Origin of the sequence: Streptomyces sp. NPDC002698 (genome assembly GCF_042888945.1) — a bacterium.
Taxonomy (GTDB): Bacteria; Actinomycetota; Actinomycetes; order Streptomycetales; family Streptomycetaceae; genus Streptomyces.
In genome coordinates this window covers 1-53,836 of the sequence record NZ_JBIAQM010000023.1, presented here as the reverse complement: position 1 = coordinate 53,836, position 53,836 = coordinate 1, and the positions used below count along the sequence as shown (strand labels likewise).

Sequence of the window (53,836 nt, the reverse complement as noted above, 5' to 3'; positions counted from 1 at the left end):
CACGATCCGCGCCCGGCTCTGTTTCCGGGGCGCGCGCATTGACACCCCCGCCGAAAGGCGAGCCCTCACCTGCCGCCGGTCCACAGCCGCGGAGCTGGTGCTGAGTTTTAGCGAGGCCCCGGAGGGCACCGTCGACCTTAGCCACAGCCGAGTGGGCGTGCTCCGCGACGACCCGGCGACCTGGCCCCGGACCCTCGTCCTCGAAGGCTTCGCCTACGACGGCGTCCAGCCGGTCCTCCCCGCCCGTGACCGTCTGCCCTGGCTCGACCACGACCCGGGCGGCTTCGTCCCGGGTCCCTACGAGCAACTGGGCGCGCACTACAGGCAGCATGGCCGGGACGCCGACGCCCGCATCGTCCTCCTCGCCCGCCAGCGTAGGCTCCGCCGCACGCTCTCCCGCCCGGCCCGCGCATGGGGCGTGCTGCAGGACGCCACCGTGGGCTACGGGTACCGGCCTCAGCGCGCGATCTGGCTGCTGACGGCCCTCTTCGCCGCGGGCACCACCCTCTTCGCCGCCGACCCACCCGCCCCGTCCGGCGACGGCACGCCCCCGGGATTCCAGCCAGCCATCTACACCCTTGACGTGCTGATCCCCGTCGTCGACTTCGGCCAGCAGACCGCGTACGCCCCGCACGGCGCCCTACGCTGGGCCGTCGTCGCCCTGGTCACCGCCGGGTGGCTGCTCGCCACGACGGTGGCTACGGGGCTGAACCGGGTGCTGCAGCGGAACTGAACGGACGGAGCAGCTAGAGCATGTCTCTCTGACGGGCTGGCCAGTTGATCGGATATGTCCGTATGGTCGGTGATTACTGATGCGATGTGGGATCGGATCGAGCCGCTGATGCCGGCTGATCCGATTCGTGGTCGACGGTGGGCCGACCCCCGGCGGATCCTGGAAGTCATCGCCGGGAAGTACCGAACCTGCGCGCCCTGGAGGGACCTGCCAGAGAAGCTCGGGTCCTTCCGGACAGCGCACAAGCGCCTGATCACATGGGCGGCGGACGGTACCTGGGAACGAATTCTCACGGTGCTTCTCGCTGTGGCGGATGCAGGTGACGATGTGGGATGGATCGTCTCGGTGGACTCCACTGTCTGCCGGGCTCACCGGCATTCGGCCGGAACCAGGAAAGGGGCACCTGGCCGGTCCGAGCCCGACGATCACGCACTTGGACGCTCTCGTGGCGGCCTGGGCACGAAAGTTTATCTACTGAGATTGAACTGGTGATGTCGGGCGTCTGGGACGGCCGACAGAACCATGGTGGTCTGTGATCGTCGAGGAGCGATCACCGACTCATCAGGGCTCACCGCACGAGCGTCCGAGACGGCCGCTGGAACTGATGGCGAGGCGTGTCAGAGGAAAAGCAGGTGCCGACTCATGGGCCGTGCGGGCAGCATGCCCGCATGTCTACCGAAGTCAGCGGGATGATCGAGTGTCGACCAGGTGCCCGCCTCTGGGGCTCCGACGACGAGGACTCCGTGTGGCACGCTGCCATCGACCTCTTCCTGCTCAACAACGGCAACGCCTACGACGCCCTCGCCTGCCTCTTCGGTATCCGGAACTCCTTCGGCTTCCGCCCTCTGGCCGAAGGCCGCGGCTTTCCGAGCGACGCGTCCGAGGGTCTGCAGACCGAGTACGCCGCGTACGGCGGACCTCCTGACGTCCACGGCACAACATGGATCACCTGGGCCGAGCTTGCCTCCACCGACTGGCAGGAGGCAGACAGTTCTGGCACGCGAAGCCGAGAATCGGTCGCCGGAGACAAAACCCACTGGGGGCCGGTCTGGAGCGTGATGCGGACACTCGGCGAACTCCACGGAGCAGACAATGTGCGACTCGTTGCCTGGTTCCACTGACCTCGACTCCGCGGCGAAGCGCCGCTTGTTCGATGGGACGCGGCTCTGCTCCGACGGGTGCGGTCACTGGTGGTACAGCTGTCCGCCGCTGACTGATCCCTCCGTCGGCACCTGTGCACGACGCCGCTCGTGCGATCAGGCGCGTACGTGGCCAGACGGGTCGGCAGCGGCATCGGGGCATTGCTGCGGTGGCACGGTGGGATGCCGGTTCACGTGAAGGTGACGTGCATCCCGCCCTCGGTCAGGACTTCGAGCACCAGGGCGACCAGGTCGTACTGCTCGTCCTCCGGTGTCAGGAGGCGGGACAGGTGCTCGCGCGTGGTCGCGGCGTCCCGCCAGAGCAGGGTTGCGGGGGCGGTGTAGCCGAAGTTGCCGCGCAGACAGTCCACGAGGGCGTCCAGGCAGCCGCCGAAGTAGCCGCCCGGCCCGTTGGCGGCCTCGCCGAGTGCCAGGCAGAGGCCCGGTCCGTCGGTGATGTGCCGGCCGTCCAGCTCGTACGCGTGTCCGGCAGGCCTGTCCAGGGGTGTCCGGCGGCCCGGCAAACCAGCGTTCCAGACGGGCCGGGCGTATCCCGGTACGGGTGCGAGCTCTGTGTCGAGTTCCAGATCGATTAGGTCCGTCCGTGGGAGAACGGGTGCCACGTGCGGACTTTGGGCCGCAGCGGCCGGTCGGCTGGACTGACAGGTCGGAGAGCGTGCCGGCAGAGCAGGCGACTATCCACCAGCCGCTCGAAAGCCCCACGCACCCGAGTCTGTCAGTGCTGCTCCCGGGACCTCAGAGTTTTCACCAGGCCCGGATCAGCCGACGGCTCCCTTGAACGTTTTCGTCACGGCCCGCACCAGCCGGTCCGCGTACTCTTGTTCGGCTTCCCTGAATTGTGGGTAGTCGGTGACGAAGTGGTTCCACTCCACGGACTCGACCGCCTTCGTCACGTCCGCGAGCAGGATCTGCTCGCGGTACGGATACGGCCACTCGCCCGACAGCCGGAACACCTCGTGCAGCAGCTCGTAGCGGAGCGGATGCCGCTCGGCCAGCAGTACGGCGTCGTACAGATCCTTGCCCTGCGCGTGCATGTCGTTGACCAGCCACATCAACTTCCAGGCCAGGGACAGTTCAGGCGTGGCCGCCTGCACGACCGTGCCGCCTGGCAGCTCGGCCAGATCGGGCGCTTCGGGCAGCCGCTCGTTGAACACGAAGTCGAGCTGGACATGGCCGCCCGGCAGCCCGGGCGAGACCCACGGCAGCACCATGCGGCAGCCCGGTACCCGGTCGTAGGTCCAGATGTCCTCGACCACCGCGCCCCGCGCCGAGATTCCCACCTCGCCTCCGCAGGCGTCGGCCAGCGTCTGTGCCGCCGCGGCGATCCCGCGCAGCATCCGGTCCGTGCGGCCGTCGTCGATCCGCCAGGTGTGGGGGACGACGACGAAGTCCAGGTCACCGGGCTCGCGGGCGGCGTCCGGGAACCACACCGACATCAGCACGCTGCCCCTCAGCACCAGCGCGTCCACCCACTGCGACGCGGCGATCGCGTCCAGCACCAGATGCAGGGCTCGGCGCCGGGCCGCCCGCCACGTCTCGCCGCGTGCCGGATCTCCGAACCGCGGGTCGGTCGCGCGGTAGGCGTTCCGGTGCTGCTTCAGCGACGGGTCGAAGACGGGACGCTGCACCACCTCGTCCCCCGGCACCCACTGCAGCGTCTTCGGCAGATCCTCGGCCCTGCGGGTGGCCTCGTCCAGTGGTTCCCGGGGCAACTCGGTATTCCGCCAGCTGAACCCGTCCCACGCCGTCCTGCTCATGTTCGTACCCCCACAGGCTCCTCGATCCAACCGTCGTCCACGGACAGGTCACTGTCATGGAGCACGAACTCCCGCTCCACGCCCAGCACCACGAACCCGCCCAGCTCCGTCAGCAACCACTCCAGCGCCCGCCCCGCCCCGTCGGCGCCCACCCCGCGGCACCGCTGCGTCACGAACCGCTCGTGCCGCGCGCCGGCTCGCACCCGCAAGGCGTTCCACGACAGATGGGCGCCGTGCGGCACCACCCGGGCAGCGAGCGCGGCCAGGTCCGTGTCCACGTCGAGCAGCAGCTTCACATGATGCTCGAAGTACCGTTCGTCGTCCCCGCCGAGCCGAGCCGGTACCTCCGCGGCCCACGGCGTGGACTCGGTCTTCACCCGTACCGGCTCGAAGCCGTTCGCACGAAGCCCCGCCACGACCTCCCGCACTCGCTCGGCCTGCTCAACGTACGACGAGGAACCGGACAGCGTGAGCATGGGCTGATCGCGCATCCGGCCGCGCGCCAGCACGATATGTGTCAGCTTCAGACCACCCGAGGCCGCCCACCGCTGCAGCCGCACCCACTCGTCGGGGTCGGCACAGCGGACCGTCACATGAGATTCGTACAGGGAAGCGGACATCCGCGGATCCTGCCAGACCACGGCCGCTCACGCCCATTCGAGCCCCGGCTCCCGCAGTGCGTCCAACTGTTCAAGGGTGAGTTTGTCGCGCCTCGCTTTGGTGTTGGAGACCCACACCCCCAGCTTGACGGCCACCGGTTCCGTCTCGCCGTCGACCGCGATCGGTTCGCTGTGACCGCGCGGGACGGCCCGCTGACCCTCCCGCTCCGCCCACTGCGCGAGGGCTGCCGGTCCGCGCTGGAACGCTTGCTGTGCCTTGCTCGGGCCTATCGTCGAAGGTGCGGCCGCTAGGCTCTGTCCGGCCGATCTTGGCTGTGGGAGGATGCCGCCCATGGTTGATATTCGAAGGGGCCGTGCCGCGTAGAACGCCGGCTTCACTTCGGTCGCAGGAATGTGGCTGGAGGAGTCCCTGGGTGCGTTATCGCGATGTCCCTGGCTTGTCGGGGGCGGCGAATGCAGCCGTCCGCGTGCTCGAGCGGGATCGACTGGCGCCGGGCATTGTGTCTGTCGCGCTGAGCGTGTGGTCGGTCCGCGTCCACGGCACCGAGCGTCGGTGGAAGCGGTGGGAGGCCGAGTTCGCCTGCCCGTGCTGCGGTGAGGGCTGGGCCCGGGACAAGCTGCAAGTGGCTCTGTTCATGCTACGGCCAAGGGCCGCCGCCGAACTGCGTTTGCAGGTCGAGCGCCTGGACGAGGTCCTACTCAGACGAACGCACCATGAGCCCATGGCGGATCCGGAGTTGGCGTGGTGGCATCGCCGGTGCTGACCGTGTCCATGCCGTCCACTGACTCGTTGGCCCTTGTATGAGTGGTCGGGGGATCTGACAGAGGCGGAGTGGCGATGTCTGGAGCCGTTCCTGCCAGTGGGTGACAACCGCTGCGGGCGGTGGCGCGACCACCGTCAGGTGGTCAACGGCATTCTGTACCGGGTCCGGACGGGGATGCAGTGGCGGGACCGGCCCGAACGCTTCGGGCCGTGGAAGACGATCTATGAGCGCCATCGGCGTTGGTCAGCCGACGGGACCTGGGAGCGGATGCTCCAGCAAGTGCAGGCCCAGGCCGATGCCGCCAGCGGGATCGACTGGGACGTCTCGGCCGACTCCACCTCGATTCGTGCCCGCGTGGAATGCGATCGGGCGGGCGACGCGGACGGGCGACTGGCTCCCGAGCCCGAGCCGGCTGTGCGACTGGTGCCCCCATCGGGCGCTGTGCCCGGCCTGGGGCGGCACCCCGCCGCCTTGTCCCCATCCCCTGGCCGTCACCACGGACCCGGCCGCGGGGGAGGGCGAACGCCCGGCCGCTGACGTTGGCTGAGACCGGAGGCGCCCGATGTCCGCATGTGTGCGGAGGTATTATACGCCTCACTGCCGACATTTCCCCCTTTTCTGTATTTTTCTTGCGAAAAAGGGTGGATTGTTACTTCTGGGGCGCCTAGTGTGAGTGCAGACAGCAATTCGAATGCATATTCGATCCGAGCGACGGCCACGCGGGGGCACGTCCTGCCGGACGAGGGCCGCGTCCCCTGCCGGCCAGGCCCACCCGGAACCGCCGTCGCAGACGCCAGGAGAACGGCGTGAACCTCACCTTCACCACCGCCACCAAGGAACAGGCCAAGGCCCGCATCGCGCTCGCCGGTCCCACCGGGTCGGGCAAGACCTACACCGCCCTGGTCGCCGCCGCCGGGCTCGGCGAGCGGGTCGCCCTGATCGACACCGAGCACGGCAGCGCCGCCAAGTACGCCGACGAGTTCGCCTTCGACACCCTCCCGCTCACGACGTTCCAGCCCACCACCCTCGTCGACGCGCTCGCGGTGGCCGCCCACGAGGGCTACGACGTCATGATCGTCGATTCCCTGAGTCACTTCTGGTCCGGCACCGGCGGGATGCTGGAGCAGGTCGACAACGCGGCCAAGCGCCTCGGGGCGGGCGGCAACTTCGCCGGCTGGAAGGAGGCCCGCCCCCAGGAGCGGGCGATGATCGACGCCCTGCTCGCCTACCCCGGTCACCTCATCGTCACCATGCGCACCAAGACCGAGTACGTCGTGGAGGCCGACGAGCGCGGCCGCAAGGTGCCGCGCAAGATCGGGCTCAAGCCCGAGCAGCGGGAGGGCATCGAGTACGAATTCGACATCGTCGGCGATCTCGACCACGAGAACAACCTGGTGATCTCCAAGTCCCGGGCGAAGCCGCTGTCCGGGACGGTGCTCCGCAGGCCGGGCCCGGAGTTCGCCGAGGCCGTCCTCGATTGGCTGGAGGCCGGCAAGCCCGTCCCCTCCGTTTCCGACTACGTCACGGCGGCCACCGCGGCTGGCGCCAGCCACGAGGAACTGCGCGACCTGTACGAGAAGGTCCGTCGGCACAACCTGCTCGGCGCCGCGGTCCTGGACGACACCGGGGAGACCCACACGCTCGGCCAGCTGATAGTGCGCCACGGCATTGCGGCGGCGAAGAACAGGGTCGCCGAGGACGTCGAGTCCGGGGCCGGGACCAGGCGGGCGAACGGGACCGAGCGGAAGGACAAGTCCGCATGAGCCTCAAGGAGCACGCCACCCGGGTCGCCGTGCTCCGGGTGCTGCGCGACGCCGTCGACGCCGAGTACCAGACCGAGCGCCACGAGGTTCTCGAGGGGCTGCGCGCGGCCCGTGCCGAGCTGAACCTGAAGTCGGTCCGGGTGGCCCTGCCGGACGACACACCGGTCGCCACCCTCACCCTCGTCGACCCCATACCGACGGTCGTGGTCGCCGACGAAGAGGCCTTCACCGCCTGGGTGGCCGAAAACCACCCCGGCGAGGTGGAGAGGCTGGTCCGGGTGCGCCCCAGCTGGCAGCGGCAATTTCTCGCTCGGCTGACCTGCCTCGAGCCGGTCGTCGACCCGTACACCGGCGAGGCGATCCCGGGGCTGGGTGTGTTGTCGGCCTCCGAACCGCGGTCGTTCAGCCTGCGTCCCCTGCCCGGCGGGCGGGAACGGATCGCCCGCGCCTTGCACATCGGCACGCTCGACCTGCGCCGTCTGCTCCCCCTCGAGGGTGGCGAGGATCCATGACCGCTGTCGTCGCCCACCCCGACCGGGACACGCTCGACACGGTGTGGTTCCTGGTCTCCCAAACCGGTCACCTCGATTGTGGCCGCTGGACGTTCGAGGACGACAAGCGGCTGCGGTGCGCCTGCGGGGCCGTCCTGTACGTGTACCAGCAGCCGGCGGATGCGGCGGGAAGCGGCGCACCGGCGTCAGCCGGGACGTTCCCCCGCGGAAGGGAAGAGCGCATGCTGCCAGCCGAGACGGCCCAGCTCGTCGCCCTGGTCGCGGCGATGTGCCCGTCGATGCACCTGGAAGACACCACGACGGACGCCTGGCACCTGCTGCTCGCCGACCTGGACGTCGCCGATGTACAGGCGGCTGTGATCCGGCTGGGCAGGCAGCGGTCCGATATCGCCGCCGCCGACATCCGCGCCGAGGTGCGCGCGATCCGGGAGGAGCGGCTCGCCCGCAACCCGCTGCCACTCCCGGACAGCGACCCTGACGACCCGCGCCGTTATCGTGCGGAACTCCTCGCGCTGGTGACCGCGATCGCCTCAGGACAGCGAGTTCGGCGCACACCCGCCGTCCCGGGCAGTCCGCCCTCCCACCTCACCGGCTCGAAGCGCGACACGCGTGTCCGGTCCCTCCGCGTGCCCTGTCCCTGGTGCGGGGCCGCCGCAGGCCGTCCCTGCACCGTCCCCCGGCTCGGAATCCCGCTGAGGAGGGCCCCTGCCCACCAGGCACGGCTCCTCGCAGCCGGGCTCGCCGAGCCCGGGCCGAGGCAGGAGGGGGAAACGAGGTGAACCCGGTGATCGCCCCTACTCGGGGAAAAGCCGCGTACCGGAGCCCTGCCCCCCTCGCCACCGCGACTCCCCTGGAGACCCGCGCCGCCCAGCTCACCCTTCACACCTGGCCGGAGCGGCGCAGCCTCCCCTCCGGCCACCCTCACCACCGGTACGAGGCTGCCCGTCGAACTCGAACCGGCATGGGTGAGGAACCACCCGTCGCACGAGAGGAAAACCGCCATGGTCGGTGAAACCGTCATCACCGTCGTCGGCAACCTGACCGACGACCCCGAGCTGCGCCTCACCCCGTCCGGCGACACGGTCGCGCACCTCACCGTCGCGTCCACGCCCCGCACCTTCGACCGGCAGAGCAACGAATGGCGGGACGCCGAGACGCTGTTCCTGCGCTGCTCGGTCTGGCGGCAGGAAGCGGAGCACGCCGCCAAGTCCCTGACCCGCGGCACCCGCGTCATCGTCCAGGGGCGGCTGCGCCAGCGGACGTACGAGACCCGGGAGGGCGAGAGGCGGACCGTCATCGAGCTGGAGGCCGACGAGATCGGCCCGTCGCTGCGGTTCGCCGCCGTGACGATCACCAAAACCCCGTACACCGCCGTCCCCGCCGGTTCCCGCGGCGGCCCCCGTCCTCCCGCCGAGGACCCGTTCACCCCGCCCGGCGGCGGCGAGCGGCCGGTCCCCGCCGAGAGCGGACAGCATGCCCCCCACGAGGAGACGGAGCCCTTCTGACGGGTCGGCGCACCCGTGCGCCGGCCGCGACCACACACCGCACCCATCCGAGGCGGACCCCATGAAGGAACAGGACCGCGAGGAAGCGCTCAAACTCGCCCTCGCCCAGATCGAAAAACAGTTCGGCGCGGGCTCGGTGATGCGCCTGAGCGATGAGCCGGGGGTCCCCGTCGAGGTCATCCCCACCGGCTCGATCGCCCTGGATCTCGCCCTCGGTGTCGGCGGCCTGCCGCGCGGCCGCGTGGTGGAGATCTACGGCCCGGAGTCCTCCGGCAAGACGACCCTGGCCCTGCACGCCATGGCCAACGCGCAGAAGGCAGGCAGGACCGCGGCGTTCATCGACGCCGAGTACGGCCTCGACCTCGAGTACGCCAAGCGGCTCGGCGTCGACACCGACACCCTGCTGGTCTGCCAGCCGGACAACGGCGAACAGGCCCTGCAGATCGCCGACACCCTCATCCACTCCGGCGCCCTGGGCCTCATCGTCATCGACTCCGTCGCCGCGCTGGTGCCGCGCGCGGAGATCGAGGGCGATATGGGCGACCCGCACGTCGGCCTGCAGGCCCGGCTGATGAGCCAGGCGCTTCGGAAGATCTCCGGCGCGCTGAGCCACTCCGGAACCACGATGATCTTCATCAACCAGCTGCGCGAGAAGATTGGCGTGGTCTTCGGCTCGCCGGAGACCACGACCGGTGGCCGCGCCCTGAAGTTCTACGCCTCGGTCCGCCTGGACATCCGCCGGATCGAGACCCTCAAGGACGGCACCGAGCCGGTGGGCAACCGCACCCGCGTCAAGGTGGCCAAGAACAAGGTCGCCCCACCGTTCAGACAGGCCGAGTTCGACATCCTCTACGGCCGGGGCATCAGCCGCGAGGGCGAGCTGATCGACCTGGGCGTCCAGCAAGGCCTCGTCCGCAAGTCCGGCACCTGGTACACGTACGAGGGCGACCGGCTCGGCCAGGGCAAGGAGAACGCCCGCGCCTTCCTCAGGGACCACCCCGACCCCACCGACGAGATCGAGAAGAAGACCAGGGAGAAACTGGGCATCGGGGCGAAGCCGGAGGCCCCGGCGGCGGAGCCCTGGGCGGACAGGGCGAACCGAGCGGCCGCACCCGGCACCGTGCCGTTCGACTCGGCCGCGGCCGGCCGGCGCTCCACCGGGCCGGCCTCGTCGGCCCCCCGCGTCCTCCACGACGGCACCCCGGCCGGGCCGTGAAGACCAGCCGGCCGCTCCCTCACTCCGGCGCGAGACGAACGCCGGTGAACCGGGGCGGCACCATGTTCCCCGGCGCCGCCACGCCCCGGGACGAGACGCCGACCCCGGGCAAGACCGCCGTCGGCCGGCCCACTGCAGCGGAGCCGGTCCACCGGCCGGTCGCGGCCGCCGCCGACGGCGAGGACCGGGTCACCGAGGCGGCGTTGCGCCCCAAGGACCTGGACGGGTTCATCGGCCAAGTACGGGTCCGCGAGCAGCTCGACCTCGTCCTCAGGGCCGCTCGGCAGCGGAGCGCCACCGCCGACCACGTGCTGCTCTCCGGTGCCCCGGGGCTCGGCAAGACCACCCTGGCGATGATCATCGCCGCGGAGATGGGAGCCCCGCTGCGCATCACCTCCGGCCCCGCCATCCAGCGCCCCGGGGACCTGGCGGCGGTCCTGGCCTCGCTCACCGGGGGCGAGGTCCTCTTCCTCGACGAGATCCACCGGATGTCCCGGCCCGCCGAGGAGATGCTCTACCTGGCGATGGAGGACTTCCGCGTCGACATCGTCGTCGGCACCGGCCTCGACGCGACCGCCATGTCCCTCGAGCTGCCGCCGTTCACCCTCGTCGGCGCCACCGTCCGGGCCGGCCTGCTGCTCCCGCCGCTGCGCGACCGCTTCGGCTTCACCGCCCACATGGAGTTCTACGACCCGGCCGAACTGGAGCGCGTCATCCACCGCTCCGCCCGGCTGCTGGAAGTGGAGGTCGAGTCCGCGGGCGCCGCCGAGATCGCCGGCCGCTCCCGCGGCACGCCCCGCATCGCCAACCGGCTGCTGCGCCGGGTGCGGGACTACGCCGAGGTCACCGCGGACGGAGCGGTCACCCGCCAGATCGCGTCCGCGGCCCTGGGGGTCTACGAGGTCGACGGTCGTGGCCTGGACCGCTTGGACCGGGCCGTGCTGCACGCCCTGCTGAAGCTGTTCGGTGGCGGACCGGTCGGTCTGTCCACCCTCGCGGTCGCCGTGGGGGAGGAGCGGGAGACGGTGGAGGAGGTCGCCGAGCCGTTCCTGGTCCGGGAGGGGCTGCTGGCCCGGACGCCCCGGGGGCGGGTCGCGATGCCCGCCGCCTGGGCCCACTTCGGGCTCGTACCGCCGCCCGGGCCGTCCCGGGCCGCGCCCCCGGGACACCAGAATGGCAATTCCGGACAGGACGACCCGCCCGGAGGCCGCGCCGGACGGACCACCTCCCCGGCCGCCCCCCGGCACCGGCCCCCGCGACGGTGAGACCCATGGCTGCCCGTACGAGAACCGCCAAGGACCGGCCGTCCTACCGCTGCACCGAGTACTTCTGGCAGAAGCCGAGCTTCTTCGGGGAGTACGACACCGGCAGGTCCTTGATCTGCCGGCGGTACAGGCGAGGCAGCCTTTCGGCCGACAAGACTGGTGGTCCAGTGCGTCGATCGCAGGGCGCTGGGCCGCGTATGGTCCGGATCTCGGTGACGGCCGGTGACGATGCAGGCGGGGTCGTGGGCCTCCGGCTGGACTGACATCCCCTCTACGCTGCCCAGGCCCGCCCCCGACACCAGGAAAAGGGAGGCGTGGGGGTGTGAGGTGCGGGCGGGGGTGGCGGGCGAGGGGATCGGGCGGCCGGGTCGCGTGTTGCGCACGGCGGCCGCCGCGCGGTCCCGTCGGCACATCGGTGCCGGGCGCAGGCGGCGGCAGAGACCGGCAGCAAGTTGCGGGTCACTGGCCCCAGTTGCGACGGAGCACCGTAGTTTGTGAGTGGAGCGCGATGGTTTGCGACTCCGGGTCGGATCACGAAGAGGCCGGTGATCCGCCGTACGGCCGCGCCGTGAGGGCCCTTGGAGCTGTCTGGTTGCCACCTGGTTGAATCGGCGGGTGAGCGAGACCTTCGTCGACCTGGGAGTCGTCACCGCGCCGTCCGGTGTGCTGGTCCTGGGGATGGCCGGCTGGATCGACCACTGGTCCAAGACCGGCGATCCACTGTCCATGCGGGCACTGGCCGCAGCAGAGCACGGTGGCGGCCACCTGCACGAGCCTGCAGACGGCCCGAGCAGCGGATGGTCCTGTGAAGCGGTAGCGGTGGCGGCCGCCGCTGACCAGTTGCTGAAGGTGCGCGCTGCAACGGCGGAGTCGTACGACGGGCCCGTCGTCACGGTCTTGGAAGTCGATCTCGGCTTGCCCTGGCCGAGCAACCGCGGCAAAGAGCCGATCCGGCTCGGTGACCTGCCGGTCGACCGGTGCGGCATGGTCCTCGGGGACGCTCGGGCCCTCGACTCGTTCGTCGGACTGTCAGGCGAGTCGATCGACGGACTCGCCGACGTCACGTACTGGGGGAAGCACGAGGGCGACGCCCACGCCCGCTTCGGCGGCGAACGGGCACCCCAGTACGACGGGCAGGGGCCCTACGGGTGGCTCGACCTGCCCCTGCACGAAGCCCGCGAACTCGCCGGCCGGCTCCGGAACCGGCTGTCGGAAGGACCCCTCAGCGGCTTGGTGGTCTCCGTGGACGCACACACCCACTTCCACCTGCTCCACCGGGCAGGGCAGACCCACCCCTTGCTCGCCGGGCAGATCGAGATCGAAGGAGGCCAGGTCCTGGGCCTGGGCTGGGACCAGGGCGACCACTCCATGCGCCACCACGGTGAACGAGCCTGGGACCAGGTCTACCCAGTCACCCTGGAACAGCGCGACACCACCGCCCTGCTGCGTTGGACCATCCCCACACAAACAGAACAGACCGAATAGGCTGAAAGCGCCGCCTCGCAAGTGCGGTGCTCCGCCTTCACGAACTGCGTTGCACCGCAACCCCAGTAACGCGTCCCGGGATCTGCTGCCCGACGGCGGCAGATCCCGACGGCAACAAGCCAGACGATCAGGTGACCTGATCCCAGACCCCGGCAGTCCGCGGGCCGCTGCGCTGGGCATCGCCTACGGGAGAGACTCCGCTCATGAGCACCACGCGACGCCGACTCGGCACGGGCCCGAACGCCACCAGGACCACGCCGACGACCGACCCGGGCCCGCGCCTCCTGCCCGCTGAGCGAGTCGAACAGCAGACGCTCCTGGGGGAAGTCGAGTACCAGGACGTGACCGACGGGAAAGGCCGGAGGATCCTTGGGCCGGGCACGTTCGCGACGCCGCAAGAGGCGCCGTAGGGGCCGCGCTTCCCCGACGTCCCCGAGCCTGACGAGTCGTCGGCCATGTTCCCCAAGGCAGAGACACCAAGCGCCGTTACTGAGTCCGTAGTCAGGTCTCAGTATTCCGGGTATTTCGGCCCGGAAGGTCCGTCACATCACCAGAGCGTCAGGAGCTCGGCTTGAGGACGGTCTCCCGTTTCTGTCTGCTGCTGGTGCGGCAGGGTTGCGCCACCTGCCCGCCCCGCCCCCGTCTTACGGCGGGGGCGGGTGGCGCGGGTCTTCTGGTCGGCTCCACGAGGCTTCGACACCGCCAGGGCGGTGTCCTGGTCTCCGGCCACTCCGGTACCAGTCGTGCAGGCTGCCGCGGCGAGGGCGGCGAGGTTGCGGGCGGCGTTGGTGTCCCGGCCGATGACCAGGTGGCAGGCGTCGCATCCGTAGGTCCGGACGTGCAGCGGCGGTTTGGCTTTCACCGCGCCGCACCCGGAGCAGGTCTTGGAGGAAGGGAACCAGCGGTCGGCCGCGATGATGCGGGTGGCGTGGCGCCGGCGGGTCTTGTAGGTGAGCTGACGGCGGATCTCACCGAACCCGGCGTCAGCGATCCGGCGGGCCAGGCGCCGGTTCTTCACCATGCCGGCGACGTTGAGGTCCTCGACCACGACGGTGCCGTACTCGGCCGCGACCGTGGCGGTGAGTTTGTGCAGCGCGTCTTCGCGGAAGTTCGCCACCCGGTGATGGACCTTGTTCCGCTGGGCGTTGGCCTTCTCCCACCTGCGGGAGGCCTTCTGTCCGGTGCGGCGGTCGGGGCCGTGGCGGCGGGAGACCGTGCGGGAGGCCCGGCGGAGCCGTTTCAGGGCGCTGTCTAGGTACCGGGGGTTGGCGACGGTGCGGATCTCGCCGGTGCTGTCGGCCATGACGGCCAGGGTCTTGATCCCGAGGTCGATGCCGACCGCTACGTCGGGGCGTGCGACGCGGGGGATGTCCTGCTTCACCTCGACCTGGAAGGCGACGAACCAGCGTCCGCGTTCGTGGCGGACGGTCGCCGACAGGATGCGCGCGGTCCCGGCCTGGACGCGGGCCAGGAGCTTGATGGTGGGTTCGTGGGTGCGGAGTATGCCGAGGCGGGGCAGGGCGATGTGACGTCCGTCGGCGTCGACGCGGATCGTGCCGGTGCTGAACCGGCAGGACAGACGCGCCTTCCGCTTCGACTTGAAGCGGGGTATCCCGACCCGCTTGCCCTTACGGCGGCCTTGCTTGGACTTGGTGTAGTTGTCGAACGCCGCCGCGGCGTTGGCCAGGCCGGTGTTGTACGCCTCCTTGGAGTTCTCCTCCCACCAGGGGGCGAACTGCGGGTCGGTGTGTTTGGCCGCGTTGAACGCCTTCCTCAGCGTCGGCAGCGACCACGGCCGCCACGTGGTCAGGTCCGCCTCCGGGACGCCGTAGGACTCCTCCGCGCGGCGTTGCCACCACGAGGCGCTCACCCAACCGACGGCCCAGTTGTACGCCGCGCGGGCGGCACCGCAGTGCGAGCGCAGCGCGTGCTCCTGGGTGGCGTTCGGGTCCAGCGCGAACCGGTACGCCTGCACCACGAACCCGGACTGCGGCTGGAACCTTTCACTCGGCGGCCTCGCCGGTCACCACAGCCACCGCGCGGGCGGCCCGGTCCTTCGCCGCGCGCTGCCCATACAGGCGGGCGCACAGGGAGGTCAGCACCTCGGTGATGTCCCGCACCAGGTCATCGGCGGCCTCAGCGGGGTCGAGGACGACCAGGCGCCGACCGGACGCCGACAGCGCGGCCTCCAGGTGCTCGACGCCGAACCGGGCCAGCCGGTCACGGTGCTCGACCACGATCACCGCCGTACCCGGGTCGGCAAGGAGCCGGTGCAGCTTGCGACGGCGCCCGTTCAGCCCCGACCCGACCTCGGTCACGACTTCCGCGACGGCCAGGCCCAGCCCGTTCGCGCCGGACACCACCCGCGCGACCTGCCGATCCAGGTCGACCTTCTGGTCGGCGGACGACACGCGGCAGTACGCCACCACGCGTCCGGACGGCTGGACGGCAACCTCATCGACCAGCCACGTCCCGGACGGCGCCTGGCGAACCGGCACGGGCATCTTCCCGTCCTTCACCCACCGCCAGGCAGTCTGGTAACTCACGCCCTGCTGACGCGCCCACTCCGAAAGCTTCACAACACCAAGATGCGCGAGATGTCTGATTGGAGATGACTATGAACGATTAGAAAATCCGTAACAGCTGTCACCCCCTTGAAGCGGGTGAGCAGTGGCATTACGAACCCGGCTCCTACTTGAACCCGATCGAGGTGAACGGTCAAGGGGTTCGGGCGTGTTGACTACTTCCCTGAAGGGTGTTGCAGAAGGTCCTTCTTGGGCAGGCCGAAGTGGCGTTTGACCTAGGCTGCCGCCATGATCAACGCCGATGACCTCGAACGCCGGGCCTCGCGCCTCGACGGGGTACCGCCCGTCATCGCCCGGTTCCTCCTCGAACAGGGGCACCTAGGCGTGCTCGTGGCCGCGGCTCGTGAGGGGGAGTGGTTCTGCGCAAAGGTGGCGGTCGGGGAACTGCTGCGCAGGGGGGAACCGGAGGCGGCCTGGGAGGCCATCTCTCCCTACGCGGACACGGGGTGGTGGGATGCCGTTGAGGGGGCCGCCGGGGTGCTGGAAGCGCTGGGGCGGGCGGCGGAGGCCATCGCGCTGGTCCGGGCGCAGGTGGACGGCGGTAATTGGGTGGCGCGGCCAGTGCTGGCCGGTCTGCTGGCCCGGAACGGACGCGTCGACGAGGCCATCGAGTTGCTCCGTCCCGATCTGGACGAGGTGTTTTTGCTGCGGGCGCTCGTCGAGACCACGGAAGGTCACGGACGGGACGCGGAGGTCGCCGCGCTGCTCCGGCCCCTGGTCGAGAACGAGACGTGCTGCGGGAATCGGGAGGCGCTCATCCAGCTGAGCCGGGTGCTGGAACGGCAGGGCTGCGCGGACGAGGCCGCCGTGCTGCTGCGCTCGCGCATCGACGCGGACTTCAAGCACGTGGTGCACGTGGGCGTGGTCAAGGAGCTGGGCGAACTGCTGGTCCGCCAGGACCGGCTGGCGGAACTGCGGGCCTTCGTGGCCGAGCCGCAAGGTGAGCACGCCCTGTCCGTACTGGCCACACGGCTCGACGAACTCGGCCGGGTGGACGAGGCCGTCGCACTGCTGCGCCCCCGCGCTGCGGACGGGCGGCACCGCGCCGCCGGGAGCCTGGTGTAAGTCCTCGCCCGGAACGGGAGGGTCGCGGAGGCGGTCGAGGCCGCCCTGCCGCTGCTGGACGACCCGACCTGCGACTGGCTGCTGGCCTCCCTCGGGGAGATGTTCGTCTCCCAGGGCCGGGCCGAGGCCGCGCTGGGCCTGGTCGACTGCAGGATGCAAATGGCCGACGCCGAGGAGCGGGAGACCCTGATTCCCTGGCGCGTCTGGCTGCTCGAAGAGGCGGGCCAGCTGGAGGAGGCATTGGCGCAGGCCCAGGCGATGGTTGACGACGTGTGCTCCTTGCGGACCTGCAATGTGGCGAGTGTGCTGGAGAAGATGGGCCGGACGGACGAGGCTATTGCCATGCTCCGGGGATCCACGGACGGGACCGACCACCGCGAACTGGCCCACCTCCTCATCCGGCAGGGACGCCCGGACGAGGCCATCGAACTGCTCCGCTCCACCGGCACGGCCAGCCGTCCCCGACAGAACGCCGCAAGCCAGCCCCCGCAAAACCCCGCGGCGATACCGTGGTGACACACGCCCCACCCCGCGTCTGGAGGCCCCGATGAACCGAGCAGCTGGCCCCCGCCGACGGAGCCGTCCGGCAGCAGCTGGACCCCGCGGCCGCCGACGCAGTCCGCGCCTACGCCGCCAAGACCCGCGAGAACGCCGACCAACTCGCCGCCGTCCTCGAGGACATCGCCACCAACGGCCTGCCCTCGGTGGAGGACTGCACACCATGGGAGGAACTGCGCGAGGCACACCTCACCCGGCTCACAGCCCAGCGCCCGGCCGTCGCCTGACGGCCCCACAGCACGGCCAGCGCCGTGCCCACGTCGCCTTCTCCGCTGCCGCCAAACAGCTGGAGAACATCACCAGCGAAGCGGAACTCCACGCCCTGGACCGCGCCTTGGTCGTCATCTCCGTCGACCCCGACGCCGGCGAGCCGCTGCCCGGCAACACCTCCGGCCCGCAGCTGCACCAGTACACCGACGACATCGAAGCCGTCCGCATCCTGTACTTCGTCACCGCCCTGCGCACCGTGGTCGTCGTCGCCTACATCGATTCCTAATGCCGTTCGTCAAGCCGCGGCGCACGCTTGAGGTAGCGGGCAGGAGGTGTCGGAGGTGCGCGGTACAGTCCGTTCATCCGACTGGGGAGGGCTCATGGCGACCAAGTGGAGCTTGACGATCGACTGCGCGTACCCGGGGAAACTGGCCGCGTTCTGGGCGCTGGCGTTGGGCTACGAGGAGAAGCCCGCGCCCGCAGGGTTCGGGAGCTGGGAGGAGTGGTTCGCGCATCATGAGGTTCCGGAGGACGAGTGGGATGACGGGGCGTACCTCTCAGATCCGGACGGCGTGGGCCCTACCTTGTCCTTCCTGAAGGTGCCGGAGCCGAAGGTGGCGAAGAACCGGCTGCATATCGACGTGCAAGTTGGTGGCGGCCGTGAAACCCCGTGGGAGGTGCGCTGGCCGCGCGTGGTCGAGGCGGTGGAGCGGTTGACCGCTGCGGGCGCGACCGTGGTCCGCGAGGACGAGTTGCAGGGCAGGCCGGATCACGTGGTGATGGCAGACCCGGAAGGTAACGAGTTTTGCCTGGTCTGACGGGGTCGGTCAGGCCAACTGGCCGCGCGCAGCGTGTCGCGTCCCTTCCTATGCGGCAGCCCTTGCCGGCGGAGCTGGCTCATAGCGCAGAAGGGCCCAGAGGACGTTGACGCGGCGGCGAGCGAGAGCCAGGACGGCCTGGGTATGACGCTTGCCCTCAGCACGTTTGCGATCGTAGAAGCGCCGGGATTCCTCGCAGTGGCGGATGCTGAACAACGCCGAGGTGTAGAAGACGCGTTGGAGGCGGCGGTTGTATCGCTGCGGGCGGCGCAGGTTCCCGCTCAGCTTCCCGGAATCGCGGGGCACCGGGGCGACGCCGCCGAAGCTGGCGAGGCGGTCGGCGGTGCCGAACGCCGTCATGTCGCCGCCGGTGGCTGCCAGGAACTCGGCGCCGAGGATGACGCCCAGGCCGGGCATGCTGGTGATCACCTCGAAGGTGTGGTGGTCGCGAAACCGGGCCTCGATGGCCTTGTCGAGCTCGGCGACCTGCTGGTTGAGGCTCATCACTTCCTTCGCCAGCGTGTGTACCAACGTGGCGACCAGCTTCTCGCCGGGCAGGCTCGTGTGCTGCCGTTCGGCGGCCTGGACAGCGGTTTCGGCGAGCCGGTCGGGGCGGACGACGTGGCGGTTGCGCAGCCAGGTCTCCAGCCGCTTGACGCCGATCCGGCGAATAGCCGCGGGGGTCTGATAGCCGGTCAGCAGGGTGAGCGGGCCGGTGTTGGTGAGGTCCAGGGCCCGCTCCAGGCCGGGGAAGATGCCAGTGAACTGGGCACGGAGGCGGTTGACGGTGCGGGTGCGGTCGGCGACCAGGTCCATGCGGCGGCCGGTGAGGATCTTGAGATCGATGACGGTGTCGTCGCCGGCCCGCAGCGGATGCAGATCGCGGCGGACGCGGACCTGGTCGGCGATGACGGCGGCGTCCTTCGCGTCGGTCTTGCCCTCGCCGCGGTAGCTCTCGGAAGCGCGGTGGATGGCCCGGCCGGAGATGTAGTGGACCGGCTGGTCGCGGTTGACCAGGAGCGCGATGGCCAGGGCGGCTCCGCCGTCGGCCAGGTCGATGCCCCAGGTCACCTCGTCCCCCAGGGCGAGGAGTTCGAGCAGTTCGGGTTCGTCGTTAGCGACGCGTCGCGACAGCAGCCGGCGGCCGCTCTCGTCGATCGCGACGCAGTGATGGTGGGCTTTGCCTGCGTCGATGCCAGCCCAGATCGCGGCCATGTGGTGCCTCCGTGCGGTGGTGTTGCTGGTGCCTCCCACGGACGACCTCGCTGTCGATTCCCTACGTAGCGATCATTCGCAATTCCTAATTGGCAGCCGAGTCGTCGTGGGGCGTCGGGCGGCCAATCGATGGAAGCCACAAGTGGCAGAAGTTTGAAAGCCACACCCGACGCCCCTGGGTGGATGAACCATACGAAGGGCTCACCACGTCCCGCAGAACAACGTAGGGAAGTCTGACCCGGCCGATCCGGACCTGGTGGTCAGCGCGGCAAGTTGGTCATCCACCAGGTGATGAGCAAGCGGCGTTTCAACTCGTCGGTTCGCGACGTAGGCCATCGCAACCTCGGCCACTCGATTTACCGGCCCGGGCAGGAGCCTGATCACGTCTCGATGGAAGCCGCCATGGGCAACATTGAGGGGGAGGCCGCGCCACTGCCGTTAGGGAGTTGGTTCAGAGTCGGGAGCGTGCCGTCCCCTCGCACGCCCGGCACGCCCTCGCCTGGCTGCTGGCCCTGCAGTGGCAACGAAGCCGATTCCTCATGCACCGGGTGACCAAGGAGATCGGCGCCGAGGACAGCGGGCTGGCCGCCGAAGAGATCCAGACCGGCATGATGGGGCTGATCTCCATGATGGTGATCAATTCCTGGCTCCTGCGGAACGACGACGACGCGTACTACAAGGACCAGTGGAATCATCTCGTTTCCACGTTGCTGTCCAGCGACCTGTACTGGTCCTGCTACCGCCCTCGCGGCGGTGGACTACTGGTCAGCGACAACCCGGTCTGCTTCTCGGGTGTCGTGGGACGGCGCCGCCCGAGATTTCCGCCGCCTTCTTCGATCACGGCGTTGAGACGGGTTTCCACAATTTTCGACGCCTGACGGTGCCGCTCGGCAGTCGTCTAGGCGTGATCATCTCCCGTGACCCACAGGACGCTTCGCGGCTTCGTGTCGCAGACTTCAACCGCTTCACCGTCTTCAACAGCCGGGAGTTCGTGGCGCACGCACCGGAATGGTCCGGTACTCACCCGCGCCTCGCGCAGGATCTGGCCGAGCTGATGATGACGCAGCGCATGGTCGCCCCCGCCTTCTTGCAGGGCTACGCCCCTGGTGGTCGTACCTAGGACCGTCCCTGCAGAGGCTCAATGGGTACCGATCGCGGGACGACACGATGACCAGCCCGCTCGGCCACCGCTTCACCTCATAAGGCCCCGTGTTGCGCGAAGTGTTGCGGTAGGTGTCGCGTCGGCCTCCACAGCGCCCTGGAGTCAGCCCAGGTCACCACGGGCGTACGGCGTGGTCGGCCTGCTGACATCCCCGTTGCGGCTGCTCTGCCCATGTCCTTTGGCTGGAGTGGAGGAGGAAGGGACGGGCGGTCGCGGTCGGGGATCGGGGTGCGTTCAGCCGGTTGCGCGTCGGCCGGGGCCGCCGCGCCTCGTCGCCGTCAACCCGGCGGCGGGGCCGGGGCGGAAGTCGCCGGCGCCCCGGTGCTGTCTTTCCGGTGCCGAGCCCCACCAAGGGGTGAGGCGGGAGAGTCCCGCCGGATGGAGGTACCGCTGTGATCGTTCGACTCGTGGGTGGCCCGCTCGCCGGTCGCGTGCTGGAGACCACCGATTCTCCGTGGGCCGGAGGCTGGCTCACGGCCGGTGACGCCGACTGGGGCTTGTACGTCTCGGTGCACCGCGACCCAGCGACCGGCATCGTCCTGGCGGAGGCCCGGGTCACCATCCCGCGCTGCCGGTAGCCAGCCCACGGGTATCCGCTGCGACACCCGAGCCGTGTTGCATGTCTGACCTGCGGTAACGGAGCCGGATGCCCATCCAGAACCGCTGTTGCACCGCCGTGTTGCAGCGGCCTCAGAATGCTTCCGGCGCTCGTTCGGCGTGCCGGGTCGATCGGCGATCTCGAGCTCACTGTCTGGCCCCTGCGGTCATCACCGGCGAGGGCTGACGGCTGGCCGCTCCTATCAGCTTGTCGGTGCGGGCGGTTAGCCTGCTGGTATGTCGGAGCGTGTCATCTCGGGTCGCACGGGCGGTCTGATCTCTTTGGGTGCTGCGGACGCTTTGTGGGCCGGCTTGACGACCGACGGCGCTGTGCCAAGGGCTTCTGCAGCGTTCACCTGTTCTCCTGCGGATGCCCGGGTGGGGTACGTCCTGCTCGGTGGCCGTGTGGTGGCGACGGTGAAGGCAGGCGACGGCCAGTGGGGTGTTCCGGAGACTGAGGTGCGCCGGGCGGCACTGGAACTGAACGCGGTCGAGATGGACTGCCAGGACCTGGTTCGCATCGGTCCGTTCCGTGGCGCGCCGAAGAAGGAGTGCATCGAGGGAGCACTGCTGCGGTGGCGTCAGCGCATCACCTGGGACCTGCAGGAGCTGGGCGGCCCCGAGCGGGCAGCACGGCGTGAAGGTGCTGGGCCGTGCCATCTGGCGGGGATCGACTGGCGGCGGATACTCGTGGAGCAGACCCGCGACCGGACGGAGCGGACGTGGTGGCTGCCGCGCGCCGTGGTGAGACTGTTGGACGCGGCCGAGCATGCCGAAACGCGGTGGCTGCAGGCCGCGCGGCCCCGCCAGGCAACCACCGCTGTCACCGTGCCGTCCTCCCACCACCAGCAGGTCCGAGCCACCGACGGCCAGACGAGCTCCGACGGCCCAACTGCCCCACTGCGCCCGTACAACGGGGAACTGCAAGGCCAGCTGTACTCGGTACTGAGCAGGAAGCCGGGCACCTCGCGCAAGGTGGCTGGGTGGACTTGCGCCATCTGTCGTGCCGCACCCGCCGCCGTACTCGACCACTGCCATGAACACGACTACGTCCGCGCCCCCGTCTGCCACTCCTGCAACGCGCAAGAACGCCCCGACCACCTGTACAGCAACGACATCCGCGTGGCCAACCGCTACACACGCCTCTTTGACACCCACGCTGCCGACTGGCTCCGCCACTGGCACCGCTGCCCCGGCTGCCGCGCCCGCACTACCCTGCCCCTGCCACATCTCGCCGCATGGACCGCCCACGTAGCCTGTCGATCGCTGCGCCCGACCCACCGCGATGCCCGCGGCTCCCGTGCGCGCAAACCCTGCGGTGTGCTGCGCGTGTCCTGGACGGGCAGCCAGAACGCGCCCCGTTCCTGCTTGCTCACTGTCACCGTCGACTTCTGCCCTTCCGGCGAGCACCGTGTCCTGGCGCAAGTGCCCTACCGCGAAGCCGCCAAGCAGTTCCACACCTGGCTGGCCGAGACGGCCCCTGCGGTGGCCGCTGCGGCCGGACCCGACCGCCTGGACGGCCTCCCCACCCGGTCCCGACCAGTCATCGTGGACACCAGCAGTGAGGGCCTGGCACTGTTCTGAACGAACAGCACCAGATCCGACACCCACGTCAACCCCCACCCGCCCGGAGCCGGTTCGCAGCCCACCCGGATGCCCACGACACCCGCCGTCCTGCCACAGCCGGTGCCACTGGTAGGCCGACTTACCCGGAGCCGCTGGGTGATCTCCAGCGGCTTGATCTTCTGCTCGAACAGCTCGGCCGCCTGCCGCCGTACGGCTTCCCGGCGCTGCCGCCCCGCAGCGGTCAGCCCGCCCCCATCCGTGTATCTCACACAGCATGAAATGCAACCCCAGCCGCCGGCCCATCAGGCACATCGACAAAGATCAAGGGGAAGCTTCATGCTCGTCTTCCACCAGGTTGGCTAGCGCTTCGCCAAGAGCCAGATGGCTAGAGTCGCCGACCTCACCCGCCACCACTGGCAGGGGCGGCGGCATCCCGAGGGCGACTATCACTCCTACGACCGCTGCATTCTGATCGTGGCGACCACGCTGGAGGAGCTGCGCGAACACGGCCCGGCAGGGCCCGCCTTCTGGCGCTTCGGCCGCGACCACCGCGCCCCACTGCGGGACGCGATCGGCATGCCCGCAGAGACGCCTACCTCGCCCGCCGCCAGGCCGCCCGACAAGAACAACGATGCCGTGAGGAACGGGAAGCCGCGCAGCGGGAAGCACGGTGGCCGGTGTGCAGGGACTGCGGGCAGAAGTTCACCGACGGCCGGTGGGAGGCGATCGGCTACACCCTGGACTGGAGCAAGCGCCGGCCGCACCCGCACCTGTGCGACAACTGCCAGCACCGCGCCGTCGCGGCCCAAGCGCAGGCCGAAGCCGACGAACGCGAGCACCAGGAGCAGGAGCGCCTCCGCCAGGAGACAGAGGAACAGGCCGCCACGCAAAGGGCCGACGGCTGGCTCTCCCGCTTTCGCACCTGACCCAGGTAAGCCGCGGCGACCGGCCACGTGGGCAAGCCCAATGGGGGCCTGAACAAGCCCGCGTTGTCGGTGGCGGCTGCAAGGCTGGAGGGCATGAACGGCGACGAGCAGCTGCTGAACCGGCGTGTCTACGGCGCGGACCACGAGGACCCCAACCCCGGCCCGCTCCCGCACCGGACCTACGCCGCATTGGTCGGCGGACCGCTGGACGGCCTGCTGCTGGACATCCACGGATGGCGGACCGAGGAAGTCGACGACGGCGTGGCCCTGCCCACCGAACTCGGGCGGTGGCCCGGCGGCCGCGCCCTGTACGACCCGCACCCCGGCGAACTCCGCACACCGGGGCCGGGCGTCAGCTGCCGTTTCTACTACTCCGGCGACACACCCTGACCACACACTCTGACCACAGATCCGACCGCGGCAGGTGACGAGGCGACCAGCGCCCTGCACTCGGGGAGCGAGATCCTCGTACAGGAGGCTCTGTGGCGGCTGATGGAGGGGCGCATGGCGCTCGTGGTGGCGCACCGGCTGAGCACGATGGCCGGCATGGACCGGCTCGTCGTCCCGGATTGGGGGCGGATCGTCGAACAGGGCTCCCACGATGAGCTGCTCGCTTCGGATGGCACCTACGCCAGGCTCTGGCAGCGCCAGTCCGGCGGCTTCCTCGACGACACCCCCGTGCGGGCCGAGCTCCCGTGAACCCGGCCCGCGCGCGGGACCGCTAGCCGCGTGCCGTACGGCGGCGGCGCACCACCAGGATGATGGCCGCGCCGACACCGACGGCGGCGGCCGCGGCGCCCGCGACGGGCAGCGCCGAGCTGGAACCGGTGCTCGCGAGGTCACCGGAGGGAGCGCCGCCGTCCGTGGAACCGGTCGTGGGCCCGTCGGTGCCGGAGCCTCCGTCGGTGCTGGAGCCGCCCGTGGCGCCGGACCCGCCGGTGGAGCCGTTGCCACCGGTGGACGAGGAACCGCCAGCCGCCGACCCGCCGCTGCCACCGCTGGCGCCGGTCACGTCGAGCGTGATGTCGGCCGTGTCGTTGTCCTTCTCGGAGTCGTACGGCCGGGGCCCGTCCTCGAGCGTCACGGAGCCCTTGGCGCCCGCCACGGCCTTGTCGATCCTCAGCTTGAAGGGGTAGGCGTAGCGGTCGCCCTCGTCGATCCAGACCGGGTTGGTGCTGCACCGGTAGGTCCCGGGGGACACCTTCGCGCAGTTCCCGCTCTTCGTCACTGTCGTACCGGCGGGCATCCTGACCAGGATCCGGGGGTCCGGGACGCCCGCCTTGTTCTGGTCCACCCAGGCGGGTCCGGCGTTGGTGAACCCGGCCTTGAACTCGACCGTGTCCCCGACGCGTCCCTTCAGCGCGGCACCCGTGGCCTGGAAGTCGGCGGTGTTGTCCACCGTCACCGTCACCGGCCCCCGCTTCGCCTTGGCGTCCTCGCTCACCGGGGTTCCGGGTTTTGCCTGTGGGGCGTCGGGCTGCTCGACGAGCTCCAGGGCGGGGCCGGTGCCCTGCACGGGGCCCGAAGTGGCCTCGTCACCAGGCACGCTGTCCAAGTCCGTGACGTTGACGTACAGGCGCTCGTAGAGGGCCCTGTCCATGGCGTCGATCCTCAACCCGCCCTCGACCGCGTAGACGACGCCGGGTTCCACCGTCCGGTCGAACGCGCAGATCGCCAGGGCGCCACTGGGGATCTCGTCGTAGCCCCAGGTCTTGTAGGAACGGCAGTTGGAGGGCACCTGCCCCAGGCTCAGTCCGTGGCTGACGGTGTACCTCACCCACACTTTGTCGAGAGCTTCGGTGCCGGTGTACGTGAAGCGGGCGGGCACCGTGAAGGTTTTGCCGGGCTTCACCCCGTCGACCGGGGCGATCTCCTCTAGAACCAGTCCCGGCTCGGGTTCGGGGCCGTCGGCGGCGACGGGAGCGGCTCCCAGTGCCAGCAGGGCGACGGCACCCATGGTGCCGGCGGTCCGGCGCAGCGGGCGGTGTCCGAAGGGGGTGGGGAACATGAGGTCCTCTGGTCGATCGTCGGTGACGGAGGGGTGAACTGCGGTGGTACATCAGTCCGCACGGGAGACATCCGTCATGGTCGAAGGGTTGTACGAGGACCCGAACCGGGCGGGCCGCCCAGCTGCCCACCGATAACCGACCGCTGCTCGCCCTGGAAGCATGGGATCAGCTCCTGCGTGGTCCTGGAAGGAGTCGTCATGACCAGCCCGCACCACACCCTGACCGGGCTGGCCTCGGACGCCGCCATCGACACCGCATGCCGAAGTGCTCCGGCTTCCCACGATGCGAGCCCAGTTCCCGGACATCGTCAGCCGGGCCGAACGCGAGCGCCTGTCTTACCGAGGATTCCTCGCCGAACTGCTGATGGCCGAATGGGAGGATCGAGACCGCCGTCGATCCGAACGCAGGAGGAGCCTCCCCCTGAGTGGTGCACACCCCGGACACGAGTACAGGCCCAACGTGGCCGGCCACCGCCACCCGGTCCGCCACAGCGGCTCGAACCGCCCGGCCGCCGGCCGCGGGACCGCCCCGCACGCCGTGCACTCCAGCGTGTCGGCGGACGCCGCCGTCGAATAGAGTGGCGTCGGCTGGACGCGCACGCCGTACCCTCGCCGGGCCCACGCTCCGGGGAAGGCCTAGGCACTGTCCGGCGGATCACGTGACTAGGAACCGGAAGGGCATCCTGCCTGGCACCGGTTGGCACGACAGCCCTTTCAGTTCTTACGGATGCGGTGGGCCTTGGCAACGAGTCTGCGAGGCAGCTTCGGACCTGCACATGCGTAGTCGATCAGCAGGTTCCGGTAGGTGGTGTTCGCGAGCTCCGGCGCCAGGGCGATCAGGGCACTCAGGTCGTCGGACGAGCCGGAAAGGCGCGTGCGGTAGGCAGCGCCCGCCGCGCGCAGGGAGACTTCGTGAGGTTCGTATTCCAGGCCCTGTTCAACGAGGCTTGCGGCTGCGGCGAAGTCGCCCTGCTCGGCACGCACGTCCGCTAGGTCCAGGTAGAGGGACCAGTTGGCGGAGTCTAGGAGCAGGGCGCATTCGAAGGCCGCAGCAGCCTGATCCAGGTCGCCCATCACACGCCAGGTGGTCGCTCGTGCGACTGCGGTCCACATGACCTGATCGACGGCATCGGCGCGGTCACACAGAGCGAAGGACAGTTCGTACCGGCCGCAGGCCCGGGGCAGCCGGGCCATGGCGGCCAGCGACTCCGGCACGGGATTCCGTTCGGACACCACGTCGAGGGCATGGAACCAGGGCGCGAACCGCTCCCGCATCTCGTCGGTGTCCAGGTCGTGACCGTAGTCCAACGTCCGCAGACATGCCTCGGCCAGCGCCGCAGCACTCACCGCGCTGAGAAAGCGTGCATCGCCGAACCAGGGTGCAGCGCCCCATGCCACGTTGGGCCGCACACCCGTGACCGAACCAAGGGCCATTACCGCGTCGTCCATGTCCCCTTCAAGGAACAAGAAGTACGCCTGCGCCAGCACAGAGCTCAAGGAGCCGTCCTCTCCGAGGCTCTCCTTCAGTTCCGAGCGTCGGTCCTGCCACAACTCGGCAAGGGCCGCATAGGGCTCCGGAGCTGCCGGTGCCGAGGCTATTGCCCCCACCAGAAGCTCCACGGCGCCCACCGGGCTTCCGCCGCAGTGCGCCATCACACCAGCGAGACTGACTCCCGCCGCCACTGACTGATTCGACATCGCCAGAGAATACCCGTGGCCAAAGATTCTGTGAGCACTTCCGCTTGGACGGCGGTACCGCTGTTGGTGATCTGTCAGTGACGGCAACCCTGCCGGCAACGACGGCGCGCAAAGGCGACGATCAGACCAGGAGGGGAGAGCCCCCTCTCAACGCATCGCCAGATCCTGCCAGTTGCTGGCTCGTTAGTCCAGCATGGGGCGGGGTGATCTGACGAATGCTGAGTGGGTCCGGCTGGAGCCGCACCTGCCGGCGTCGGGACGGCGCGGCGGGCGGTGGAACGACCACCGCAAGGTGATCAACGGGATCTTGTTCCGGGTCCGGACGGGCATACCGTGGCGGGACTTGCCCGAGCGTTTCGGCAGATGGAAGACCGTCTATGAACGGCACCGGCGCTGGTCGGCGGACGGCACGTGGGACCGGATCCTGCGTGCCGTCCAAGCGGAGGCCGATCTCGCGGACCGGATCGACTGGAGCATGGTCAGCGTCGATTCGACGTCATGCCGGGCCCATCAGCACGCGGCTGGGGCTCGAAAGAAGAAGCCGCGCGTCCCGAAAAAAGGACAACGCCCCGGCACCACCGCTCCGACGAAGGACTCGGACGGTCCCGGGGCGGTCTGACCTGCAAAATCCACCTCGCCGGTGAGGGTGGATGCCGGCCGTTGGCCTTCCTGGTCACGCCCGGACAGTGGGGCGACGCACCGCAGATGATCGAGGTCCTCGAACGCATCCGCGTTCCCCGTACGGAGGGCGGACGACCGCGCACCCGGCCGGACCACCTCGGCTGCGACAAGGCATACAGCTCACGCCGCAACCGTCGTTACCTGCGAAGACGCCAGATCAAGCACACCATCCCAGAGCCGAAGGACCAGCGGGCTAACCGCAAACGGCGCGGCAGCAAGGGCGGCAGGCCCGCCGGTTTCGACACCGAGATCTACAAACGCCGCAACGAGGTCGAGCGGACGATCAACCGGCTCAAGAACTCCCGAGCCGTCGCCACCCGCTACGACAAGAGGGCCTACGTCTTCCATGGCACCGTCACGGTTGCGGCGGTCCGCTTATGGCTCCGCCCGTGATCCGCCGGACAGTGCCTAGGAGCTGTCTCTTTGGCGTTCGTTGACGGGACGGTGCCGATCAGGAGCCGGACATGACCCATCCGCCCGATGAGGTCTGCTCACTGCACGCTTCCCTCACAAGGCTGCTTGCACCGCCTCTATGATCGACCGGCCGCAGAACGACGACAGGTGGAGGACGTGATGCCTGGTCAGGTGACCGCAGTGAGCCGTAACGAGGGGTACTCGTTCAGCAAGCCCAATCGCGATTCCATCAGGCTGCTCACGGGGCTCGGAGTGGAAGGAGACGTTCACGCAGGTGAGACGATCCGTCACCAGTTCCGCATGACCTACGAGCCGAACCTGCCCAACCTGCGCCAGGTCCACCTGATGCACGAGGAACTCTTCGACGAACTCGCGCTCAAGGGCTTCAGGGTCTCTGCGGGCCAGCTCGGCGAAAACATCACCACGCGCGGGATGGACCTGTTGGGCCTGCCCACCGGCGCCCTGCTCCATCTCGGGGAGCAGGCGGTACTTGAGGTGACCGGACTGCGCAACCCATGCTCGAAGATCAACGACTTCCGCAAGGGGCTGCTCGGTGAGGTCTTCGCCATGGACCCCTTGTCCGGCGAGTTCACGTTCAAGTGTGGCGTCATGGCTGTGGTCCGCCGTGGAGGGACCGTCCGCCCCGACGATTCCATCCAGGTCGAGCCCCCGCCACCCCCTCACCGCCCGCTGGAACGGGTCTAGGTTCTTGTTCCGTGGTCATCGGCGTGCCCAGATGAGGATGGCGGCGAGGTGGAGTGCGCCCTGGTAGCCGATGGCGAGCTTGTCCGTTCGCATGGCCAGGCCGCGCCACTGCTTCAGCCGGTTGATGCATCGCTCGACCGCGTTGCGTTGCCGATACGCCTCGGCGTCGAAAGCCGGTGGGCGACCGCCGACGCGGCCTCGCCGCAGACGGTGGCCGATCTGGTCGGACGGCTGGGGGATGACAGCGCGGATTCCACGTCGGCGGAGGTGATTTCGGATCGCGCGGGATGAGTACGCGCGGTCCGCCAGGACGGCATCGGGTCGGGTCCTCGGTCTTCCCGGCCCGCTTCGCGGAACACGGATGCCAGCCATGACGGTCTCGAAGGCCGGGGCGTCGCCAGCCTGGCCTGCGGTGACGCAAAGGGCGAGGGGGGCGTGCAAGGCTGTCGCTGGCGAGGTGGACCTTCGTGCTCAGGCCGCCGCGGGAGCGTCCAAGCGCATGGTCGCCGGGTTCGGCCCGGCCTGGAGCCCCTTTTTCCTGGCGCCGGCGGCGTGCTGGTGAGCCCGGCAGACGGTGGAGTCCACCGACACGGTCCCACCGATGTCGTCAGCACCCTCGGCCGCTGCTAGGACTCGTCCGGCCGATCATGTGACCGCTTCATGTCCGGGTCGTTGCTGTGGACATGGGGCGGGGTGATCTGAGTGATGCCGAGTGGGAGCGGCTGCGGCCGTTCCTGCCGGTTAGTAACGGGCGTTGTGGCAGGTGGCGGGATCACCGGCAGGTGATTGACGGGATTCTGTACAGGGTTCGGACCGGGGTGCAGTGGCGTGACCTTCCGGAACGGTTTGGGCCGTGGAAGACGGTCTACGAACGGCACCGGCTGTGGTCGGCCGACGGGACATGGGAGCGTCTGCTCCAGCAGGTCCAGGCCGCGGCGGATGCGGCGGGTGAGATCGACTGGGACGTGTCGGTCGACTCCACCATCGTGCGGGCGCATCAGCACGCGGCAGGCGCCCGCGTCGACCCACCGCCGGCCCCCGCCTCCCAGGGGGCGGAAGTCCCAGAACACCAGGACGAAACGCCGTGGCAAAGCCTGCACGCCCGCCTGGTGGAGGTGGTGCGGGAGGTGAGGGCCTTGGCCGCTCGCGCGGCGGCTTCACTACAAAAAACCACCTGAGCACGGACGGATGCTGCCGCCCACTTTCCTTGATCGTCACACCCGGCCAGCGGGCGGGCTGCACGCAGTTCAAACCGGTGCTGGAGAAGATCCGCGTCCCGAGGTCCGGTCCGGGCAGGCCCCGCAAGAAGCCGGACAGCGTCGCTGCCGACAAGGCATACAGCAACGGACCGTGCCGCGAGTACCTGCGACACCGGGGCATCCGGCACACGATCCCGGAGAAGACCGGCAGCCAGGCCGCCCGCCTGCGCAAAGGCTCACACGGCGGGAGGCCACCTGGCTTCGATGAGGAGCGGTACAAGAAACGAAACACCGTCGAACGGGCTATCAACCGGTTGAAGCAGCATCGGGCGGTAGCCACCCGCTACGACAAGCGCCATTACGTCTACCTCGGCACCGCCACTGCGGCAGCTCTCACGATCTGGCTCCGCACATGATCAACGGGAATGCTCCGTATCACTGATCCGGCAAGGTTCCGCGCTGCCGTAGTCGAGGGTCTGCACCTCACAACAGCGATCGAACCGCCGCTATGCGGAGCGGAGAACGGGATCGATCTCTGCCAGGCTCTCGTGCAGCCGACGGGCCCCCTGGGCAACACGATCGTCGGTGTCGCCCGACATCTCGTCGCAGATCCGTAGCGCCTCGTCCAGATCGTCCGAGAAGATGCTGAAGACATCGACGATCGCGGTGTGGATGTAATCGGCGTGGTTGTCGTTGGCGACTGCCAGTGCGGACGCGACTATCGTCAGTCCGATCCTGTCCTTTCGCCGAAGCAAGCCCTCCGCGGTCCGCCGGGTGACGAAGGTGTCACCACGGTCGAGCACAAGGCCCAGCAGTAGCTCTACGGCCTCCGGCATCTCGGCGAACCCTGCCAGGCTGTGACCGGCATCCGCCCGGTCACGCCAGTCATCGCTTCGCCCGAGTTCGCCAAGCGTCACGACCACCGCACGCCGCAGGTCACTGTCCACGGATTCGCCCGCCCCTTCCAACTGCCCTTTCAGGGAGCCCGGAAGATCTTTTCGTGGACGGATTACGATGCCCTTCTGGTCCGTGCGCATCTTCAGCTCGGTACCCGTGGTGATCGTCTGGGACAATCGGAACATCCACAGGACGGCCGGACTACATCAGGGCGCGGCTGACCACGATTGGCTCACCATCTTTTCAACTCCCGTCCTATGCACCCGATCTGAACCCTGTCGAGGACGTTTGGTCGCTGCTGCGGCGAGGCCCATAGCCAACACCGCGTTCACTGACCCCGAACACCTTGAGCGCGCCTTCCGTCGCAGACCGGCACACATCCAGCGACACCCCGACCTCATCAACGACGGCCTCGCCGAAACCGGCTTACACATCACTGCACATCCGACACCAAGGGTCAGTAGTGGTCCTCGGTCTCGCCCCATTACCTTTGCCAGGTCGGTCCCGATGCCGTCTACTGCCCGCTCCGCCTCCGCTGCCAAGAGGGTGCCGATGCCGTACCGCTTCTCAACGCCCGAGCCGGTGCTGACCTCAACCCCCTCCAGGCAGCGCCTTGTCCAGGTTCAAGCAGTCCCGATCAGCGAGGGCTGACGTGAGCCGGCGTGACCACCACCCACCGCCGGGCAACTGCTCCCGCTCGGCCTGCTCTCCACGAGTAGAAGGCTCACCACGTGATCCATGAGAAAACGCCCGCGTTTGTCGACGAGCCACGGAAGGGGGCGAATCGCCAGCCGATCTCCTGGGAGCGGCGGCTGCGGCACTTCGGCCACGTCGGGCGCCCGCCTACGTCCGTGCGTGACCGTCTGGTCGTGCCGTTTCCCGAACCCGGGTCACGGCTTTGGCGCACGCTCGGGCTGTCCCCAGTAGCCGCGTGCCGGCTGGCGCGCTGGTCGCAATGGGGCGGGCCGCTGCTGGTAGCGCTCCTTGCCGGGCTGCCCCGCTTTTGGCGTCTAGGCAGCCCGGGGGCGGTCGTGTTCGACGAAACGTACTACGCCAAGGACGCATGGTCCTTGCTGCAGCTCGGCTACGAGGGCACCTGGCCGAAGGGCCAGATATCCGACCCGCAGATCCTGGCCGATCCCCAGGCGATCCCGCTCTCCGACGCCGGGTCCTTCGTCGCACACCCGCCGACGGGCAAATGGGTCATCGCCCTCGGCGAGTGGATGTTCGGCCTCACCCCCTTCGGCTGGCGCTTCATGACGGCGCTCCTCGGCACGCTGTCGGTGCTGATGCTGTGCCGAATAGGACGCCGCCTGTTCCGTTCGACACCGCTGGGCTGCCTGGCCGGAGCACTGATGGCGATTGACGGTCTGCACTACGTGATGAGCCGCACCGCTCTGCTCGACCTCGTCGTCATGTTCTTCGTACTGGCGGCGTTCGGCTGCCTGCTCATCGACCGGGACGGTGCGCGAGCCCGGCTCGCGGCAGCTCTACCGGTCGACGAGGACGGCCGGGTGCGCCCGGACGGACACACCGGCGACCATGCCGGGACGGGAGCGCGTCCCTGGCGGCTCGCTGCCGGCCTCTGCCTGGGACTGGCGGCCTCAACCAAATGGAACGGCCTGTACTTCCTCGCCTTCTTCGTGATTCTCACCCTGCTGTGGGACGTCGGCTCTCGCCGCGTAGCGGGCGCGCGCCGCCCCTACCGCGCAGTGCTGCGCAAGGACCTCGGCTGGTCGGTGCTGTCCCTCGCCCCGGTCGCTGTCCTGACGTATCTGGCGACATGGACCGGTTGGTTCCTGTCCGACAACGGCTACGGACGCCACTGGGCGGACGCCCGTGGTGGCACATGGTCGTGGATCCCGGCCCCGCTGCGCAGCCTGTGGCACTACGAGCACGGCGTCTACCAGTTCAATGTTGGGCTGAGTACTCCCCACAAGTACGACTCGAACCCCTGGAGTTGGCTGGTCGTCGGCCGCCCTGTGCTGTTCCACTACCAGTCGCCGGCACCTGGGAAAGACGGCTGTCACGCGGCGGCCAGCTGCACACAGGCGATCCTCGCCTTGGGAACACCGCTCCTGTGGTGGTCGGCATGCTGCGCACTCGTGTACCTGCTCTACCGATGGGCGCTGCGCCGCGACTGGCGCTCTGGCGCCATCCTCTGTGCAGTGGGCGCCGGTTATCTGCCCTGGTTCCTGTACCAGGACCGCACGATCTTCTCCTTCTATGCGGTCGTCTTCGTGCCGTACCTGTGCCTGGCCGTGACGATGATGCTGGGAGCCCTGCTGGGTCCAGCGGGAGCGACCGACAAGCGCCGCATACGAGGTGCGGTGGCCGCAAGCGTCCTTGTCCTGCTCATCGCCTGGAACTTCATCTATTTCTTCCCGATCTACACCGGACAGACGATCCCGCATGCCGACTGGCTCGCCAGAATGTGGCTCGACACCTGGATCTGAGCCTGGCCACATGATCGAAAGCCTGGACGTCGAGGACGGACACCGGGGCGGGGACCGGCTACTCGGCGGCCCTGCTACCACCGGCTTGGCGCGGACAACGTGACGAATGCTGACGCGCCGCGCGCCATCGAACGGTGGAATGGACACTCTGAAGCTTCCCCTTGACGTTGGACACCTGGAGACTGGGACGTGAGGTTCCAGAGGAAGTAGTGCCAGGTGGGAAGTAAGAGCAACCGCAGCAGGCGGTACACGGAGGAGTTCAAGCGGGACGCGGTCGCCCTGGTCCGCTCCTCCGGCAGGACCGTCACCGAGGTGGCCCGGGAACTCGGCGTCAGCGCCGAAGGGCTGCGGAACTGGGTCAGGCAGGACCAGGTGGACCGGGGCCAGGGGGCGTCGGTCGGCCTGACGACGGCCGAGCGGGAAGAGTTGCGCCGCCTGCGTCGGCAGAACCGTGAGCAGGCCGAGACCATCGAGGTACTGCGAAAAGCCGCGGTCTTCTTCGCGAAGGAGAGCGATCGATGAGCGCGGTGTATGCGTTCATCGAGGCGGAGAAGACCACCCACAACGTTGCTCTGCTGTGCCGGCTGCTGCAGGAGGCCCGTTCCTCGTTCTACGCCTGGCGGGCCGGCGAGCAGGCCCGTCGGGCCAGGCAGGCCGCCGACGATGCCCTGGCCCACGAGATCACGGTGTTGCACATCGCCTCCAGACGTACCTACGGAGTGCCACGCATCCACACCGATCTGCGCAGACTCGGTCACTGGGTCAACCACAAGCGAGTGGAGCGGATCATGCGTGAACGCGACATCGTCGGGGTCACCCGCCGCAAACGCCGGGGTCTGACCCGCCCGGCCAAGAGGGCGGTGCCCGCGGCCGATCTGCTCGGCCGGGACTTCACCGCCCCGGCACCCGGTATGAGGCTGGTCGGTGACATCACTTTCATCGCCACCGGCGAGGGCTGGCTCTATCTGGCGACTTGGCTGGACCTGGCCACCCGCGAGATCGTCGGCTACTCGATGGCCGACCACCACCGGGCGTCCCTGGTCGTCGACGCGCTGGCGATGGCCGCAGGCCGCAGCCGCCTCCAGCCCGGCTGCATCGCACACTCCGACCGCGGATCGGAATACACCTCCGAGGAACTCCGGCGTGAGATAAGCCGGTTGGGGCTTCGGCAGAGCATGGGAAGAACCGGGTCATGCTTCGACAACGCCGCCGCCGAGTCGTTCTTCGCGGTGCTGAAGGAAGAGATCGGCACCCGCCGATGGCCCGACCGGGCCACCGCCCGCGCCGAGATCTTCGCATTCATCGAGACCTTCTATAACCGCAGGCGGCTGCGGAAGCATCCGGCTTGGGGCTACCTGACCCCACGGGAGATCCGGCAGCGGCACGAACAAGGTCATGCCCTCGCAGCGTAAGCATTGAGTGTCCAACATCACGGGGAAGGTTCAGGTACCAGTCCTGGGTGGTCGCCCAGGACTGGTGTGGCTGGAGCGTTTCAGTCGTCCACTGAGCGTCGTAGTTGGCCAGCTGAGTGTTCGGCTTCCGTCCAGTCCCCTTCGTGCGAGGTGTGGGCGACGCCAGTGCAGGCCAGAACTGTCGTGGCGGCGGCGTTGAGAAAGAGCATGAACGTCCATGCCCGATCTACCGTCCTGACCGAGCCGATGCGGAGAAGTTCGTCTCCTGTGGCTTCGAGGATGCCGACCGTCATATCGAGGCCGAGTGTCACCTGCCCGTGCTTCTGCGTGACCCGGCGTCGGATCCGGTAAGTGTGGAAGAGCTGGTTGGCAGGGACCAAGCCCTCCCAGACATCGAAGGTGCCTCCGGATAGCAGCGCCTCTCGCGCTGGGCCACATGCCGGTGTCTGCTCGGCGAGCATGTCGTAGAGGTCATCGCGTGTCATGCGCCAACCCTGCCGGGCCATCGCTCAACTGGCCAACTAGCGGTGGTTTGTTAGGCCGGGGTGTAGAGGTCGATGGGTCTTCCGGTGCTGACGGCGTTGATCAGGTTCTGGAGTTCGGTGGGTGGGGGCTTGGCTGTCCAGGCTCGCCAGTAGCGTTGCAGCGTGGTCCAGGGCGTCAGCCAGCCACGGACGGCCCGGATCGCCTTGGGCCAGCTGGCCGGGTGGGGCTGATGGGACGGCGGACGGCCCCCTCTCTGCCCGACCGGCGGTCGGTTCCTGGTCGTCAACGCGTGGAGGTGGGGCGAACCAGGTGTCCCAGCAGAAGGAGAACGCGCAGGTGACGAGGGTCTGGTGACGGCGGATGGCGCTGTCGGAGCGAACCTGGAAGTCGGCCCAGCCGAGTTCGTCCTTGACTTGTTTGTAGCTCTGCTCGATCCAGTGCCGGAGACCGTAGATCCGCACGATCTCGGTCAGGTCGGCCGGCTGGATCGGGCTCTCGGCCGCACGTGGTCCGCCGGGCCTGGGCAGGTCGGTGGCCAGATACCAGGTGGACTGTGTGGGCAGGGTGGCCGGGTCGGTGGTGGCCACGACCAGGCGGACGTTTCCGTCGGGGCCCCACCAGCCCAGGTGCGCGTCTGCGGCCCACCAGGTGGTGGTGTGCCCGTCGCGGAAGGTGCGGGTGACCGCGCTCCAGTCGCCTGGCTCGTCCGGGTCGTGCCAGGCCAGGGCGCGGGCGGCATCGACGGGAGTGTACGCCTGGTCGCCGTAGGCCCAGGCGCCGTGGCGGGGCTTGATCGCCATGACGAACGGCATTCCGGCATCGGCCAGTTCACGGCGGAAGCCGTCCTGGTCGCCGTAGGCGCAGTCGGCGGCCACCGCCCGCAGGACCACTCCCGCTTCCTTCGCCTGCGGGGCCAGATCGGAGCCGCTCTGGCCCCGCAGGACCACTCCCGCTTCCTTCGCCTGCCGGGCCAGAGCGGCTCCGATCTGCAGCTTCGTGCGGAAGCCCGGGTCGTTCTTCCCGTTCGGGAAGTGGTGGGCGGGGGTGTAGGGCACGGCGTGCAGCGGGTAGTAGACGCGCTCGTCCGCCCAGCAGGTGGTCACCGTGACCACGCCACGGTCGATCCTCCCGACCGATCCCAGGTACTGCTTGCCCACGTGCGCCGTCGCACTCCCGTCCTTGCGGTCGCCGGAGTCGTCGATCACCAGCACGCCGCCCGGGTGCGGGGCGGTCGCCGGATCGGCCAGCAGCATCTCGACCCGCCGGGCGTTGATCTTCTCGTGGTCCCACGTCGACTCGGACAAGAAGAACTGCAGCCGCTGCACCGACCGGTGCTGGGCGCCGACCACCGGCTCCGTGCCGACCAAACAGGTCAGCGTCTTGTTCCGGTCCCGCGGCAGGAGCAGACCGGTCAAGTACTCGCGGAACCCACGCCGCTGTGCCAACGTGGAGAACAGGTCATCAAAGCGTGCGGCGTAGGCTTCCAGCGGGCCAGGCGCGGGCGGACACGGCACACGACGGGTCATCACGAGCCCCCCTGGCGGCGAGACGACGTTCCTCTGCTACCGGCCTACTGCAGCTATGACCCGCCGTCAACAAACCACCGCTAGACCGAGGCCGGGGGTGCGGTGAGGGTCTGGTTCAGTGCGGCCAGGCCCTGCGTGTAGATGCCGTGGAACAGGGCGACGGCGTCGTGGTCGCTGATGCCGTCCGGTGTGAAGACGCCGGACCATTCCACACGGGCCGTGTCCCGGCGGGGCGTCTCGTGCACCGTGAGCGTGGAGCGGTAGCCGGTGACGGGGAACGGGGCCTGGAGGATCGAGTAGCTGTACGTCCGGGTCTCGTTGTCGAAGGCTTCGAGTCGTTCGACGATCACCTCGCCCTCCTCGTTCTCCAGGCGGCGCAGGCGTCCGCCTTCACCGAGTTCGCTGGTGGGGATGTAGGGGAGCCAGTCGGGCAGCGAGTCGAAGCCCCCGATGAGCTGCCAGACGCGGTCGGGCGATGCGGTGATGTCGATGGACGCGGTGGTCGTGGCCACGGGTTTCTCCTGTAGGTGTACGTGTACGTATATGTGTGCGGGGTGGGAAAGGTCAGGCGGCGGGGACGGGGGCGTCCTGCGCTATCAGTCGCTCCTCGCGCAGGTCGGTCCAGAACTCGGCCGGGATCCTCTCGCCGAGAGCGGCGGTGTCCTCGGCGATGCGACCGGGCTTGGTGGCGCCGGGGATCGCGGCCGCCGTCGCCGGATGGGCGAGGGAGAACTGGAGCGCGGCGGACTTGATGCCGACTCCGTGCCGCTCGGCGAGTGCCTTGATCCGCTCCACCTTGTCGATGATGTGTGCGGGCGCCTTCTGGTACTCGAAGTGCGTACCTCCGGCGAGGATGCCCGAGCTGTACGGGCCGCCGACCACGATGTCCACGTCCTGGGCCGCGGCGGCCGGCAGCAGGCGCTGCAGGGCGCGGCCGTGGTCGAGAAGGGTGTAGCGGCCCGCGAGGAGGAAGGCGTCGGGCTTCGGCTCGTCCAGGTCCAGGGTGAGCTCCAGGGGTTCCACGCGGTTGACGCCGAGGCCCCAGGCCTTGATGACCCCTTCCTCGCGCAGCCGCTGCAGGACCCGGAAGGCGCCGGTGCGGGCGCTCTCGTAGGCGGCCAGCCACTCGTCTCCGTAGAAGTCCTGGGCGACGTCGTGCACCCACACGATGTCGAGGCGGTCCGTGCGCAGCCGCTCGAGGCTGTCCTCGATGGAGCGCAGGGTGGCATCGGCGGTGTAGTCGTTGACCATCTTGTTCGGGCGGCCGTGTTCGAACAGGCCACCCTTCTCGCCGAGGTCGCGGGCGGCAGGGTCCTCGATCTCGTCGAGGACGACACGGCCGACCTTCGTGCTGAGAACGAACTCCTCGCGCGGGTGCTGTGCCAGTACGTCGCCGAGCCGGATCTCGGAGAGTCCCGCGCCGTAGAAGGGCGCGGTGTCGAAGTAGCGGATGCCCTGGTCCCAGGCCGCCTCGACGGTGGCCGCGGCCTCTTCGTCGGGGATGGCGCGGAACATGTTGCCGAGCGGTGCGGTGCCGAAGCCGAGCGCGCCGGGCAGGAGGGACTTGATGCTCATGAAGGGGTCCTCGCGATGGTGGTTCGGACGGATACATCACCGGATGTGCGATCCGTCGGCCTTGCGTCTTCGAGGCTAGGATCCCTACATGAGACTGTCCAAGACTTGCTCGGACAAACTTGAGACCTCCGAGGTCCTACATGCTTGACCTGCGACAACTCCGCTACTTCGTCGCCGTCGCCGAGGCCGAACACGTCGGCCGCGCCGCCGAGCGGCTGCACATCTCCCAGTCACCCCTCAGCCGGCAGATCGCCCAGCTCGAGAAGAACCTGGGTCTCACGCTCTTCGAGCGCAGCCAGCAACGCATCCGGCTGACCTCCGACGGCAGAGTCTTTCTGACCGAGGCGCACGCCCTCCTGCGCCACGCCGACCGGCTGGAGAACCTCGGCCGACGGCTCGGCCGCGGGGAGGAGGGCGGCCTGTGCATCGGCTACGTGGCCGATGCCATGCACACCGGCGTCCTGCCCTCAGCCCTGCGCACCTTGCGTGACCAGCGCCCCAACATCCACGTCGCGCTGTACGACCAGGAGTCGGCCGAGCAGTTCGAGGGGCTGCGCCAGCGGAGCCTTGACATCGCGCTGGTGCGCACACCGCCGCCCGAGGGCGACCCGGACCTGGACGCGGCGCCGTTGCTGCGGGACCCGCTGCTGCTCGCGCTGCCCGAGCGGCATCCCCTCGCCCTGGCGGAGGAGTTGACACCCGGCGTCCTCGACGGGCAGCCGTGGATCGCGGTGGGCGACGCCCAGGATCCTGCGTGGCGTGACACGTTCGTCGCGTCGTGCGTCGCCTCCGGTTTCACGCCGGACATCCGTCTCGACGCGGCCGACCCCCTCACCGCGCTGGGTCTGGTCGCGTCCGGCCTGGGCCTCGCGCTCATTCAGAGGAGCATGGTGCGAGGCATGTCCGACGGCGTCGCGGTACGTGAACTTCCCTGGTACGAGGGGTCCGTTCAGCTGTGGGCGGCTTGGCACCGGATCGATCTGCGCCCCGTGGTGGCCGCCTTCCGCGAAACGGTGCTCGCGGACCGGGCCGCCGGGTGAGGGGAGGCCGCGGTCGGCGAACGGACGCGGAGGGCTCCGCAGGCCGCCGCCCACGACCTCAGCGGAAGTCGTTCTTCTTGAGCTCGATTACCCATGCACGGCGTTCGCAGATCTTTCCGTCGCGCATACGGAACACCTCGGCCATCGACATGCGCATCACCTCTCCTGTCTCGCGCTTCACCGTTCCGCCGAGCTCGGCCATGACTACGTCGTCCTCCTCGACCATGCGTCATCCCCGCGCCCGCGGGGGTAACTCCAAGCTCCGGGACAGAATCACCGCCGCGGTCGTGACGGCCTCTTCCACGCGCGCTACCTGCAGGTGCTGACGCCGTCCGGAGCGGGAGTGTCGGCGGTGCTCGCATTCCACCGGGCTGACCTGTTCCCCTCCTTCGGCCTGCCGCTCGAACGTCTTGCCTGACTCCCGTAGGACGGATAGCCCTCAAGATCGGAAAGACAACAGCAACTCACTGGACTTCCCCACTTGTTTGAGATCTGGATCAAGTAGGGCGAGGAGTAGCCCCGGCTGTTTTCAAGGCTCTGGCCGCAGTTCCGTGAATTTTGAGCCTCGTTCGCCCTCCTCCCGACCCGGATTCTCACCCGGCCATGAGGGCTGTGACTGATGCTCGCCTCATGCGACGAGCCTGGTGGCAAAGGCCGCTATCAGGGTGTCCGCCCTCAGCAGCAGCTCGGGGTTGGAAGTTCCCGTCACGCGGACAGAAACCTCACTGCCACCCACGGCCTGCGCAAGGTGCACTTCGAAGCGATGGTCCGATCCGACGAGCGGATAGCTGTACCAGCGATCCGGGTGCTCATCATCGGTGGCTTCAAGGCCGAGTTCGACCGCCTGCCAGTCGGTGCCATCGAAGTCGTAGTTCGCGTAACGCGCCAAGAGAGCCAAGAAGGGCTGGACGTTCTCGTTCCAGATCCAGCCCTCTACCGCGCGTTCCCGGTCGCTCTCTGCCATCCGGCCAGAGTGCCACATGCGGCACGTTCGCTCCCCGCCATATGTCCGTTCACGGAACTGCGGCCAGAGCCGTTTTCAAGAATCCCGTGTGCCACGAATGCGAAAGGAACCGTATGTAGGAACAGTTCTGGAAGCAATGCTGTGCAAGTCATGAAGGTCTGGCCCTTCGGAGCCGCCCTGCGGGGGGAGGCTTCAAACCGCCACATGCTGCGAAAGCGGTGACGCGATCGTGGTGAGCGATGTGGAGAAGGCGCCCGAGAGGCGTCAGGTGGGGATCAGGAAGACGAACGCAAGTGAACCACTGCTGAAGTGTCGTTATTGAAATCGAAGTGGCATCAAAACTGGGCCCACGGGATTGGGTCTGGGATAAGCCTGACGGGTGCCCGTCTATTGGTCAGGTGGTGCCCGGCATGGAGGTGGCGTGAGCCTGGTCTGCTGGTCTTGCACGGAACGTGGGAAGGCACGCTTCGACACTGCCGTTCCCGAGAGGGCGGCGAGAGGGAGCGCCCTGAGCGGCTGAACCGCGAGGGACTGAGTACCGGCGCGGAGCGTGCTGGCGGACCGGCCCGTAGTAGTGCTGAAGCCCCTGTAACGGGGGCGGAGCGAAGGGGCCGGGTCATCCGTGGCTGTGTGTGTCTGGTCAACCGGACGTTCTCCGGGAGGAGCCGATGGACAAGCTGAAGTCACCGAACAAGTCGTTCGAGATCTCCAAGTGGGAAGTACTGGAGGCATATCGGGAGGTCAAGAGGAATCAAGGGGCGCCAGGGGTGGACGGGCAGTCCATCGAGGACTTCGAGGTCGACTTGAAGGGCAACCTTTACAAGATCTGGAATCGAATGTCCTCGGGGACGTACTTCCCTCCTCCGGTGCGTGCGGTGGAGATTCCGAAACAGCATGGCGGCGGCACGAGAATGCTGGGCATTCCTACTGTTGCCGATCGTGTGGCGCAAACCGTGGTGGCCAGGCATCTGGGAATCTGCGTGGAGCCTGTCTTTCACGTGGATTCCTATGGATACCAGCCGAGACGGTCTGCGCTGGATGCGGTAGAGCGATGCCGGCGGCGGTGTTGGGGGAAGGACTGGGTGATCGATCTCGACATCCAGAAGTTCTTCGACAGCGTCCGCTGGGACCTCATCGTCAAGGCCGTGGAAGCTCACACCGACGCCGTTTGGGTGAAGTTGTATGTTGATCGGTGGCTCCGAGCGCCGCTTCAACTACCCGACGGCACCTTGCAGAAGCGGGACCGTGGAACCCCTCAGGGATCGGCGGTCTCGCCCGTGCTGGCGAACCTGTTCATGCACTACGCGTTCGACACGTGGCTCACCCGGATGTATCCGGGCGTCGAGTTCGAACGGTATGCGGATGACGCGGTCGTGCACTGCGTCAGCGAGCGCCAGGCCCGCGAGGTCCTGGCCGCGCTCGCGAACAGAATGGGCGATGTCGGGCTGCGGCTGCATCCCGGCAAGACCCGGATCGTGTACTGCAAGGACGGCAAGCGGCGCGGCTCCTACGAGCACACGTCGTTCACCTTCCTCGGGTTCACCTTCCGAGCCCGCGGGGCGCGGAACAGGAACGGTACGAACTTCACCGGCTTTCTGCCCGCGATCAGCAAGGACGCCCAGAAGAAGATCAGCACGGAGATCCGCTCGTGGCGGCTCCACCGGCAGATCCACCTCACCTTCTTCGACCTCGCACGACGCATCAACCCGATCGTGCGGGGCTGGATGCAGTACTACGGGGCGTTCTACCGCTCCGAGCTGCATCCCCTCCTTCATCGCATCAACACCTACCTGATGCGATGGGTCCGCAAGAAGTATCGACGGCTCAGGTCGTTCAAGAAGGCCCACGCATGCTGGAACCGCGTCACGCGCCAGTATCCGAGGCTCTTTGCCCAGTGGGCATGGACACCAGAGTTCCGGTGATCAGGAGGACAAGAGCCGTGTAACGGGAGACTGTTACGCACGGTTCTGTGGGAGCCCGGGGGTGCGATTCCCCCGGGCGACCCGACCATGACCGGCGCGCGTGGCTGCAACGCCGCGTGCCCTGGGGCTGGGCACGCCTGAGGGGCCGGCACATCGTGCCGGCCCCTCAGGTTTCAGTAGCGGGGACAGGATTTGAACCTGCGACCTCTGGGTTATGAGCCCAGCGAGCTACCGAGCTGCTCCACCCCGCGTCGGATTCCTCTACCTTACGCCAACTGTCCCAACCATCATGACCATGATCGAAAGCCTGTCGTGAGGGCGTCGGCGAACGCGGCCGTGGCTGCACCGGATGACGGGTTCGGCTGCGAGACCAACCGCTTCGGCTGCGAGACGGCGTCGCCGCGGATGCGCTGCTGCGGCGGAAAACGAGGGTGGCCGAGGTCAGCCAGTAGCCGACATGAGACGGTCCCGGCGGTGTGCGCCGGGACCGGTCAGGCTTCGGAGCCGGTGCGCCACGAGCGGATGGCCGCCGCGGTGTCCCTCAGTCCTGCCTCCCCGGCGCGGATATCCCCGGCCAGGGCCCACAGAGCCTTGGACTCCGGGGCGACCGGCCGACCGGAGAGCTGCATGTACGCCTGGGCGGCCGACCAGCCGATGACCAGGTTGTAGTCGGCGAACGGCTTCAGCGTGAGCGCGAGGTAGAAGAACGTCGCCGCACGCACCTCCGGCTCCTCGTAGTACGGAGAGCCCGCGATCTGCTCGTAGCGGTGGGCGGTGCCCGTCCAGTGCAGGGCCCCCCAATCGCTGATGTCCACGTTGGGAGGTGCGGCCTCGGACTGGACCGTGAGCAGCCATCCGGGATCCACGTAGACGATCGGGCTCACCGAAGGCCTTCCGGAGCGTCCTCGACCGCGGCCAGCGCCACGGAGTAAGCGCCGCGGGCAGCGTCCAGGAACGCGGCCCGGTCCACCTCGGCCACGAGCACCTTGTGCGCGAGGGAGCGGGTCGAAACGCCCTTGGCCTTGGCGTAGTCGTTCAGACGTTCCAGTTCTTCAGGGCTGAGGTCAACGGAAATCTTGGGCATGAACCCACTGTAGAGGCAGGAGCGGAGGCACTGCTAGAGGCATTGTGGGCGGGAGCGTGCCGCGGACCGCCCGGGGCCGGGTACCCCTTCACTCTCCCCCGTGGACTACAGATTCGGCGTGAAGGCGCTGCCGTCAGCTTGATGACCCAGCCGCGCAGGGCACGGACCTGGCCGCTGACCAGCCGCCAGGTCCAGCCACCGAACCAGGACGACGCGCGCCCGTGAGTAGGTGATGTCTACGACGAGAGCGATCCGGCTCAGGCGCACGCGTTCTCCGGGCCCAGCAGCGAGCAGGCGCGGCACGAACGTAAAGCCAGCCACTTCCTGGCCTTCACGGACGTTCTCGGCCGAAGGCAGAAGGCCTCGTAGTGGCGCAGATGCATGGTGGCCAGCGCCGGTGTCCGCACCCGCACCAGTTGGGCTGGCCGGTCCGCTCCACCGCATGCACCAGCGGCAGCAGCGCGTCGTCATCGCGGGCAGTCGCGGCCGGATCACCCACGCGAAGGGCATGGGGTGGCAGCCTGGAGGAGAGGGCATTTCCGACGGAGGAAGAACGCGTGAGGGTGGCGGAACCCGGCGGGGCGCAGGACGGTCGCGAGACCGTACCGGTGGTGTGGCTGCTGACCGGGCTGACCGGCTCGGGCAAGACCACGTTCGCGAAGCGGCGACTGGAGCTGGCCGGGGCGGTGCGGCTCTCGGTGGACGAGATCGTGCACGCCCGACACGGCCGGTACGGCGTGGACTACCCGGAGCGAGAATATTTCGCCCTGGAGGCCCCCGTGGTCGCCGAAGTCCGCGAGCGGCTGGTCAACCTGGTTACCGCCGGCCGTGACGTAGTCCTGGACCACGGCCTGTGGCTGCGCTCCTCCCGGGACGAGTGGAGGAAGCTCATCGAAGAGGCGGGCGGACAGTGGCGGCTGTTCTACTTCCCTGTCCCTCACGAGGAACTGCTGCGTCGCCTGCGGGAGCGCAATCAGCGTGAGGACGGCAACGCGTTGATGGTCACCGAGTCGGCACTGAAGGACTTCTACGCACGCTTCGAACCCCCTCACGACGAGGACGAAGAGATCATCGAGCCCGGTTCGTTCTGACCTGATGGCGGCGCCAAGCGGCGGTCGGCGGCCAGCACCGTCGCCTCCGTTGCCCACCAGGCAGGTATCCGTTTCCCAGGGGGCCGGATGCATGGTCGAAGATCGCCACCTGGGGGGGAGCTCACCAGCTTGCCGAACTGACATCGCGGCCTGGCCGGATGCGCACCGACTGCTGCGCGGGCGGTCTGCGGCGCGTGAGGTGGTCAGTGGGTCGAGATTTGGTAGTCGTCGACGGGTGGTGCTGCACCGATGCCCCAGCCCTGGACGAAATGCTCTGCGGTGAAACTGGACATGCCGACCTGCGCTGCAACGTTCTCGATCAAGTACGGCGGGGTCGGTCGGCGGCGCGAGGCGAGAGTCCGTTGGGCCTGCCTGAATGCACGTTCTCGATCGGGGCGGCGGTAGGTCATGACGCCAGGATCGCAGGCGTTCAGACCTCGCCTGACCATCTGTGGATAACCCTGTGCTCGCACTCCTCGGTAAGAAGGTAAGCGAGCCTGGCCGGTCAAGCTCCGATGCGACGCGATCAAGCCCAGCGAGACGGGACAAACGCGGCGCGAGCCCGGTTCAGGAGCCAGCCTCACGCACGCCGCGGACAGCGTCACGGATATCGAGGACCACCACCCCGTCAATCTCCTCAATGTGGCCAGAGCCGAAACGGACCCACAGTGGCCAGGCCCGGCCGAACCGTTTCCGGCTACGTGCCCTACTTGACTCCATGACTGATCAAGCTCCTGACCTGCACAGCAGATCAATCAAGCACTCAAGAGTCTCGGCTTCTGCAAGGTCTGACGCACTCCCGGGCTGGCTCCGCTTCATGCGCCCCCGCGTGATCGCGGACGTCGCACCAGAGGTGGTTTTTTCTCGCGCGCCTACCACCACAACCCCATGGCCCACACGCGCCGACCCGTCGGCGCGTGATACTGCCCCTGATGAGGCTTTCGTGTCAGCACGGGGCGGAGCTGACCCCTGGAAACGTGGCTGGCGGGGCAAATGACCACGCCCCTGACGCTTGCGCGTTGGGCTGGGGCGTCAGGGGTGCGTGTTTCGCAGGGTGATGACGACGAGTCGCCGGGTGCGTCCTTGTAGGCTCACGCTTTCTGCGCGCCCCACAGGATCTATTCGGCCCAGGCATGTTCCAGCAGGGCGCCGAAGGTGGCGGGCTTTCGGCCGATCAGCTCGGCCAGCGTCGAGTCGACGGCGGTGAACTCGCCATTTCGTGCCGCTGCGAAGATGCTCAGCATCAGGTCGGCGATCGGGGCCGGGGTGCCGTGCGTCAGTGCCTGCTCGCGGAAGGCGTCGTCGGGGACGACGGTGTGAGTGAAGGGCCGTCCGGTGGCCTGGGACGCGATCTCGGCGATGGTGCCGAAGTCGAGCGTCGTCGCGCCGGTGAGCGGCGGGGTGGGCCCTTCGAATCGGCCGTTCTTGGTGAGGATCACCGCGGTGGCCTCGGCGAGGTCGTTGTGGCCGGTCCAGGCGACGGGGCCGTCGGCGGGGAGGGCGATGTCGCCGGTGTGGCGGGCGGACTCCAGGAACTGCATGGCGCTGGCCGCGTAGAAGCCGTTGCGCAGCGCGGTCCAGGGCAGGCCGGTGGCGCGCAGGAGGTCCTCGGTCTGGGCGTGGTCCCGGCATGCCTGGAAGCGGGAGTCGTGGGCGGCGCCCATCTGGCTGGTGTAGAGGATGCGGCCGACGCCGGCTTTCACGGCGGCGTCGATGGCGGTGCGATGGCCGGTGACGCACTCCTCGCCGATGCGGTCGAGGGAGACGAGGAGCAGCTGCTCGGCCCCCTCGAAGGCGTGTACGAGCGAGGCGGGGTCGTCGAAGCTGCCCTGCCGGACACGGACGCCGCGGTCGGCGAGGTCCTGGGCCTTGCGGGGGTCGCGGACGCTGACGCCGACGCGGTCGGCGTGGACGCGCTCCAGGAGGTGTTCGACGGTGCTGCGGCCGAGTTTTCCGGTGGCTCCGGTCACGATGATCATTGGGTTCTCCCGACGCTGTTTCCAGTGGAATCATTTCGACGGTAACACTGGAATATCAATGGAACCAAGTCTTCGATATCATCGATTCATGGCCACGCACGACACCACCGACACTCCTCGTCGCCGCATCGTTGAGGCGGCCGTCGAGCTACTGGAGAACGGCGGCCCAGACGCGGTGAGCACCCGCGCGGTCGCCGCCACGGCCGGAACGCAGCCTCCGGCGATCTATCGCCTCTTCGGAGACAAGGAGGGGCTCCTTGAGGCCGTCGCCGAGCACGGCTACGCGCAGTTCCTGGAGGGCAAGCGCGCGCAGCTCGACTCCGATCCGCAGGACCCGGTGGAGGAGTTGCGCTGCGGCTGGGACATGGTGGTGGAGTTCGGGGTCTCCCGCCCTGAGCTGTTCGCGGTAATGAACAGGGCCACCGGCCGGGGGGCGGACATGGCACACCGCGCGGGCCTGGAGATTCTCCACGGCCGGGTGCGCCGACTGGCGGCCGGGGGGTGGCTGCGGGTCGACGAGGAGCTGGCCGCCCAGATCATCCAGGCCACCGGTCGAGGAGCGGTCACCACCTGGCACTCCACCCCAGCAGAACGCCGCAATCCGGCGCTGCTGACCGCTCTTCGCGAGGCCATGGTCGCCGCCATCACCCGCGCCGAACCGACGGTCCCCGCGGCGGAGACCGGCCCCGCCGCAGCGGCCCGCGCACTGCGCGCCGCTCTCCCAGATGATGCCGATGTCCTAAGCGACGCCGAACAGCACCTGCTGCGCGAGTGGCTCACCCGCCTGGCAGCGGACAGTGGCGCTCCGTATGTCTGATCGCGCGCCAGGAGCCCTCGGCGCACCCAGCAGTGCAAGATGGACACCCGTGCCTTTCTGGCCTTGACGTGCGAGCGGGCCTGCGGTCCGGACGCCGATCCAGCTTGGGCTGTCTTCACCGCGCCCCAGGTGGCGCAGCGGATCCGGGGCGAGCGGCGCGCGGCCGCGCTGCGCTGACTGCGCGGGTCGTATGAGGCACACGAGGCGTGTCTTCCAAGGAGGTCGCGGATGAGGCGGGACGCCACGCCGCCGAGTTCCTTCTTCGCCGGTGTCTGGCCGAACTGCACGCTGTCCGCCAGCCCATGAGCGGATGCGTCCGCGCGTAGGCGGCATCACGGTGGCTGCGGTGTAGTCGAGGTTGCTCCGTCGGCATCCAACGCCGCGACAGGCATCGACTGCCGCGCCTTGTCGTCCGTGCCACCCACCAGCATCGGGGGTCCGGTGAAGTGGAAGGCTCGGTAGGGCTCCAGTCGGTGATGAGAGCCCGGCGTGGTGCCGGTTCGAGAGCGCGCGTCGGTATCCGGGTTGGGGGGTCTCGGTCGCGTGCTGGCATCCAACGGACGGGGGACCGCCGTCCTCGTCGAGACCGAACCCGTCTGGCACTGCCAGTAGAGCTCGCGACACGCCAATGTGCTCCGTTCCGGGTTGGCGTGTCATGTGCTGACGAGTTCGTTCCAGTGGTCGGCGAGGGCGGGAATGGGCTGGGGGACAGGTCCCAGGAGTCCGCTGTGGGGGGCTTCAAGTTCGTCGATGGCGTATTTGGCGGCGTCTTCGGAGACGGCGGGGCCCGAGCGGGGGAGGGTGTAGCGGACGCTGGGGCCGGGGGAGGGATTGGCGCTGGTGTCGGCGCGGTGGGGCACCGGGGTGTAGCTGCTCCAATTTAGGCGGTTGAGGCGGTGAATCTGGCCGGCCCAGTGTTGAGCGTCGCGCATGTCGCCGTGACGCAGGTGGAGCAGGTAGAGGCTCAGGGCGGCGGTGGTGCTGCCGGCGCCCGCGGCGTAGTGCCACCAAAACTGGGTTCTGGCACAGATCTTGGGGAGCGGTCGTAGAGCGTCACCTTGGTGTTCGATTGCAAGGGGGCGGGTCGAGTGAGACCGCGTACGCCTACTAGTTTGGCAGCCGAAAATGACGCTCCATCAAATCCTTTTTCGTAGCCCCTCTCGCGTACGTCCAGTCCCCGTATCGCCGGATGTTGAAGACCGGCGACAGCGCGCATACCGCCGACGCTGGAGGCAGTCAGGTGACCGGGATCAGGCGAGCAGCAGTCGGCACCAGCCATCGGCGAGCCATCGCTCGAACTGCTCGGGCGGCCAGCCGCGGTCCTCGACCAGCAGGCAGTAGAACTCGGGCGAGTTGGTGGCCCAGATGACGTCGGCCACCTCCTCCAGGTCCAGCCCGTGGCGCAGCTGGCCTGTCGCGGCCAGGTCCCGGGCGAGCAGTCGCATGTTGTCCGCCCGGCGTCGGGCGATGCTCTGCCAGACTTCTGCGACCTCCGGCGGCCCCGCTCGGGCGACGCGCAGCAGCGGGGCCAGCCGGGCGTGCATTTCCCGGACGGCCCGCGCGTAGCGGCGCAGTTTGCGGGCCGCGTCCGGCTCGGCGCGCATCTCGCGCACGTAGTCGCGCTCTGCGGCCGGGACGGTGTCGCCGGTGCCGGAGATGGCGGATTCCACCAGTTGCAGGAACAGCGCCGGTTTGCGGCCCGCCACTGTGTAGACGGTGTCGACTGCGACGCCGGCGCACTCGGCGAGCTGCGCCATCGTGGTCGCCGCGTAGCCGCGTTCGGTGAACAGCCGCGTTGCCGTGTCCAGGATCGCCTGCCGGGTCGCCTGTGCCGCCGCCCGGCGGCGGCTCGTGTCGTACTGCCTCTTGACTGGTCTCTCCACACGATCGATGCTAGCCATATTCATCCGAAATGGCTTCGGTTGAATATGAGGGATGTGGTCCCGTGACGTACGCGTTCACCTTCGAGGTGCCGATCGACCCGGCCACCTACGCACGTATCAAGGAAGGGCTGGGGCCGGACAAGCCCCGGGGGTTGGTGGCCCATCTCGTCCACCGCACACCCGGCGGGCTGCGGTACACCGATGTCTGGGAGTCGGAGGCCGACTGGAAGAGGTTCGTCGAGGAGCGTCTGCACCCGGTCGTGGACCAGGTGGTCACCGCGGCGCTGGGCTTCCGTCCGCCCGAGCCCGCGGTTGAGCACCTGGAGATGGTCGACGCCTGGATCGGCGGCTGACCGGGGGCGGCCAAGGCCCCGGAGCCAGGCGCAGAGTCTACGGCTGGATGGCCTTCTGACGGGTGGCTGAGCCGCCGCATCTGATGGGGCATCTCCAGTAAATTCCCATGGGTTCAGTTGCGGGGGCGGTCAGCGAATGGGGCGGATCATCATGATGGGGGTGGGGGGAGGCCGAGCCGGTGAGGGCCGGCTCCTGCCGACGTCTTCGTACCCTTACGACGTCTAGAGCGCCCGGGCCTTCCGTCTTCGGCAGCCGGGTCGGCCATGAATGGGACGAACGGGGTGTCGTGGATGGTGAGAGGAGCGTCGGACGGCCGTTCGGCTGTCGGTGCGGGCATGTAACGGCTGGTGGGCTTGGCCGTGCGCAACCCGTTGCCGCCTTGGTGGGGGCCAGCAGCTCGGCCAATGCCCGAGAAGTGGACCCGTGGCCGCATTCTGTGGAGTCGCGACCGGCGTCCCAGAATGCCGTCCGGGTGTCTTTTAGCACGACCCCGTGATCACCAGCGACGCCGAGGAGTCCGAGGACAGCGTGCGGGACGGCGACAAACTCTGGAACCTGACCCTGCTCGGCGGCCGCGGAGTTGTGGGCAGGCCAGCGGGAGAGATGGGTGGGACCGCCTGGAACGCTCGTCCGTAACCGGGTCAAACGCCTCCAGTACCAGCCGGACACCCTCGGCGGCTTCATCACCGGAACTGGCCTCGCCCTCGGCACATCGCCCTGACCGGCCGAAGCCAGATAATGCGGTGCAGTCGGCCGGATGACAGGAGACGCTGGTGCAGTGAATCAGGTTCAACAGATCGTGGAGCTGGTCGAGGGTGTGCTGGGCCAAGATGTCCTCGGCACCTACCTCCATGGTTCCGGTGTGCTCGGTGGACTCAGGCCGGCCAGCGACGTGGATGTACTGGTCATTTCCCGGCGGCGAATGGACGAGCAGGATCGACGGACACTCCTGGGTGGACTGCTCCGGATCTCCGGCTCTCGAAACAAGGCACGCCCGGTCGAGCTCACCGTGGTCGTCCAGTCCGAGGTTCGGCCGTGGCGGTACCCGCCGACCGCCGACTTCCTCTACGGCGAGTGGCTGCGCGCCGAATACGAGGCCGGGCAGGTCCCCCAGCCGGAGCCGATGCCCGATCTGGCCCTACTGATCACCATGACGCTGACCGGCGACCATCCCCTCGTCGGCCCGCGCCCGGCGCAGGTCCTGGACCCGGTCCCGCGGGCCGACTTGGTCCGGGCGAGCGTGGCGGGCATCACCGGTCTGCTCGACGACCTGCACAGCGACACCCGCAACGTCCTGCTGACCTTCGCCCGCATCTGGACCACACTCGCCACTGGCCAGATCAAGTCGAAGGATGCCGCTGCCGGTTGGGCCCTCGCCCAGCTCCCGCCCGAGCACCGTCCTGTCCTCGAACACGCCAGGGAGCTCTACCTCAACTGGCCCTACTCCGAGGAGAGCTGGAGCGATGCGTTGCAGGCGCAGGTGCGTCCGCATGTGGACCGCGTGCTCGCTGAGATCGACCGGCTGCGCAATCGAACCCTGCGGACGTGAGGACCACGGCCTGAAGTTCCAGGAGCCGAACCTGACAGTCGCCCACCTGCATTCGGCCGAGCCCTCCAGCACCGAGTGAGCCAGCTCGCCGGCGGACAACACTCACGAGAACGCCCCCGGACCGAGTGAGCTGGTCAGGGGGCGTTCGTCTGTGGTGGGTGTGGGACTGGAACCCATGGTGACATTGCTGCCACGACGGTTTTCAAGATTGTGTGCGGGGTGCGGCCTGCCGACGCAGCCCCCGGGCACGGAACCGGCTGCTCGCGAAGATGCCGACGCCGATGGACAGAGCGATCAGCAAGATCGAAGCCCCGCCGTCCAGGGTCACGTGGAGGCCCTGGGCTGTCGTGGACCCGAGAAGGGCGACGAGCGCAGTGAACGTCGCGGCTGCCACGGCAAGGGCGATTGCCATTTCAGCCCACCACATCGTCTGAGTCGGTCGAGTCGTCGTGGCGTTGTCGTACATCACGCACGTGGGTGCTGTACAACTGCGAGGCACAGCAGGCATCGAGACCGGAGCCGACCGTCAGTACTCCCGTCATTGCAGGTCAGCGGGTCCTCTCCGGTTCCGGCATCCACAGCCTGGGCGGCGTCTGAGCCGTGCGGCGGTGGGAGGTGCAGCGCCGATGCCGGAGCCGCGCAACCGGTGGTACGCCTGGCTTCGTTGCCGGAAGCGGGCGTCCGCTCGGTGGCCGGATCAGGAGACGTGCGCCCGCCAGACGGAGAGGTCGCCCTCGTCCGCGTCCTCGAAGCCGACCGCGACCGGTTCGTCGCCGTCCGCCAGGAGGTGGACGGTGCACTGCGTCACCTTGCCGCCGGGCGTGACCATGTCACCGGACCCGCCGGACGGGCAGGCTGCGATTTCCAGGCCGTCGAGGAGAACACGGCGGCTTCTCGACGACGCCGCCGACCACCCGCACCTAGTCCTGTCGCGGACACGCATCGGTGGTCCGCGTCCGAGGCGGAGGGAGGCCTCGTGGATGTTGTGGCGTCGTTCCCGGGGGGTGGGCGGGCGGCGGGAGTCGTGGAGTCGGGGGGTGGTGTGCTCGTCTGATGGGTGTTGGTCGGGGTTGTCCGGCCGGGCTGCGGCCGTCCGGGTGTGCTGGAGCCGTGTCGGGTGGTTGGCCGGGAGCCGGTTGGCCATGCTGGGCGGGTATCAGCGCGTTGTCCGGCGACGAGGAGTGCGGCATGCCGATGGACTCGGTGGCCAGGTTTTTGGCGGTTCTGAATCCTGAGGATCGGCGGTCTGTCGAGGCCGGACCACGTGATGAGCAGGAGCGGCTCGCTGCGGCCTGGGAAAGCGAGTTGGAGGCAGACGCCGAACTCGACACGCTCGATGAGTTGTCGCCGTCTGCGGCGGAGGCGGAGGCGGCCCGTCGTGTCCTGGACCGCAGAGGCGGTTGACCTCCCTTTTTGGTGCCCGTTGCTGCGGTGCTTGCAGGTGCCGTCCGTGACGGTGGTGGCCCGCTTTTGTTGCGTATGCCGGGTGTTGCCGTCACTGTGTCTTTGCCAGGCGGTGCCCGTGTACGCCGCGAGGGGGTCTTGGTGGCGCGGGAATCCCCGCTGTGCGGCGGGATCACATCTGCCGTGCCGCGGGGAAGAGCGGGTCGTGCCTGACCGCCTTGTCGGCCTGGATCGGCCGGGTGCCCGGGTAGAGCCGGTCGCGGTTGAGGTCGATGCCGTGGATCAGCCGTCGGCTCGCGTCGGTGTTGCGGGCGGGGAGGTTTGCTTGCTCGGCGTTGGTTCATCCGGTGTTTTGAGAGGGCCAAAGAGCGGTTCGGCCCCGCGCGGCTCGCGTCCCGGCCGTGGTTCAGGGGGCCGTGTTTCGGCTCCCGCTCCGGTTTGGGGACCTGCTGCTCGCTGAGTCTTGGTGGTCCGGGTGAGTCTTTCGGCAGGACTCCGGCCTCGCCGCGGTCGCGGCGATGGCGGCGTCATCGCTTCACCGGCCGCTCGCCGATGCGCGGCACGGCAGCTGTCTCACGGTTGTTCTCCCCGCGCTCGAAGCGTTTCACGTCCTGCGGCCGGGTCCGCTTTCGCCCGGCTCTCCCGGCATCGGTCGACCCGCCGCCGTGCGCGTGTCTCATGGTCCAGAGCCGCCCGGGCTGAGCGGCCGCCGTCAGGCGATCGGCGCCGACATCATCCGATCAAGTTCAGTGGCCCGCGCTGGCGTCCGGTTTGGGAGTGGCGGGTTGTTCCGTATTTGTTGGGTGTCGGTCGGCGGTTGACGGGAACGGTGCCGCGGGTGTCGACGAGCAGGTGCCGTTTGATGCCGCTGACCTTCTTGCCGCCGTCGTACCGGTGTAGGCCGCCGCGCTCACTGACCCTAACGCTCTGGCTGTCCACAACAGCGGCACTGGGGATGGGATCGCGGCCGAGCTGTACCCGCTCGCGTTCGCGCAGTGCCGTCAGCATCCGTTCCCACACGCCTTCTTGCTGCCATCGCCGCCAGCAGTGGCAGACCCTCTGCCACGGTGGCAGATCATGCGGCAGCAGTCTCCAGACGCAGCCGGACTGGTGGTGTGTTGGTGGGTTAGGTGGTGGGGCCGGTGATGGTGGTGTTGAAGACGGTGTGGTTTTGCTGGTGTCCGGTGATGTGGATGGTGGTGGTGGTGTT

The 53,836-nt window shown here is 68.6% G+C and carries 58 protein-coding genes, 1 tRNA gene and 8 pseudogenes (1 of these 67 cut by a window edge); 39 read left to right on the top strand and 28 right to left on the bottom strand.

Annotated features, from left to right (window positions below; genetic code table 11):
* The 3 genes and pseudogenes from ACFYW9_RS27780 to ACFYW9_RS27770 all read left to right on the top strand — a co-directional run.
* Positions 1-733 carry the 3' portion of a hypothetical protein gene (locus ACFYW9_RS27780; protein ID WP_389155654.1) on the top strand. The gene continues 1,184 nt to the left of window position 1, outside the view, so 733 of the gene's 1,917 nt are visible here — the last part of the coding sequence; its start codon lies off the left edge, out of view; the stop codon is at positions 731-733.
* Between the two features lie 54 nt (positions 734-787).
* Positions 788-1,207, top strand: a pseudogene (locus ACFYW9_RS27775) (IS5 family transposase); the annotation flags it as partial.
* 194 nt (positions 1,208-1,401) lie between these two features.
* Positions 1,402-1,854 (top strand): hypothetical protein, encoded by a 453-nt coding sequence (locus tag ACFYW9_RS27770; protein ID WP_389155651.1) that lies wholly within the window; start codon positions 1,402-1,404, stop codon positions 1,852-1,854.
* Positions 1,855-2,063: 209 nt separating this feature from the next.
* Here the strand turns inward: ACFYW9_RS27770 and ACFYW9_RS27765 are convergent.
* The 4 genes and pseudogenes from ACFYW9_RS27765 to ACFYW9_RS27750 all read right to left on the bottom strand — a co-directional run.
* Positions 2,064-2,524: pseudogene (locus ACFYW9_RS27765) on the bottom strand (barstar family protein); the annotation flags it as partial.
* Positions 2,525-2,651: 127 nt separating this feature from the next.
* On the bottom strand, positions 2,652-3,650 hold the full coding sequence (locus ACFYW9_RS27760; RefSeq protein ID WP_389155648.1) for a nucleotidyl transferase AbiEii/AbiGii toxin family protein: 999 nt from the start codon (positions 3,648-3,650) through the stop codon (positions 2,652-2,654).
* Positions 3,647-4,270 carry a hypothetical protein gene (locus tag ACFYW9_RS27755; RefSeq protein WP_389155645.1) on the bottom strand — a complete coding sequence of 208 codons (624 nt, stop codon included), beginning with the start codon at positions 4,268-4,270 and terminating at the stop codon, positions 3,647-3,649. The genes ACFYW9_RS27760 and ACFYW9_RS27755 overlap by 4 nt, the downstream gene beginning before the upstream one ends.
* A gap of 27 nt (positions 4,271-4,297) precedes the next feature.
* Positions 4,298-4,543, bottom strand: a pseudogene (locus tag ACFYW9_RS27750) (helicase associated domain-containing protein); the annotation flags it as partial.
* A gap of 524 nt (positions 4,544-5,067) precedes the next feature.
* Between ACFYW9_RS27750 and ACFYW9_RS27745 the strand changes: the two are divergent.
* The 9 genes and pseudogenes from ACFYW9_RS27745 to ACFYW9_RS27705 form a co-directional block, all read left to right on the top strand.
* Positions 5,068-5,385, top strand: a pseudogene (locus ACFYW9_RS27745) (IS5 family transposase); the annotation flags it as partial.
* A gap of 455 nt (positions 5,386-5,840) precedes the next feature.
* Complete coding sequence (locus ACFYW9_RS27740; RefSeq protein WP_389155642.1) at positions 5,841-6,797, top strand: ATP-binding protein; 957 nt, start codon at positions 5,841-5,843, stop codon at positions 6,795-6,797.
* Positions 6,794-7,309, top strand: a complete 516-nt coding sequence (locus ACFYW9_RS27735) for a hypothetical protein (protein WP_389155639.1) — start codon at positions 6,794-6,796, stop codon at positions 7,307-7,309. Before ACFYW9_RS27740 ends, ACFYW9_RS27735 begins: the two co-directional genes overlap by 4 nt.
* Positions 7,306-8,088, top strand: a complete 783-nt coding sequence (locus ACFYW9_RS27730) for a hypothetical protein (protein ID WP_389155636.1) — start codon at positions 7,306-7,308, stop codon at positions 8,086-8,088. Before ACFYW9_RS27735 ends, ACFYW9_RS27730 begins: the two co-directional genes overlap by 4 nt.
* Positions 8,089-8,310: 222 nt before the next feature.
* Positions 8,311-8,814, top strand: a complete 504-nt coding sequence (locus tag ACFYW9_RS27725) for a single-stranded DNA-binding protein (RefSeq protein WP_389155633.1) — start codon at positions 8,311-8,313, stop codon at positions 8,812-8,814.
* A 61-nt stretch (positions 8,815-8,875) separates the two neighbouring features.
* A complete protein-coding gene (gene recA / locus ACFYW9_RS27720; protein ID WP_389155630.1) occupies positions 8,876-10,030 on the top strand; it encodes a recombinase RecA in 1,155 nt (384 codons plus the stop codon).
* A 62-nt stretch (positions 10,031-10,092) separates the two neighbouring features.
* The gene (gene ruvB / locus ACFYW9_RS27715) at positions 10,093-11,295 is read left to right on the top strand and encodes a Holliday junction branch migration DNA helicase RuvB (RefSeq protein WP_389155627.1); all 1,203 of its coding nucleotides are present in this window, start codon (positions 10,093-10,095) and stop codon (positions 11,293-11,295) included.
* A gap of 615 nt (positions 11,296-11,910) precedes the next feature.
* A complete protein-coding gene (locus tag ACFYW9_RS27710) occupies positions 11,911-12,780 on the top strand; it encodes a hypothetical protein (protein WP_389155624.1) in 870 nt (289 codons plus the stop codon).
* Between the two features lie 203 nt (positions 12,781-12,983).
* A complete protein-coding gene (locus ACFYW9_RS27705; RefSeq protein ID WP_389155621.1) occupies positions 12,984-13,190 on the top strand; it encodes a hypothetical protein in 207 nt (68 codons plus the stop codon).
* A 137-nt stretch (positions 13,191-13,327) separates the two neighbouring features.
* Here the strand turns inward: ACFYW9_RS27705 and tnpB are convergent, their stop codons facing one another.
* Both tnpB and ACFYW9_RS27695 read right to left on the bottom strand, forming a co-directional pair.
* Positions 13,328-14,758: an IS607 family element RNA-guided endonuclease TnpB gene (gene tnpB / locus ACFYW9_RS27700; RefSeq protein ID WP_389155618.1), complete on the bottom strand. Its 1,431-nt coding sequence runs from the start codon at positions 14,756-14,758 to the stop codon at positions 13,328-13,330.
* 25 nt (positions 14,759-14,783) lie between these two features.
* Positions 14,784-15,359 (bottom strand): IS607 family transposase, encoded by a 576-nt coding sequence (locus ACFYW9_RS27695; RefSeq protein WP_389155615.1) that lies wholly within the window; start codon positions 15,357-15,359, stop codon positions 14,784-14,786.
* Between the two features lie 234 nt (positions 15,360-15,593).
* On the opposite strand from ACFYW9_RS27695, the gene ACFYW9_RS27690 reads away from it, so the two are divergent.
* The 5 genes from ACFYW9_RS27690 to ACFYW9_RS27670 all read left to right on the top strand — a co-directional run bounded on the left by ACFYW9_RS27690 (position 15,594) and on the right by ACFYW9_RS27670 (position 18,016).
* Positions 15,594-16,430 carry a hypothetical protein gene (locus ACFYW9_RS27690; RefSeq protein ID WP_389155612.1) on the top strand — a complete coding sequence of 279 codons (837 nt, stop codon included), beginning with the start codon at positions 15,594-15,596 and terminating at the stop codon, positions 16,428-16,430.
* Positions 16,431-16,529: 99 nt separating this feature from the next.
* Positions 16,530-16,946, top strand: a complete 417-nt coding sequence (locus ACFYW9_RS27685; protein ID WP_389155609.1) for a hypothetical protein — start codon at positions 16,530-16,532, stop codon at positions 16,944-16,946.
* 44 nt (positions 16,947-16,990) lie between these two features.
* Positions 16,991-17,215 carry a hypothetical protein gene (locus ACFYW9_RS27680; RefSeq protein ID WP_389155843.1) on the top strand — a complete coding sequence of 75 codons (225 nt, stop codon included), beginning with the start codon at positions 16,991-16,993 and terminating at the stop codon, positions 17,213-17,215.
* Positions 17,152-17,484 (top strand): hypothetical protein, encoded by a 333-nt coding sequence (locus ACFYW9_RS27675; RefSeq protein WP_389155606.1) that lies wholly within the window; start codon positions 17,152-17,154, stop codon positions 17,482-17,484. The genes ACFYW9_RS27680 and ACFYW9_RS27675 overlap by 64 nt, the downstream gene beginning before the upstream one ends.
* A 94-nt stretch (positions 17,485-17,578) precedes the next feature.
* Positions 17,579-18,016, top strand: a complete 438-nt coding sequence (locus tag ACFYW9_RS27670) for a VOC family protein (protein WP_351871624.1) — start codon at positions 17,579-17,581, stop codon at positions 18,014-18,016.
* A 48-nt stretch (positions 18,017-18,064) separates the two neighbouring features.
* Here ACFYW9_RS27670 and ACFYW9_RS27665 read toward each other — a convergent pair whose 3' ends face one another.
* Positions 18,065-19,231: an IS110 family transposase gene (locus ACFYW9_RS27665; protein ID WP_389155603.1), complete on the bottom strand. Its 1,167-nt coding sequence runs from the start codon at positions 19,229-19,231 to the stop codon at positions 18,065-18,067.
* A 446-nt stretch (positions 19,232-19,677) separates the two neighbouring features.
* On the opposite strand from ACFYW9_RS27665, the gene ACFYW9_RS27660 reads away from it, so the two are divergent.
* From ACFYW9_RS27660 to ACFYW9_RS27630, 7 genes and pseudogenes are all read left to right on the top strand, one after another.
* Positions 19,678-20,109: a hypothetical protein gene (locus ACFYW9_RS27660; protein WP_389155600.1), complete on the top strand. Its 432-nt coding sequence runs from the start codon at positions 19,678-19,680 to the stop codon at positions 20,107-20,109.
* Between the two features lie 26 nt (positions 20,110-20,135).
* Entirely contained in the window at positions 20,136-20,351 is a 216-nt protein-coding gene (locus tag ACFYW9_RS27655; RefSeq protein WP_389155596.1) for a hypothetical protein, read from the top strand.
* 434 nt (positions 20,352-20,785) lie between these two features.
* Complete coding sequence (locus tag ACFYW9_RS27650) at positions 20,786-20,971, top strand: hypothetical protein (protein ID WP_389155593.1); 186 nt, start codon at positions 20,786-20,788, stop codon at positions 20,969-20,971.
* Between the two features lie 256 nt (positions 20,972-21,227).
* Positions 21,228-22,574 carry an endonuclease domain-containing protein gene (locus ACFYW9_RS27645; RefSeq protein WP_389155590.1) on the top strand — a complete coding sequence of 449 codons (1,347 nt, stop codon included), beginning with the start codon at positions 21,228-21,230 and terminating at the stop codon, positions 22,572-22,574.
* Positions 22,575-23,233: 659 nt separating this feature from the next.
* Positions 23,234-23,482 carry a hypothetical protein gene (locus tag ACFYW9_RS27640; RefSeq protein ID WP_389155586.1) on the top strand — a complete coding sequence of 83 codons (249 nt, stop codon included), beginning with the start codon at positions 23,234-23,236 and terminating at the stop codon, positions 23,480-23,482.
* Between the two features lie 93 nt (positions 23,483-23,575).
* Positions 23,576-23,872 carry a hypothetical protein gene (locus ACFYW9_RS27635; RefSeq protein ID WP_389155583.1) on the top strand — a complete coding sequence of 99 codons (297 nt, stop codon included), beginning with the start codon at positions 23,576-23,578 and terminating at the stop codon, positions 23,870-23,872.
* Positions 23,873-23,908: 36 nt separating this feature from the next.
* Positions 23,909-24,181: pseudogene (locus ACFYW9_RS27630) on the top strand (ABC transporter ATP-binding protein); the annotation flags it as partial.
* Positions 24,182-24,203: 22 nt separating this feature from the next.
* On the opposite strand, the gene ACFYW9_RS27625 reads toward ACFYW9_RS27630, so the two are convergent.
* Positions 24,204-25,490 carry a hypothetical protein gene (locus ACFYW9_RS27625; protein WP_389155580.1) on the bottom strand — a complete coding sequence of 429 codons (1,287 nt, stop codon included), beginning with the start codon at positions 25,488-25,490 and terminating at the stop codon, positions 24,204-24,206.
* 198 nt (positions 25,491-25,688) lie between these two features.
* Between ACFYW9_RS27625 and ACFYW9_RS27620 the strand changes: the two are divergent.
* A pseudogene (locus ACFYW9_RS27620) lies at positions 25,689-25,899 on the top strand (ATP-binding protein); the annotation flags it as partial.
* 305 nt (positions 25,900-26,204) lie between these two features.
* Here the strand turns inward: ACFYW9_RS27620 and ACFYW9_RS27615 are convergent.
* Complete coding sequence (locus tag ACFYW9_RS27615; protein ID WP_389155576.1) at positions 26,205-27,188, bottom strand: hypothetical protein; 984 nt, start codon at positions 27,186-27,188, stop codon at positions 26,205-26,207.
* 193 nt (positions 27,189-27,381) lie between these two features.
* Between ACFYW9_RS27615 and ACFYW9_RS27610 the strand changes: the two genes are divergently transcribed.
* Positions 27,382-28,262 (top strand): IS5 family transposase gene (locus tag ACFYW9_RS27610; protein ID WP_389155573.1). Its coding sequence is split into 2 segments (ribosomal slippage): positions 27,382-27,742 and positions 27,742-28,262, totalling 882 coding nucleotides; the frame shifts between segments, so codons are not numbered across the junction.
* Positions 28,263-28,442: 180 nt separating this feature from the next.
* Positions 28,443-28,988 (top strand): MOSC domain-containing protein, encoded by a 546-nt coding sequence (locus tag ACFYW9_RS27605; RefSeq protein ID WP_389155840.1) that lies wholly within the window; start codon positions 28,443-28,445, stop codon positions 28,986-28,988.
* 15 nt (positions 28,989-29,003) lie between these two features.
* On the opposite strand, the pseudogene ACFYW9_RS27600 reads toward ACFYW9_RS27605, so the two are convergent.
* Positions 29,004-29,624 (bottom strand): annotated as a pseudogene (locus tag ACFYW9_RS27600) (IS5 family transposase); the annotation flags it as partial.
* Between the two features lie 47 nt (positions 29,625-29,671).
* Here ACFYW9_RS27600 and ACFYW9_RS27595 point away from each other — a divergent pair.
* A protein-coding gene (locus tag ACFYW9_RS27595; protein WP_389155837.1) for an IS5 family transposase occupies positions 29,672-30,603 on the top strand; the annotation gives its coding sequence in 2 pieces (ribosomal slippage) (positions 29,672-30,004 and positions 30,007-30,603; 930 coding nt in all).
* A gap of 90 nt (positions 30,604-30,693) precedes the next feature.
* Here the strand turns inward: ACFYW9_RS27595 and ACFYW9_RS27590 are convergent.
* A complete protein-coding gene (locus tag ACFYW9_RS27590; protein ID WP_389155570.1) occupies positions 30,694-31,260 on the bottom strand; it encodes a hypothetical protein in 567 nt (188 codons plus the stop codon).
* Positions 31,261-31,878: 618 nt separating this feature from the next.
* Here ACFYW9_RS27590 and ACFYW9_RS27585 point away from each other — a divergent pair.
* From ACFYW9_RS27585 to ACFYW9_RS27575, 3 genes are all read left to right on the top strand, one after another.
* Entirely contained in the window at positions 31,879-33,540 is a 1,662-nt protein-coding gene (locus ACFYW9_RS27585; RefSeq protein WP_389155834.1) for a dolichyl-phosphate-mannose--protein mannosyltransferase, read from the top strand.
* A gap of 216 nt (positions 33,541-33,756) precedes the next feature.
* A complete protein-coding gene (locus ACFYW9_RS27580; RefSeq protein WP_389155567.1) occupies positions 33,757-34,062 on the top strand; it encodes a transposase in 306 nt (101 codons plus the stop codon).
* On the top strand, positions 34,059-34,952 hold the full coding sequence (locus ACFYW9_RS27575; RefSeq protein ID WP_389155564.1) for an IS3 family transposase: 894 nt from the start codon (positions 34,059-34,061) through the stop codon (positions 34,950-34,952). Before ACFYW9_RS27580 ends, ACFYW9_RS27575 begins: the two co-directional genes overlap by 4 nt.
* Before the next feature lie 80 nt (positions 34,953-35,032).
* Here ACFYW9_RS27575 and ACFYW9_RS27570 read toward each other — a convergent pair whose 3' ends face one another.
* From ACFYW9_RS27570 to ACFYW9_RS27555, 4 genes are all read right to left on the bottom strand, one after another.
* Complete coding sequence (locus tag ACFYW9_RS27570; protein ID WP_389155561.1) at positions 35,033-35,437, bottom strand: hypothetical protein; 405 nt, start codon at positions 35,435-35,437, stop codon at positions 35,033-35,035.
* A gap of 36 nt (positions 35,438-35,473) precedes the next feature.
* On the bottom strand, positions 35,474-36,964 hold the full coding sequence (locus ACFYW9_RS27565; protein WP_389155558.1) for a transposase: 1,491 nt from the start codon (positions 36,962-36,964) through the stop codon (positions 35,474-35,476).
* An 80-nt stretch (positions 36,965-37,044) separates the two neighbouring features.
* Positions 37,045-37,476 carry an SRPBCC family protein gene (locus ACFYW9_RS27560; RefSeq protein ID WP_351876249.1) on the bottom strand — a complete coding sequence of 144 codons (432 nt, stop codon included), beginning with the start codon at positions 37,474-37,476 and terminating at the stop codon, positions 37,045-37,047.
* 52 nt (positions 37,477-37,528) lie between these two features.
* On the bottom strand, positions 37,529-38,539 hold the full coding sequence (locus ACFYW9_RS27555; RefSeq protein ID WP_328457500.1) for an aldo/keto reductase: 1,011 nt from the start codon (positions 38,537-38,539) through the stop codon (positions 37,529-37,531).
* Positions 38,540-38,679: 140 nt separating this feature from the next.
* On the opposite strand from ACFYW9_RS27555, the gene ACFYW9_RS27550 reads away from it, so the two are divergent.
* Complete coding sequence (locus ACFYW9_RS27550) at positions 38,680-39,579, top strand: LysR substrate-binding domain-containing protein (protein WP_389155553.1); 900 nt, start codon at positions 38,680-38,682, stop codon at positions 39,577-39,579.
* A gap of 58 nt (positions 39,580-39,637) precedes the next feature.
* On the opposite strand, the gene ACFYW9_RS27545 is transcribed toward ACFYW9_RS27550, so the two are convergent.
* Entirely contained in the window at positions 39,638-39,805 is a 168-nt protein-coding gene (locus ACFYW9_RS27545; protein WP_389155550.1) for a hypothetical protein, read from the bottom strand.
* A 402-nt stretch (positions 39,806-40,207) separates the two neighbouring features.
* Positions 40,208-40,543: a hypothetical protein gene (locus ACFYW9_RS27540; protein ID WP_389155547.1), complete on the bottom strand. Its 336-nt coding sequence runs from the start codon at positions 40,541-40,543 to the stop codon at positions 40,208-40,210.
* A 668-nt stretch (positions 40,544-41,211) separates the two neighbouring features.
* On the opposite strand from ACFYW9_RS27540, the gene ltrA reads away from it, so the two are divergent.
* On the top strand, positions 41,212-42,465 hold the full coding sequence (gene ltrA / locus ACFYW9_RS27535; RefSeq protein WP_389155544.1) for a group II intron reverse transcriptase/maturase: 1,254 nt from the start codon (positions 41,212-41,214) through the stop codon (positions 42,463-42,465).
* 177 nt (positions 42,466-42,642) lie between these two features.
* Here ltrA and ACFYW9_RS27530 read toward each other — a convergent pair.
* The 3 genes from ACFYW9_RS27530 to ACFYW9_RS27520 form a co-directional block, all read right to left on the bottom strand.
* Positions 42,643-42,716, bottom strand: a tRNA-Met gene (locus ACFYW9_RS27530).
* A 240-nt stretch (positions 42,717-42,956) separates the two neighbouring features.
* On the bottom strand, positions 42,957-43,349 hold the full coding sequence (locus tag ACFYW9_RS27525; protein WP_389155541.1) for a hypothetical protein: 393 nt from the start codon (positions 43,347-43,349) through the stop codon (positions 42,957-42,959).
* The gene (locus ACFYW9_RS27520; RefSeq protein WP_351876234.1) at positions 43,346-43,549 is read right to left on the bottom strand and encodes a hypothetical protein; all 204 of its coding nucleotides are present in this window, start codon (positions 43,547-43,549) and stop codon (positions 43,346-43,348) included. Before ACFYW9_RS27520 ends, ACFYW9_RS27525 begins: the two co-directional genes overlap by 4 nt.
* A 557-nt stretch (positions 43,550-44,106) precedes the next feature.
* On the opposite strand from ACFYW9_RS27520, the gene ACFYW9_RS27515 reads away from it, so the two are divergent.
* The gene (locus ACFYW9_RS27515) at positions 44,107-44,640 is read left to right on the top strand and encodes an AAA family ATPase (RefSeq protein WP_389155538.1); all 534 of its coding nucleotides are present in this window, start codon (positions 44,107-44,109) and stop codon (positions 44,638-44,640) included.
* A gap of 203 nt (positions 44,641-44,843) precedes the next feature.
* Here ACFYW9_RS27515 and ACFYW9_RS27510 read toward each other — a convergent pair whose 3' ends face one another.
* Together ACFYW9_RS27510 and ACFYW9_RS27505 are read right to left on the bottom strand one after the other, a co-directional pair.
* Positions 44,844-45,050 (bottom strand): hypothetical protein, encoded by a 207-nt coding sequence (locus ACFYW9_RS27510; RefSeq protein ID WP_389155535.1) that lies wholly within the window; start codon positions 45,048-45,050, stop codon positions 44,844-44,846.
* A gap of 708 nt (positions 45,051-45,758) precedes the next feature.
* Complete coding sequence (locus ACFYW9_RS27505; RefSeq protein WP_389155532.1) at positions 45,759-46,619, bottom strand: SDR family oxidoreductase; 861 nt, start codon at positions 46,617-46,619, stop codon at positions 45,759-45,761.
* 88 nt (positions 46,620-46,707) lie between these two features.
* Here ACFYW9_RS27505 and ACFYW9_RS27500 point away from each other — a divergent pair, with 88 nt between their 5' ends.
* A complete protein-coding gene (locus tag ACFYW9_RS27500; protein ID WP_389155529.1) occupies positions 46,708-47,436 on the top strand; it encodes a TetR/AcrR family transcriptional regulator in 729 nt (242 codons plus the stop codon).
* 653 nt (positions 47,437-48,089) lie between these two features.
* On the opposite strand, the gene ACFYW9_RS27495 is transcribed toward ACFYW9_RS27500, so the two are convergent.
* A complete protein-coding gene (locus ACFYW9_RS27495) occupies positions 48,090-48,296 on the bottom strand; it encodes a hypothetical protein (protein ID WP_389155526.1) in 207 nt (68 codons plus the stop codon).
* Positions 48,297-48,686: 390 nt separating this feature from the next.
* Positions 48,687-49,319 carry a TetR/AcrR family transcriptional regulator gene (locus ACFYW9_RS27490; RefSeq protein ID WP_389155523.1) on the bottom strand — a complete coding sequence of 211 codons (633 nt, stop codon included), beginning with the start codon at positions 49,317-49,319 and terminating at the stop codon, positions 48,687-48,689.
* A 62-nt stretch (positions 49,320-49,381) separates the two neighbouring features.
* Between ACFYW9_RS27490 and ACFYW9_RS27485 the strand changes: the two genes are divergently transcribed.
* The 3 genes from ACFYW9_RS27485 to ACFYW9_RS27475 all read left to right on the top strand — a co-directional run bounded on the left by ACFYW9_RS27485 (position 49,382) and on the right by ACFYW9_RS27475 (position 51,222).
* Complete coding sequence (locus tag ACFYW9_RS27485; protein WP_389155520.1) at positions 49,382-49,672, top strand: hypothetical protein; 291 nt, start codon at positions 49,382-49,384, stop codon at positions 49,670-49,672.
* Positions 49,673-50,165: 493 nt separating this feature from the next.
* Positions 50,166-50,309, top strand: a complete 144-nt coding sequence (locus ACFYW9_RS27480) for a hypothetical protein (protein ID WP_389155517.1) — start codon at positions 50,166-50,168, stop codon at positions 50,307-50,309.
* Between the two features lie 142 nt (positions 50,310-50,451).
* Positions 50,452-51,222 (top strand): aminoglycoside adenylyltransferase family protein, encoded by a 771-nt coding sequence (locus ACFYW9_RS27475; protein WP_389155514.1) that lies wholly within the window; start codon positions 50,452-50,454, stop codon positions 51,220-51,222.
* A 202-nt stretch (positions 51,223-51,424) separates the two neighbouring features.
* On the opposite strand, the gene ACFYW9_RS27470 is transcribed toward ACFYW9_RS27475, so the two are convergent.
* Together ACFYW9_RS27470 and ACFYW9_RS27465 are read right to left on the bottom strand one after the other, a co-directional pair.
* Positions 51,425-51,634, bottom strand: a complete 210-nt coding sequence (locus tag ACFYW9_RS27470) for a hypothetical protein (protein WP_389155511.1) — start codon at positions 51,632-51,634, stop codon at positions 51,425-51,427.
* A gap of 285 nt (positions 51,635-51,919) precedes the next feature.
* Entirely contained in the window at positions 51,920-52,051 is a 132-nt protein-coding gene (locus ACFYW9_RS27465; protein ID WP_389155508.1) for a hypothetical protein, read from the bottom strand.
* Positions 52,052-52,410: 359 nt separating this feature from the next.
* On the opposite strand from ACFYW9_RS27465, the gene ACFYW9_RS27460 reads away from it, so the two are divergent.
* Positions 52,411-52,626: a hypothetical protein gene (locus ACFYW9_RS27460; RefSeq protein WP_389155505.1), complete on the top strand. Its 216-nt coding sequence runs from the start codon at positions 52,411-52,413 to the stop codon at positions 52,624-52,626.
* Positions 52,627-53,358: 732 nt separating this feature from the next.
* Here the strand turns inward: ACFYW9_RS27460 and ACFYW9_RS27455 are convergent.
* Both ACFYW9_RS27455 and ACFYW9_RS27450 read right to left on the bottom strand, forming a co-directional pair.
* A complete protein-coding gene (locus tag ACFYW9_RS27455; RefSeq protein WP_389155831.1) occupies positions 53,359-53,634 on the bottom strand; it encodes a transposase in 276 nt (91 codons plus the stop codon).
* A gap of 9 nt (positions 53,635-53,643) precedes the next feature.
* Positions 53,644-53,836 (bottom strand): annotated as a pseudogene (locus ACFYW9_RS27450) (transposase); the annotation flags it as partial.

Excerpts from the sequence above, each read along its gene's own strand:
- ACFYW9_RS27770 (WP_389155651.1), top strand. The coding sequence starts at position 1,402 with ATGTCTACCGAAGTCAGCGGGATGATCGAGTGTCGACCAGGTGCCCGC.
- ACFYW9_RS27760 (WP_389155648.1), bottom strand. The coding sequence starts at position 3,650 with ATGAGCAGGACGGCGTGGGACGGGTTCAGCTGGCGGAATACCGAGTTG.
- ACFYW9_RS27755 (WP_389155645.1), bottom strand. The coding sequence starts at position 4,270 with ATGTCCGCTTCCCTGTACGAATCTCATGTGACGGTCCGCTGTGCCGAC.
- ACFYW9_RS27735 (WP_389155639.1), top strand. The coding sequence starts at position 6,794 with ATGAGCCTCAAGGAGCACGCCACCCGGGTCGCCGTGCTCCGGGTGCTG.
- ACFYW9_RS27730 (WP_389155636.1), top strand. The coding sequence starts at position 7,306 with ATGACCGCTGTCGTCGCCCACCCCGACCGGGACACGCTCGACACGGTG.
- ACFYW9_RS27725 (WP_389155633.1), top strand. The coding sequence starts at position 8,311 with ATGGTCGGTGAAACCGTCATCACCGTCGTCGGCAACCTGACCGACGAC.
- recA (WP_389155630.1), top strand. The coding sequence starts at position 8,876 with ATGAAGGAACAGGACCGCGAGGAAGCGCTCAAACTCGCCCTCGCCCAG.
- ruvB (WP_389155627.1), top strand. The coding sequence starts at position 10,093 with ATGTTCCCCGGCGCCGCCACGCCCCGGGACGAGACGCCGACCCCGGGC.
- ACFYW9_RS27705 (WP_389155621.1), top strand. The coding sequence starts at position 12,984 with ATGAGCACCACGCGACGCCGACTCGGCACGGGCCCGAACGCCACCAGG.
- ACFYW9_RS27690 (WP_389155612.1), top strand. The coding sequence starts at position 15,594 with ATGATCAACGCCGATGACCTCGAACGCCGGGCCTCGCGCCTCGACGGG.
- ACFYW9_RS27685 (WP_389155609.1), top strand. The coding sequence starts at position 16,530 with ATGTTCGTCTCCCAGGGCCGGGCCGAGGCCGCGCTGGGCCTGGTCGAC.
- ACFYW9_RS27675 (WP_389155606.1), top strand. The coding sequence starts at position 17,152 with ATGGGAGGAACTGCGCGAGGCACACCTCACCCGGCTCACAGCCCAGCG.
- ACFYW9_RS27670 (WP_351871624.1), top strand. The coding sequence starts at position 17,579 with ATGGCGACCAAGTGGAGCTTGACGATCGACTGCGCGTACCCGGGGAAA.
- ACFYW9_RS27665 (WP_389155603.1), bottom strand. The coding sequence starts at position 19,231 with ATGGCCGCGATCTGGGCTGGCATCGACGCAGGCAAAGCCCACCATCAC.
- ACFYW9_RS27645 (WP_389155590.1), top strand. The coding sequence starts at position 21,228 with ATGTCGGAGCGTGTCATCTCGGGTCGCACGGGCGGTCTGATCTCTTTG.
- ACFYW9_RS27635 (WP_389155583.1), top strand. The coding sequence starts at position 23,576 with ATGAACGGCGACGAGCAGCTGCTGAACCGGCGTGTCTACGGCGCGGAC.
- ACFYW9_RS27625 (WP_389155580.1), bottom strand. The coding sequence starts at position 25,490 with ATGTTCCCCACCCCCTTCGGACACCGCCCGCTGCGCCGGACCGCCGGC.
- ACFYW9_RS27615 (WP_389155576.1), bottom strand. The coding sequence starts at position 27,188 with ATGTCGAATCAGTCAGTGGCGGCGGGAGTCAGTCTCGCTGGTGTGATG.
- ACFYW9_RS27605 (WP_389155840.1), top strand. The coding sequence starts at position 28,443 with ATGCCTGGTCAGGTGACCGCAGTGAGCCGTAACGAGGGGTACTCGTTC.
- ACFYW9_RS27575 (WP_389155564.1), top strand. The coding sequence starts at position 34,059 with ATGAGCGCGGTGTATGCGTTCATCGAGGCGGAGAAGACCACCCACAAC.
- ACFYW9_RS27570 (WP_389155561.1), bottom strand. The coding sequence starts at position 35,437 with ATGACACGCGATGACCTCTACGACATGCTCGCCGAGCAGACACCGGCA.
- ACFYW9_RS27565 (WP_389155558.1), bottom strand. The coding sequence starts at position 36,964 with ATGACCCGTCGTGTGCCGTGTCCGCCCGCGCCTGGCCCGCTGGAAGCC.
- ACFYW9_RS27555 (WP_328457500.1), bottom strand. The coding sequence starts at position 38,539 with ATGAGCATCAAGTCCCTCCTGCCCGGCGCGCTCGGCTTCGGCACCGCA.
- ACFYW9_RS27550 (WP_389155553.1), top strand. The coding sequence starts at position 38,680 with ATGCTTGACCTGCGACAACTCCGCTACTTCGTCGCCGTCGCCGAGGCC.
- ACFYW9_RS27545 (WP_389155550.1), bottom strand. The coding sequence starts at position 39,805 with ATGGTCGAGGAGGACGACGTAGTCATGGCCGAGCTCGGCGGAACGGTG.
- ACFYW9_RS27540 (WP_389155547.1), bottom strand. The coding sequence starts at position 40,543 with ATGGCAGAGAGCGACCGGGAACGCGCGGTAGAGGGCTGGATCTGGAAC.
- ltrA (WP_389155544.1), top strand. The coding sequence starts at position 41,212 with ATGGACAAGCTGAAGTCACCGAACAAGTCGTTCGAGATCTCCAAGTGG.
- ACFYW9_RS27520 (WP_351876234.1), bottom strand. The coding sequence starts at position 43,549 with ATGCCCAAGATTTCCGTTGACCTCAGCCCTGAAGAACTGGAACGTCTG.
- ACFYW9_RS27510 (WP_389155535.1), bottom strand. The coding sequence starts at position 45,050 with ATGACCTACCGCCGCCCCGATCGAGAACGTGCATTCAGGCAGGCCCAA.
- ACFYW9_RS27505 (WP_389155532.1), bottom strand. The coding sequence starts at position 46,619 with ATGATCATCGTGACCGGAGCCACCGGAAAACTCGGCCGCAGCACCGTC.
- ACFYW9_RS27500 (WP_389155529.1), top strand. The coding sequence starts at position 46,708 with ATGGCCACGCACGACACCACCGACACTCCTCGTCGCCGCATCGTTGAG.
- ACFYW9_RS27470 (WP_389155511.1), bottom strand. The coding sequence starts at position 51,634 with ATGGCAATCGCCCTTGCCGTGGCAGCCGCGACGTTCACTGCGCTCGTC.
- ACFYW9_RS27465 (WP_389155508.1), bottom strand. The coding sequence starts at position 52,051 with ATGGTCACGCCCGGCGGCAAGGTGACGCAGTGCACCGTCCACCTCCTG.
- ACFYW9_RS27460 (WP_389155505.1), top strand. The coding sequence starts at position 52,411 with ATGCCGATGGACTCGGTGGCCAGGTTTTTGGCGGTTCTGAATCCTGAG.
- ACFYW9_RS27455 (WP_389155831.1), bottom strand. The coding sequence starts at position 53,634 with ATGCTGACGGCACTGCGCGAACGCGAGCGGGTACAGCTCGGCCGCGAT.